Origin of the sequence: Micromonospora sp. WMMA1363 (assembly GCF_030345795.1) — a bacterium.
Taxonomy (GTDB): Bacteria; Actinomycetota; Actinomycetes; order Mycobacteriales; family Micromonosporaceae; genus Micromonospora.
The window spans coordinates 5,236,168-5,293,838 of record NZ_JAUALB010000001.1; the positions used below are offsets into that span (position 1 = coordinate 5,236,168).

Genomic DNA, 57,671 nt, shown 5'->3' on the forward strand with positions numbered 1-57,671 from the left:
CTGGCCGTCCTCGGGATCGCCGGGTACGCCGTCTACCGGATCTGGCGCACGCTCTATCACGTGCCGAAGCCCAAGCCACAGCCCGGCCTGTACGGCACGCCTCAGCCGGGCTGGCCGTCCCAGCCCGGCCAGCCCGCTGGTCAGACCGGCTTCGGTCAGTCCGATGGCTGGGCCGGGCCGACGCGGTACGCAGCGCCGCATGACGGCTCGCCCGCCGCGCCGTTCCCCGGTGCACCGCACTCCGCCCCGCCGGCGAACCCGGCGCCGCCGGCCGCCGCCACGCCGCGCTCCGTTCCGGCGGCTGGACCGACCGCGCCGCCGTTCGGACAGCCCCCATCGGCCGACCCCACCCAGGCGGTCCCGCGGCAGCCGGCCGAGACCCAGGCGGTCCCGCGGCAGCCGGCCGAGACCCAGGCGGTCCCGCGGCAGCCGGCCGAGACCCAGGTGCTGCCCGGCGACGACGATCCGCAGCGCACGCAGCGCATCAACCCGTCCGACGGCTGACCGGTCGGCCCGAACGGGCGTTCGGGACGCCGCCGTTCCGGTGAGCGTATGCCCGGGTCGGGAACCGGGTCGGGACGCCGCCGAAGCCGGGGCGCGGACGGTGGGTGTCCCGTCGCGGCGGATCGGGTCGAGCGAGCCGGGGTGCGGAACGCCTACGCTGAGCGGATGATTGATCGCACTGAGCCGGGTCCGACCGAGGCGAGCGTTCGGCGGGCAGTGCGCCGGGCCGCTTCCGGGCGTCCGCTCGACGCCGACGAGGCCACCGCGCTGCTCGGCGCGCGGGGCGACGCGTTCGACGAGCTGCTGCGGGTCGCCGGGGCGATCCGGGACGCCGGGTTGCGCGAGGCCGGGCGGCCGGGCGTGGTCACGTACTCGAAGAAGGTCTTCATTCCGCTCACCCGACTCTGCCGGGACCGGTGCCACTACTGCACCTTCGCCACCGTGCCGCACCGGCTCCCGGCGCCCTTTCTCGACCGCGACGAGGTCCTGACGATCGCCCGGCAGGGCGCGGAGCTGGGCTGCAAGGAGGCGTTGTTCACCCTCGGCGACCGGCCGGAGGAGCGGTGGCCGGCGGCCCGGCGGTGGCTCGACGAGCGCGGGTACGACTCCACGTTGGACTACCTGCGTTCCTGCGCGGTGACCGTACTGGAAGAGACCGGACTGTTGCCGCACCTCAACCCGGGTGTGCTCTCCTGGTCGGAGTTGCAACGGCTGAAGCCGGTCGCGCCGAGCATGGGGATGATGCTGGAGACGACCGCGACCCGCCTGTGGTCCGAGCCGGGTGGCCCGCACTTCGGCTCGCCGGACAAGGAGCCGGCCGTGCGGCTCCGGGTCCTCGACGACGCCGGTCGGGTGAATGTGCCGTTCACCACCGGCATCCTGATCGGCATCGGTGAGACGTCCGCCGAGCGGGTCGACGCGCTGTTCGCGATCCGGCACGCCCATCGGGAGTACGGCCACCTCCAGGAGGTGATCGTGCAGAATTTCCGCGCCAAGCCGGACACCGCGATGCGCGGGATGCCGGACGCGGAGTTGCGCGACCTCGCCGCCACCGTGGCCGTGGCCCGGGTGCTACTCGGTCCGAGGGCCCGCATCCAGGCCCCGCCGAACCTCATCGCCGGCGAGTACGACCTGCTGTTGAGCGCGGGCATCGATGACTGGGGCGGGGTCTCCCCGCTGACTCCGGACCATGTGAATCCGGAGCGCCCGTGGCCGCAGATCGACGAGCTGGCCCGGCACACCGAGAAGGCTGGGTTTACCCTACGTGAGCGATTGACCATCTATCCGGAGTACGTGCGGGCCGGCGACCCGTGGCTCGACCCGCGCCTGTTGCCACATGTCTCCGCGCTGGCCGACCCGGCCACCGGATTGGCGGTGGAGCACGGCCGGCCGGTCGGCCGGCCGTGGCAGGAGCCGGACGAGACGTACGGCGGCCGGACCGATCTGCACGCCACCATCGACACCACCGGCCGCACGGCTGACCGGCGTGGCGACTTCGACCACGTCTACGGCGACTGGTCGGCGGTCGCCGGCAAGGTGACCGCCGGGGCGACCGCCGGCGCCGGCGACCACGACCTGCGGGCCGGGTTGCGGCTGGCCGCCGACGATCCGGCGGCGTTGCTGGAAGCCCGGCACGCCGACGCGGCGCTCGCGCTGTTCGCCGCCGACGGCGCGGCGTTGGACAACTTGTGCCGGATCGCCGACGACGTCCGCCGTGACGCGGTCGGCGATGATGTGACATACGTGGTCAACCGCAACATCAACTTCACCAACGTCTGCTACGTGGGCTGCCGATTCTGCGCTTTCGCGCAGCGCGAGCGGGACGTCGACGCGTACCGCCTCTCGGTGGACCAGGTCGCCGACCGGGCGGAGGAGGCGTGGGCCGCCGGCGCCAGCGAGGTCTGCCTCCAAGGTGGCATCGATCCGAAGCTGCCGGTGACGATCTATCCCGATCTGGTGCGCGCGATCAAGGCGCGGGTGCCGGGGATGCACGTGCACGCGTTCTCCCCGATGGAAATCGTCACCGCCGCGGCCAAGGCCGGCGTGCCGGTGCGGGAGTGGCTGACCGGGCTGCGCGAGGCCGGCCTGGACACCATTCCCGGCACGGCTGCCGAGATCCTCGACGACGAGGTGCGCTGGGTGCTCACGAAGGGCAAGCTGCCCACGGCAGCCTGGGTCGAGGTGGTCGGCACGGCCCACGAGCTGGGCATCCGGTCCAGCTCCACGATGATGTACGGGCACGTCGACCACCCCGCCCAGTGGCTCGCGCACTTCCGCGTCCTGGCCGGAGTGCAGGACCGCACGGGCGGTTTCACCGAGTTCGTGGCGCTGCCGTTCGTGCACACCAACGCCCCGATCTACCTGGCCGGCATCGCCCGTCCGGGGCCGACCTGGCGGGAGAACCGGGTGGTGCACGCGATGTCCCGGCTGCTCCTGCACGGCCGCGTCGACAACATCCAATGCTCGTGGGTCAAGCTGGGCGACGAGGGCACGGCGGAGATGCTGCGCAGTGGCTGCAACGACCTGGGTGGCACGTTGATGGAGGAGACGATCTCCCGGATGGCCGGCTCCGGCAACGGCTCGGCCCGGACCGAGGAGCAGTTGACCGCCATCGCGGCGGCGGCGGGGCGACCGGTACGCAAACGGACGACCGCGTACGGTCACCGCTCGTAGGGCGGTTCCGGGCAGCCGACCGACCTGCGCGGGACCGGCCGTCACCCCTCGGCACTGTCGGGAGCTGCGGATACGACGCCGGTATTCGCATCCCCGCCCCTTGCCGACGGACGTGTGCTCCGCGACCACCACGACTGGGCACATTGTGCCGTCGAACCTTTCCCCGCCGCCGGCCGTACCAGAGCATGCCGGCGGTGGTTACGGCGAGGACCGCCGCCGGCGACCCCTCCGCGGGGCGGGGCGTTCGCCGGCCCGGACCCGCATCGGTCACCGCGGGCGTATCAGCCCGCCGCCGGAAAGGTTGCCCATGCCCAGTGATCAGCCCAAGAGTCCGTCGGGAGTCCCAGGGGCGGGCGAGGCTGAGCCCAGCCGGCGATCCGGCGAGGCGGAGTTCGCTCCGGATACCGATGTCGTGTCCGGACCGACCGCCGCCCCCGGACGTTGGCTGGGCTCGCCCTGGCCGCTGCGAGGTGCCCCGACGGACGTCAAGCGGCCCTGGCCGCGACTGACCCGCCGGCAGACGCTGACCGCGGCCGCGAGCGCTACGTTGGGCGCCGCCGCCCTCACCGTGCCGGGCCTGTCCGCCGCGCAGCAGAACGCGTCCGGCACTGCTGGGGGCGCGGACGACCCGATCGTCGTCCACCTGCGCGACGCCGCCACCGGCACGATGGACGTCTTCGTCGGCACATCGCGCATCGAGGTACGCGACCGTGGCCTGGCGGACCGGTTGCGCCGTGCCGCACGGCGCTGAACCGGGTCGCTCTTCCACGCGGCGCTGAGCCGGTCCGCGCGCCGTTGTGTCCGGTGCCGAGCCGGTCCGCACGTCCCGGCTCGGTGCCGGGACGCCCCGTAGCTCCTTTCCCCACACAGTGAGGTTTGGTCCGTCATGTCTTCGCACCGCGAGGCACCGGAGATCGCCAAGGATCCGGTCGCCGACAGCTCCGACCTGTACGCGTTCGTCAGCCCCGACCGCCCCGACTCAGTGACGGTGATCGCGAACTACGTGCCGCTGCAGCTGCCGTCCGGCGGCCCGAACTTCTTCGAGTTCGGCGACGACGTGCGCTACGAGATCCACATCGACAACGACGGTGACGGGCTGGCGGACGTCAGCTACCGCTTCGAATTCACCACCGAGATCACGAATCCGAAGAGCTTCCTCTACAACAGTGGGCCGATCGATTCGCTGGACAGCCCGAACTGGAACCGCCGGCAGTTCTACAGCCTGACGCGTATCGCCGACGGGCGGGAGCACCGGCTCGCGCACAAGCTGCCCTGCCCGCCGTGCAACGTGGGGCCGTTGTCCACCCCGAAGTACGCCGACCTGGCCCGCCAGGCCACGTACACGCTGTCCACGGGGGAGCGCGTGTTTGCCGGGCAACGGGCCGACGGATTCTTCGTCGACCTCGGTGCCATCTTCGACCTGGGGACGCTGCGGCCGTTCCAACAGCTTCACGTGGCCGGTAAGAAGATCTTCAAGGGCGAGGGTGAGCCGGTGAACGCCACCGACCGGATGAACGCGCACAGCATCGCGGTGCAGATCCCGTTCACCAAGGTGCGCCGGCGCGCCAACCGATACGGCGTCACCGACGCCGCCTCGGTGATCGGCGTGTGGACGACCGCGTCCCGGCGGCAGGTCCGGGTGTTCGGCGACGGGGGCGCCGCGGACATTCCGGCCGGGCCCTTCACACAGGTCTCCCGGCTTGGCAACCCGTTGTTCAACGAGGTCATCGTGCCGATGGCCCAAAAGGACCTCTGGAACGCGCTGCCGCCCACCGAGGACAAGCGGTTCGCGGGGTTCGTCGAGCAGCCGGAACTGGCCACCCTGCTGACGGCGCTCTACCCGGATGTCTTCCCGAACCTCGACCGGCTCAACAAGGCGAAGAAGGCCCGCGCTGACCTGGTGGCGATTCTGCTGACCGGCATTCCGGCAGGGCTGATCGACGGCTTCACCAACACCACCGGCGAGATCCAGGCCGACATGCTGCGGCTGAACACGGCGATCCCGCCGAGCCGCCGGCCGGACCGGTTCGGCGTCCTGGGTGGCGACCTCGCCGGGTTCCCGAACGGCCGGCGGGTCGCCGACGACGTGGTGAGCATCTCGCTGCGGGCGATCGCCGGGTTGACCGTGCCGCTGGTGGACCGGACGTTCCGGCCGGATGCGGCGGCCGCGACGGTCACGCCGGGGCTCAGCGCCGCGGACGTGACGGCGCCGTTCCTCGCCACCTTTCCCTTTCTGGGAACGCCGTACGACGGTTTCAGCAACCCGTCGGCCGATTCGGCCGCCTGAGTTCCGGGGAGCGGAGATGCACGCGCACGAGCACGCCTACGGACCGTCGGAGCGGGGGAGTGTCGTCCTCGACCTGGGTGGTGGGATCGGTGCCCTGATCATCTACACCGGACAGGATCTGCGCGGCCGCGAGATCGAGATCAGTCGGCCTGACGCGCCCCGCACCCATTCGGCGGTGCGGGAGCGGCGGGTCCAGGACGGCGCCTTCCACAGTGCCGTCTATCCGGACCTGCCGTCCGGCCGCTATACCGTCTGGTGGGACGATAGTAGGCCGGCCGGCACGGTCGACGTCCGGGGTGGGGCGGTCGCCGAATTTGCCTGGCCGACCAGTGTCCCGAGGGGGGTCAGGTAGCTTCTTCACCGTTCCTGCCGCCAGCGCCCTATCCACAATGTGGACAGGGTGCTGGCGGCGTTTGGCCGCCCGGCGGGCGGCTGGTGCGCGGGCGCGTTAACCTTGGGCCCCGCCAAGATCAACCATGCGGGTGTCGGATCGACGATGAACGCCACGGGAGAAAACTCCGGCAACTCGCCGGAGAGGGCGTTACTCGGCCGGGGTCTGAATCGATAGGGCAGGTTGCGAGGCCGGGTGGTCGGATGGCCGTCCGGAGGGGTGTCGGGAGGACGACTCCATTATCAAGTTCGGCTTGACGGCGCACGCATTACACGCGTGTAATTTGAATGGGGTTGTTCGCACCGAACTCTACAAATCGGCAAGAGACCGACAAGTAGCTCGGTACCGGACGGACAGCACGCCTTTCGCGTGGGGGTTGCAGCGGCGATGACGCCGGTGCGCGACAAGGAGGCAACTGATGGACGGCCAGCTTGAGGCGGCCGACCTGCTCGGAAACGCGCCGGAGTGGCAGGAGCGGGCACTGTGCTCGCAGACCGACCCGGAGGCGTTCTTTCCCGAGAAGGGCGGCTCGACCCGCGAGGCGAAGCGGATCTGCTCGCGCTGCGAGGTCAAGACCGAGTGCCTCGAATACGCGCTCGGCCACGACGAACGGTTCGGTATCTGGGGCGGCCTCTCCGAGCGGGAGCGGCGCAAGCTCAAGCGGCGCGCTGCCTGACCTCGGGGGCCGAGGCCGGTGGGGGCCGCCACGGTCCGGCCGGCCGACGCGAGCCGTCCCGGATCGCGCGGCAGCCGTCGCGGCTCTCTGCCAGCGAATCTCAGGCCAACTCGTCCGGGTCCACGCCGAGCAGGTTCGCCACCTGCTCGATGATGACGTCGTGGACGAGATCGGCGAGATCCTCCCGGTCCATGGCCCGGAACTCCAGCGGGCGGCGGTAAAGGACGATCCGCGGGGGTATCTCCTGCCGGCCCGGCCGGCCCGGGAGCAACCGGGCGAGCGGTACCTCGCCGTCCTCCAGGACGTCGGAGTCGTAGACGTTGAGATCCGGCGGTACGTCCTCGACGGCGAACTCGACACCGGCCAGTTCCTTGGCGAACCTCCGCTCGAGGGTCTCCACCGTGTCCAGCACCAAATCGTCGAAGATCTCCGCCTTGGTGCGTGCCAGTGGAACCGTCGCCGGCACCAACCGCCCGCGCAGGCCACGGCCGTGCCGGTCGCGGCGTGCGCGCCGGCCGGAGCCGGGGCGACGGTGTTCCGGGCTTCCCATGACGCACAGCGTAGTCCTCGACCGGGGTCGGCCTGCCGCAGTGCCGCCTCGCTGGCGCGGCGGGTTTCGACCGGTCGAATTGTGATCACCACGATGGGCGTGTCGCAACGCGAACCGGTGCGCCGGAGCCGGTAATGGAGATACCCTGCCGCCGTGAGGTCACCACGGCGCTGCACCCGAAACGGCTGCCCCCGGCAAGCGGTCGCCACGTTGACCTACGTCTACCACGAGTCCACCGCCGTGGTGGGTCCGCTGGCCGCCTTCGCCGAGCCCCACACGTACGACCTGTGCGAGCCGCACGCCCGCAGCCTGACCGCGCCGCGTGGCTGGGATGTGGTCCGGCACGAGGGCGAGTTCGAGCCGCCCCCGCCCAGCGCCGACGACCTGGTCGCGCTGGCCGAGGCGGTTCGCGAGGCGGCCCGTCCGGTGACGCCACGTCCTCCGGAGGACGACCAGGGCACCCCGGCGAACGCCCCGACCGGTCGCCGGGGCCACCTCCGCGTCATTCCCCCCACCCCGTGACCTTCCGGGCAGCCCTGGTCGTTTCCCATACCCGGTGACCTACCCGGACAGCCCTGGTCGCTCGAGACGTCTCGCTCGGATCGGGGCCGCCCGGCCGGGCTCTACAGCCGGGACCAGGCCTCGGTGAGCACGGCTCGGAGGATCTGCTCCATCTCGTCGAACTGCCGCTGCGCGGCGATCAGCGGTGGCGCGAGCTGCACCACCGGGTCGCCCCGGTCGTCCGCCCGGCAGTAGAGGCCGGCGTGGAACAGCGCGGCGGAGAGGAAGCCGCGCAGCAGCCGCTCGGACTCCGCCTCGTCAAACGTCTCCCTCGTCGCCTTGTCCTTGACCAGCTCGATGCCGTAGAAGTACCCGTCGCCGCGGATGTCGCCGACGATCGGCAGATCGTGCAGCTTCTCCAGGGTGACGCGGAACGCCGCCTCGTTGGCCCGTACGTGCCCGATCAGATCCTCGCGGGCGAAGACCTCCAGGTTGGCCAGGGCCACCGCGCAGGAGACCGGGTGCCCACCGAAGGTCACTCCGTGGGCGAACATGCCGGTCTCGGTCAGGAACGGCTCCATCAGCCGGTCGCTGGCGATCATCGCACCGAGCGGGGCGTACCCGGAGGTGATGCCCTTGGCGGTGGTGATGATGTCGGGCTGGTAGCCGTAGCGGACCGCGCCGAAGTACTCGCCGAGCCGACCCCACGAGCAGATCACCTCGTCGGAGACGAGCAGCACGTCGTACGCGTCGCAGATCTCGCGGACCCGTTCGAAGTAGCCGGGCGGTGGTGGGAAGCAGCCGCCGGAGTTCTGCACCGGCTCCAGGAAGACGGCGGCGACCGTGTCCGGGCCTTCCCGCTCGATGGCGCGGCCGATCTCCTCGGCGGCCCAGCTGCCGAACGCCGCGGGGTCGTCGCCGTGCTCGGGGGCGCGGTAGAAGTTGGTGTTCGGCACCTTGATGCCGCCGGGAACCAGCGGCTCGAAATCGCTCTTGATCCCGGGCAGGCCGGTGATCGACAGCGCGCCCATCGAGGTGCCGTGGTACGCGATGTATCGGCTGACCACCTTGTGCTTGGTCGGCTTGCCGGTCCGTTTGTAGTACGCCCGAGCAAGCTTCCATGCCGCCTCGACGGCTTCGGAGCCGCCGGTGGTGAAGAAGATCCGGTTGAGGTCGCCCGGCGTCAGCGCGGAGATCCTTTCGGCCAGCTCGACGGCCGTCGGGTGGGCGTACGACCACAGTGGAAAGTACGCCAGCTCGCCGGCCTGCGTGGCGGCGGCCTCGGCCAGCTCGGCGCGGCCGTGGCCGGCGTTGACGACGAAGAGCCCCGCGAGCCCGTCCAGGTAGCGACGACCCTGACTGTCCCAGACGTACGCGCCCTCGCCGCGCACGATGGTCGGCACCTCGCCGGCGGCGTAGCTCGCCATCCGGGTGAAGTGCATCCAGAGGTGGTCGGTGGCGTTGGCCATGTCAGCCCCATCGGGTTTCGGGCCGGTCAGGGGTTCACCGGCCGCTCTGCCCACGGTTATCCCACAGCCGGATGCCGCTTGGCAAGTGATATCGGTTGCAAGAGCGAGTTTGGGAGACGAATTCAGCAGTCGATTGTCGGTTATTCGATGGAATCCGCATACCGTTGATGGGTGGCTGGGCGTCCACCGTGCCGGCGGGACAGCCCGCAGATGGCTGCCGTCAGGCGGTGCCCCAGGTGTAGGTCTGCTTGCGCAGCTTGAGGTAGACGAACGCCTCGGTCGACAGCACGCCCTCGACCGTGCGCAGTCGTTGCAGGATCTCCAGCAGATGGTCGTCGTTGCGGCAGACCACCTCGATGAGCAGGTCGAACGAGCCCGCGGTGATGACCACGTAATCGACCTCCGCCAGCTCGGCGAGCCGGTCGGCCACCGCCTCCAGGTCGCCGTTCGTGCGTAGGCCGATCATGGCCTGCCGGGGGAATCCCAGTTGGAGTGGGTCGGTCACCGCGACGATCTGCATGACCCCGGCGTCGAGCAGGCGTTGGACCCGCTGGCGGACCGCGGCCTCGGAGAGCCCGACCGCCTTGCCGATCGTCGCGTACGGGCGACGGCCGTCCTCCTGGAGTTGCTCGATGATCTGCTTGGCCACGTCGTCGAGCGGAACGTGACCGGTGCCATCACGGACGGTGATGCGTCGTTCGCCGTTGTCGTTGTTCCGCTTCGTCACTGATTGCTCTCCATGTCTGTCTTCCGAGGTCGGCCTGGTGTCACCGCGACCCGTATCGGCTCGACCATGACAAGAACGGCTACGGCTGCGAGGGCTGACCGTGGTCGCGTCCCGCGATCATGCACTTTGTGCCCCTGCGGTGGCGACAGCGCCACACGTCGCCGGCTGAAAGTGCATGATCGCGGGCGGGTGAGAGCGTCATGGTTGGGGGACGGCGGAGCGGGTCAGAAAGCGGACTCCGTCGGGGGCTTCCAGGCTGAAGCCGCTGCCTCGCCCGGGAACCACGTCCACGGTGAGCCTCGTGTGCTTCCAGAGGTTCCACTGGGCGCTCGACATCCAGAATTCGACCGGCTCCGGCACACCGTCGACCGTCAGGCTCGCGAGGAGCACGTCGGACGATCCGGTGCGAAACTCACCGGCCGGGTAGCACATCGGGGCGCTGCCGTCGCAGCAGCCACCGGACTGGTGGAACATCAGCGGCCCGTGCCGACCCCGCAGCGACCGGATCAGCTCCGCTGCGGCGAGGGTCAGCGAGACGGTCGGCGGGCTGGTGGGGTCGAGCGAGGACGCAGGCGGAACCGCACGCCGCAGTGAGGCCGGCGGTGCGGTCGCGCCGGCCGGACCGGCCGGCCGTGGGGCCGGGGCGTCCGGCGCGCCGGACGCCCCCACCTCGGCGTGGGCGGCCATCAGAAGAAGCCAAGCTTCGTCGGTGAGTAGCTGACCAACAGGTTCTTGGTCTGCTGGTAGTGCTCCAGCATCATCTTGTGGTTCTCCCGGCCGATGCCGGACTGCTTGTACCCGCCGAACGCGGCGTGTGCGGGGTACGCGTGGTAGCAGTTCGTCCAGACCCGGCCGGCCTGGATCGCCCGTCCGGCCCGGTATGCGGCGTTGAGGTCCCTCGTCCACACGCCCGCGCCCAGCCCGTACAGGGTGTCGTTGGCGATTTTCACGGCGTCGTCGAGGTCGGCGAAGGAGGTCACCGACACCACCGGGCCGAAGATCTCCTCCTGGAATATCCGCATCGAGTTGTCACCCTCGAAGATGGTCGGCTCGACGTAGTACCCACCGGACAGCTCGCCGCCGAGGTCGGCCCGTGCCCCTCCGGCCAGCACGCGGGCGCCCTCCTGCCGGCCGACGTCCAGGTAGGACAGGATCTTCTCCAACTGGTCGTTGGACGCCTGCGCGCCGATCATCGTCTCGGTGTCGAGCGGGTGGCCCTGGCGGACGGCCCGGGTCCGGTCCACCGCTGCCGCCAGGAAGTCGGCGTAGTGGCCCTGCTGGATCAACGCCCGCGACGGGCACGTGCACACCTCACCCTGGTTCAGGGCGAACATGGTGAAGCCTTCGAGCGCCTTGTCGAAGAAGTCGTCGCGGGTGGCGCTCACGTCGTCGAAGAAGAGGTTCGGGCTCTTGCCGCCCAGTTCAAGGGTGACCGGCTTGATGTTCTCGCTGGCGTACTGCATGATCAGCCGCCCGGTGGTGGTCTCCCCGGTGAAGGCCACCTTGGCCACCCGGGGCGAGGACGCGAGCGGCTTGCCGGCCTCGACGCCGAAGCCGTTGACCACGTTCACCACTCCCGGCGGGAGCAGGTCGCCGACGAGCGAGAGCAGGTAGTGGATCGACGCCGGGGTCTGCTCCGCGGGCTTGAGCACCACGGCGTTGCCGGCGGCGAGTGCCGGGGCGAGCTTCCAGACGGCCATGAGCAGCGGGAAGTTCCATGGGATGATCTGCCCGACCACGCCGAGCGGCTCGTGGAAGTGGTACGCCACGGTGTCGTCGTCGATCTCGCCGAGGGAGCCCTCCTGGGCCCGGATCGCCCCGGCGAAGTAGCGGAAGTGGTCGATGGCGAGGGGGAGGTCGGCGGCCAGGGTCTCGCGTACCGGCTTGCCGTTCTCCCAGGTCTCGGCGACGGCCAGGGATTCCAGGTTCTCCTGCATCCGATCGGCGATCCGGTTGAGGATCAGCGCCCGATCGGCAGCCGGGGTGCGGCCCCACGCGTCGGCGGCGCCGTGCGCGGCGTCGAGGGCCTTCTCGACGTCCTCGGCGGTGCCCCGGGCTACCTCGCAGAAGGTCTGCCCGGTGACCGGGGTCGGGTTCTCGAAGTACCGGCCGCCGTGTGGCTTGACGTATTCGCCGCCGATGAAGTGGTCGTAGCGGGACTGCCAGTGGGTGGGGGCGTCGTAACGCGTCATGGGTACCTCCGCCGTCGGTCAGGGGTGGACGGCGGGGACACTAGTTTCGCGGACGTTGCAGCAACGTTGCGCGCGGCAGGTCGTACTCCGCGGCGAGCTGACGGGCGCGCGCGACGGCGAGGGACCGGCGGGGCGCGCCCATCGGCCAGGCCCGGGCCAGGGCCTGCCAGGCGGTGAGGTCGTCGGCGCCGGCGGGCGTCGCGGTCCAGATCGAGAGGAGGCCCGCGTCCGCGGTGGCCAGCACGGCCGCGCGGAGTTGGCCGTCGACCAAACGGCGTAGTCGGTTCACTCCAGGCGCGTCCGATCCGGGCAGCAACGGCCCCGGGTACGCCTGGAGTGCCCCCGCAGGGTCGCCGTGTTTCAGCAGCTCGGTGACGGTACGGAAGTCGGCGCGCGCGGTCGGCCGCAGCCGGTACGGGCGGGAGTCGAGCAGGTCCTCGCCCAGCGCCCGGCGTAGCCGGGACAGTTCGGCACGCAGGGTGACCGGGTGCAGCCGGTCGTCACCGTAGAGGTCGAGGCCGAGCTGTTCGCCGGTCCGTCCCTCGGGGTGGTCGATCAGGATCACCAGCAGTTCGCTGTGCCGGCGGCCGAGCCGGATCCGCCGGCCGCCGATCCGCAACTCGGCCTCGTCGCGTCCGAGCGCGGCGACGTGCAGCACGTCGGGCTCGGGCGGTGCGGCGCCGGCCAGGAACGACTCGGCGGCTCGGGCGGTGGCCCGGACCAGGGCGAGGCTTTGCGGGCTGGCCAGGTGGTCGCCGCCGGTGATGTCGACCGCCCCGAGCAGCTGGCCGGTGGCCGGGTCGTGGATGGGCGCGGCGGCGCAGGTCCAGCGCTGCACGGGCCGGATGAAGTGTTCGGTGGCAAAGATCTGCACGCTGTGGTCGACGGCCAAAGCGGTGCCGGGGGCGTTGGTGCCGGCGTGCCGCTCGTCCCAGCGGGCTCCCGGCACGAAGTTCATCCGCTCGGCCCGCCGGAGCAGCCTGGGGTGCCCTTCCACCCAGAGCAGCCGCCCGTACGCGTCGCAGACCGCCATCAGGTGGGCGCCGTCCTGCGCGATTCCGCCGAGCAGATCCCGGAACAGCGGCAGCACCCGGGCGAGCGGGTGCGCCGCGCGGTAGCGCGCCAGACTGTCGTCGGTCAGCTCGACCGGAGGGGTGGTCTCCGGGTCGAGCCGTGCCGACCGCTCCCAGGATCGGCGGACCACCTCCCGCACCTCGTGTGGCACGGCACCGGTGAGGAACGCCTCGTGGGCGGCGCCGACCTGCGCGATCCGCTCCGCCGGATCGGCGCCGATCTCCAAGGCGAGCCACGGTTCAGCCATCGGCGACCTCCTCGGGCCCATCGTGACCCAGATCACCCTCGATCGCCAAGTTCGCCCGGCCGGCCGGGACGAATGGGATACACCGGGCACTCGGGCGATCGAACGGCGCTCGGATTGCCCGGATCCGTCGGTCAGCGGGTGGCGTGGAGGATGGCTACGGCAGGTGCTTACGGAAACCTTAACTCCGGGTTGGGACCGTAGGCCCGACAGCGAGGGAACCACGGGGGCGGAATCGTGCGGGTGCTGGTGGCGGACGACGAGCGGTTGTTGGCGGACACGATCGCCGAAGGGCTGCGACGCTCGTCGATGGCGGTCGACGTCTGCTACGACGGCGACGCCGCGCTGGAGCGGGTGGCGGTGAACCGGTACGACGTGGCCGTCCTGGACCGGGACATGCCCGGGCACACGGGGGACGAGGTGTGCCGGAACCTGGCCGGGGCGGACGCCGGGACCCGGGTGCTGATGCTCACCGCGGCCGCCGGCATCCGGGACCGGGTGGAGGGTCTCGGACTGGGCGCCGACGACTACCTCACCAAGCCGTTCGCCTTCGCCGAACTGGTCGCCCGGGTGCAGGCCCTCGGCCGGCGCTCCGCGCCGGCGGTGCCACCGGTGCTGGAGCAGCACGGTGTCGCGCTCGACGTGGCCCGACACGCGGCCACCCGGGACGGCCGGCCGATGTCCCTGAGCCCGAAGGAGTTCGCCGTCCTGCATGTGCTGATGCGCGCGAACGGCCGGGTGGTCAGCGCGGAGGACCTGCTGGAACAGGCGTGGGACGAATTCGCCGACCCGTTCACCAACGCGGTCCGGGTGACCGTGATGACGCTGCGCAAGAAGCTCGGCCAGCCGGCGGTCATCCACACCGTGCCCCGGGCCGGCTACCGGATCGGGGCACCGGAGTGAGCCCGCGCCGCCGCATCATGCTGGTCGGGGTGCTCACCCTGCTCCTCGGCCTCTCCCTGCCCAGCCTGAGCATGCGGCTGCTGGCTGCGGTCTGGTGGCCCCTTCAGGCGACGTGCGATCTGCCGGTTCCCGGCCTTGAGACGGCGTGCCGGATGGGGAGCCAGTTCGAGGCGCTGCCGGTGCTGTTGGTCCTGTTCGGCCTCGTGGTGGCCGCGATCCCCGCGATCTGGGGCGTCGCGGTGTGGTGCCTGCGCCCGGTGCGCGATCTCGCCGACCCGATCGCGAACGTCGGTCCGCAGAACCTCGGCTACCGGATCCGCCCCCGGGGTGGCGACGAACTGGCCGGACTGGCCCGGGCGATCGACGACATGATGGAGCGCATCTCCGCCGGCTACGAGGGGCAGCGGCAGTTCGCCGCGAACGCCTCCCACGAGCTGCGGACACCGCTGGCGGTCCAGCGGACCCTGATCGAGGTCGGCATGGCCCGCACGCTCACCGGGGAGCAGCTCGAGCTGCTGACCGCCCAGCTGTTGAAGACCAACGAACGCAACGAGCGGCTCATCGAGGGGCTGCTGGCGCTCAGCGAGAGCGATCAGGGGCTGCGCGCCACCACCCCACAGCGCCTCGACGAGATCGTCCGCGCCGTGCTGGCCGCGTACCGGGACCGAGCGGCCGAGGCCGGGGTGACCGTGGACGGCTCGCTCGTCCCCCGCGTCGTGCCGGGGGAGCGGCTGCTGCTGGAGCGCCTGGTGACCAACCTCGTCGAAAACGCGATCAAGTACAACCGGCCCGGCGGTCGGCTCGGCGTCACCGTCGGGGGCAGTCCCGCACTGACCGTGGTCAACACCGGCCAGGTCGTGCCGGCCGAGGCGGTCACCGGTCTCTTCGAGCCCTTCCGGCGGCTGGCGAGGGACCGGACGAACCAGGGTGGCGGCGCGGGACTCGGCCTCGCCATCGCCCGTTCGATCACCCAGGCCCACGACGGCGTCATCACCGCCCGGCCCGGCGACGACGGCGGCCTGCGGGTCGACGTTCAACTACCCGGACCGCACTGACCCGGCCGTCGGCCGGCACACCACCCATCCAGCGGGATCCGCGTGCGCGGCATCTCCCGTTCCCGCCTGCCCGAAAACGGTCCCGCCATTGACGGAGAGGACGACCACGTGCCCAGCCCCACCGCAAGGACGAGTGGCACCCGCGAGACGTCGGAAGGAGAAGCCATGTCCCCTGTCGATACCCCGGTCCTGCCGGACCGCGCCCGCGTCGAGGAGGCCACTCGGTGGTTGGCCGGGCGGGTGGTACGTACGCCCGTGCTGAGCGCACCGGCCATCGACCGGCTGGCCGGCATCCGGATCCTGCTCAAGGCGGAGAACCTCCAGACCGGCGGCTCGTACAAGACGCGCGGCGCGATGCTGGCGGTGGGCCGGCTGGTGGCGGCCGGGCACACCGGCGTAGTCGCCCCGAGCACCGGAAACCACGCGGTGGCGGTGGCGCTGGCGGCCCAGCGGCACGGCCTGGCAGCGACCGTGGTCCTGCCGGTCGACGCGCCGTCGACCAAGGTGGCGCGGGCCCGGGCGGCGGGGGCGCGCGTCGTCCTCGCCGGTACCACGCTCGAGGAGCGCCTCACGGCCGCTCGTGGGCTCAGCTCCGCCACGGGTCATCCGCTGGTCGACGCGTACGACCACCCGGATGTCATCGCCGGGCAGGGTAGCGCCAGCCGGGAGCTGATCGAGCAGGCGGAGCGCGCGGGGACCCCCTTGGACGCGCTTGTGGTGCCGGTGGGCGGCGGCGGAGGCGTCGCGGGCGCGTGTCTGGCCGCGGCCGGTAGGCCGATCGACGTGTACGGCGTCGAGCCGGTGGGGTGCGACTCGCTGGCCCGGAGCCTCGCCGCCGGTCGGCCCACTTCGGTCGCCCCGACGGCCACGATCGCCGACGGCCTCCGCCCCACCTGCGTCGGTGAGTTGGCGTTCGCTGTCGCGTGCGACCGCGTCCAGGGCGTCGTCCGGGTCGATGACGACCAGATCGGAGAGGCGTTCCGGCTGCTCCTGCTGGAGCTGAAGGTGCTCGCCGAGCCGTCCGGCGCCGCCGGGCTCGCCGGCGCGCTGCGGCTGGCGGCGGATCCGAGCGCTCTGGTGCCCGGCCCGGCACCGGCCGGCGTCCCGGATCATGCCGGACGACCGGCCGGGCCGGCCGATGCCTGGAAGCGGTACCGCACGGTCGGCGTGGTGCTGACCGGCGGCAACGTCGACGCGGAACTGGTCGCCCGGCTGGTGACCCAACAGCTCGCCGGCACGGTGCGGGCGGAAGGGATGGCGGCGTGAAGGCATCGGTACGGATCGGAGTCCTGTTCGGTGGCCCGTCGGCGGAGCACGAGGTCTCCTGCGCCTCGGCGCTCGGCGTAGCCCGAGCCTTGGCCGACGCCGGTCACCGGGTGGTCGCGATCGGCGTCACCCGCACCGGCGGCTTCCGGCTCGTGCCGGACGCGGTGCTCGCCGGGCTGCGCTCCGGCACCGGGGCCGGGCGGGCCATCGACGACCGGCTGACGGTGACCGGCCCGGCGGTGGAACTGCGTGCCGGGCAGCGGCGGGGGACGGCGGCCGTCGCCGCGTTGAACGCGCGCGGCGCGGTGCACGCCGAACTGGACGTGGTCTTCCCGGTCCTGCACGGTCCGTACGGGGAGGACGGGGTGGTGCAGGGCGTGCTCGAGTCGCTCGACGTGCCATACGTCGGGTGCGGCATTCTCGCCTCCGCCGTCGGCATGGACAAGGTGGCGATGAAGCGGGCACTGCGCGCCGAGGGAATCCCGATCACCCCGCAGGTCTCGTTCGATGCGGAGACCTGGCGGACGGTGGACGACCCGGAGAAGCTTGTGCTCGGACTGCGTCGGCCGCTGTTCGTCAAGCCGGCGCGAATGGGCTCCTCCATCGGGATTTCCCGCGTGGCCGAGGGGGACGACCTGGCGGCGGCGGTCGAGCAGGCGCTGCGGCACGACACGGTCGTGCTGGTCGAGCAGGGCGTGACCGGTCGGGAGCTGGAGTGCGGGGTGCTCGGCGGCTGGCGTCCCGTGGCGTCGGCGGTCGGCGAGGTTCGCGTGGCCGGCGGCTGGTTCGACTACCAGCAGAAGTACTTCGGCGACGCCGACCCGATGGTGGTGCCCGCCCCACTCCCCGACGAGGTGACCGAACGGACCCGGGAGTTGTCGGTGCGGGCGTTCGCGGCGATCAGCGGTTGGGGCCTGGCCCGGGTCGACTTCCTCTACGAGGAGGCGACCGGCGATCTCTACGTCAACGAGCTCAACACCATGCCCGGCTTCACCGCGCACTCCATGTACCCGAAGGTGTGGGCCGCTTCCGGGGTCAGCTACCGCGAGGTCGTGGACCGGCTGGTCGCTCTCGCCTTCGCCCGACACGCGGAGCGGCCCGCGGGCGTACGCCCGGGGACGGCCCAATGATCCTGCTCTCCCACCCCGCGGTGGCGGCGGTGCGGAGCGTCGACGACGGTGACCCGCTGGTCGACCTCCGGGGCGTGCCGGACCTGTGGCTGGACGGCCGTGCGGCCGACGCCGCCGGGGCCTACGCCCGGGTCAGGCGAGGTCTGGCGGAGCGGTTGCTGTCCGCGCAGCGCGCGTTGCCGGCGGGACTGCGCCTGCTGATCATCGAGGGGTACCGGCCGTACCAGGCGCAGCTCGACATCTTCACCGGCTACCGGGACGAGCTGCGCCGGCGGCACCCGGGCTGGTCGGCGGAGCGGCTACACCGGGAAACGACCAAGTTCGTCTCCCCGGTCGAGGTGGCGCCGCACCGCACCGGCGGTGCGGTCGACCTGACCCTCGCCGGGGCGGACGGTGCCGAGCTGGACATGGGCACCGCTGTCGACGCGACCCCAGAGGCCAGCCACAATGCCTGCTTCACCGCGGCGGAGAACATTCCCGCGGTGGCGCGGCGGAACCGGCGGATCCTGGCGGCCGCGCTGGGCGGTGCCGGGCTGGTGAACTATCCGACCGAGTGGTGGCACTGGTCGTACGGCGACCGGTACTGGGCACTGCTGACAGCGGCGCCACGCACCCGCTACGGCCCGGTGTGATCGGCGCGGTTCATCGGCGACCTTTCACCGCAGGTGTCACAGCGGTGAACCGATCGTCGCTTCCACGACGTACCCGCCCACGACAGCGCACCATCGGCGAGGGAGGAACGACGTGACGGTGCAGCGGAAGCACGTACTGGCGGCGGGCGTGGCGGTGGTCGCCGCGGTAGCGGTGGCGGTGGGCACCGGACTGGGGTTCGCGGACACCACCGTTGCCCCCTGGGTGAGCGTGACCGGCCCGTCGGGCAGCTGCGTGCTGCTCAACTCATCGGCGATGGACGCCATCCGGGAGCCCGGCAAGAACCTGGTCCGCCGCAACACCGTCGAACTGGTGCACTGACAGCACGGCACGCATCCGGGTGCCGTCGCCACTGTCTGGGAGGGCCGTTCTTCAGGGGCGCCCAGGAGGACCCCTCCCCGGCGCCAGCCTCTGCTGGTGGCTCAGGAGGCATCGATGGGTTGCGGGTTGCGCCGTAACGCGATGTGCCGGTCATCGTGGGTTACCGAATTCGCGCCAGATATGGAATATGGCGACTGCTTTCGTCGGCTTTCCCATCGTCTACGCTGCTTGGCGTGGAGTCCGTAGCCATTCATGTCGCTTCCCGCCCCGCCCATGGCCAGGGCGAGCTCAGCATCCATCACCCGTACGACGGGCGTCCGGTCGGGCGTACCAGCTACGCCACGCCGGACCAGGTCGAAGCCGCCGTCGCGGCAGCCGCCAGGGTGGCCGCGACCGCCGCGGCCCTACCGGCGCACGTGCGCGCGGCGGCACTGGACCACGTGTCCCGCCGGCTCGCCGAGCGGGCCGACGAGGTCACCGCGCTCATCACCGCCGAGAACGGCAAGCCGGTCAAGTGGGCGCGGGCCGAGGTGGGCCGGGCCGTCTCGACGTTCCGGTGGGCGGCCGAGGAGGCACGGCGCTTCTCCGGCGAGCTGCAACGCCTCGACACCGATCCGGCCGCCACCGGGCGGATCGCGCTGGTCCGACGGGTGCCCCGCGGTCCCGTGCTGGGGATCGCGCCGTTCAACTTCCCGCTCAACCTGGTGGCGCACAAGGTCGCCCCGGCTGTCGCGGTCGGTGCCCCGATCATCGTCAAGCCGGCCCCGGCCACCCCGCTCTCGGCCCTGCTGCTCGGCGAGCTGCTGGCCGAGACCGACCTGCCGGAGGGGATGTTCTCGGTCCTGCCCGTGCCCAACGAGCGCGCCGCCGACCTCGTCACCGACCCACGGCTGCCGGTGGTGTCGTTCACCGGCTCCGGGCCGGTCGGCGCTGCCATCCGGCGGTCGGTGCCGGAGAAACACGTGACACTGGAGCTGGGTGGCAACGCGGCGGCCGTGATATGCGAGGACTGGAACTCCGACGAGAACCTGACCTTCGCGGCGCACCGGATCGCGACGTTCGCCAACTACCAGGCCGGGCAGTCCTGCATCGCCGTGCAGCGGGTGTACGTGCACGAGTGGCTCTACGACGGGTTCCTGCCCCGATTGATCGCCGCCGTGCAGGAGCTGCGGACCGGCGATCCGGCCGACCCGGCGACCGACGTCGGGCCGCTGGTCTCCGAGGAGGCTGCCCGCCGAGTCGAGGCATGGGTCGACGAGGCTGTCGCCGCGGGGGCGACCGTCGAGGTCGGCGGCCGGCGGGAGGGCGCCACCTACTCGCCAACCGTGCTGTCCGGTGTGCCGAAGGACGCCAGGGTGAACGTCGAGGAGGTCTTCGGGCCGGTGCTGGTGCTCGCTCGGACGGAGACCGACGACGCCGCGTTCGCGGCGGTCAACGACTCAGCGTACGGGCTGCAGGCCGGCGTCTTCACCCACCGCCTGGACACCGCCTTCCGCGCCGGTCGGGTCCTGGAGGTCGGTGGGGTGATCGTCGGAGACGTGCCGTCGTACCGGGCTGACCAGATGCCGTACGGCGGGATGAAGGGCAGCGGCGTCGGCCGCGAGGGCGTGCGCAGCGCGATGGACGACTACACCGACCCGCGCGTCCTTGTCCTCACCAACGTCGCGGTGTGAGCGAAGGCCCTGTTGACGCTCAGGATCTAGCGGTCCTCGCGACGCCGGGGGCCGCGTCACCAGGTGCCGTCGTCACGGACGCGGGCCGGGGCCCGGCCGAGCACGAGGGTCGACAGGGCGGCGTCGACGTCCTCGCCGAGGAACCACTCGCCGCCCTGGTCCAGCACGAAGACCCGACCGTGCTCGTCGACGGCGAAGATGCTCTCGCCGAACTCGGAGCCGAACGGGAACAGCCGCGCACCGATCAGGGTGCCGAAATCGGCCAACACGTCGGCGGAGTGGGCGCCGTGCAGCGGGTTCGTGGTGAACCGGCTGATCCACACCGCCTCGCCGGGGCCCCGCCGGCTGCTCACCACGGCGGGAAAGGCGGTGAGCGCCGCCCGGGCGGCGGGGAACGGCTCGTGGCGGTGGGTTTGGCCGGGCACCTCGGATGTCTCGCGGATCGCCCCCGCCGCCAAGGCGGGGTTGAACTCGCTGTCCTCCCAGCCGCCCTCCATCAGCGCGTCGGCGACTTCGGACGGGAACCGGCCCGGGTGGTGCGGCGGCTGCGGGTCGGGCCGCCACTCGGCGGTGAACGCCAGCTCCGACCAGGGCAGGACGTTGAAGCGCACGAGGAAGTTCAGACAGGAGTCGCAGCCGCGGTCGGCCCGTCCGGCGTAACGGTCGCCCGGCTCGCGGACCCGGAATACCTCGAATCGGGCCCGTGCCAGCAGCGTCTCCGCATCCGGCATCGCCATCGGCTCGATGCCGTCGGCGGCGCGTTGGTGGTCGTACTCATGCAGGACGTCGGAGACCACGACCAGCTCGGCGTGCCGCTGGCCGCCGCGCACCAGGTGGCCCGGGGGTAGCTCGTCCAGGTAGGCCCGGACGAGCGGATGATGGTCCAGCTCGACGTCGCCCTTGGCGCCCTGGGCGCGGAAGAACCGCCCGTCGACGCTCAGGTGCGCGGCCGTGGTGGGCGTGGGTAGGCGCCGGATCTCCCGCAGCAGCTGAGCCGCCGGATCGGTGGTACGTGGAGCGGGCGGACCGTCGGAGCGGCTGCGCCGGTACATCCGCTCGACCTGCTCGACCGACACCCGGGGCCAGGTGGTCACCTCGCCGGTCCGCTTGTCGACCACAGTGGTCGGCAGGTCGCCGGGAACTGTGCGGACCCCGATCGCCACGGTGGACCGGATCGCGAATCCGAGACCGAACTCGTCGACGATCGGGCGGCACTCGTGGCCGAGGCGCTGTGAGTCGCGGCGGGCCCACACGGCGGCGAGCTGCTCGGCCTGCTGGCGGTCGATCACGCCGTCGAAACTACCGGAACCCCCACGGCCTTGTGGCGCCCGGTATGGTTCGCCCTACCGACGGTGACCGGGGGAGGGCGACGTTGGGCGAGAGCGCGGATCGGGACGCGAACCGCGCGCTGCGGGCGCGGTTCGACGACGTGTACGGGCGGTACCAGCGGCTCCGGCCCGGTGGACGAGCTGCACCGGAAACTGGCCGAGCTGCGACCGAGCAGGGCGGGCGACACTTGGACCGCCCGTGGCGGGGTCGCCTCGTCAGATCCGTTGCGGTGGTCAGGGGATCGTGAGAGCCGCTGATCGGCGCCCGACCTCGACTCAAGCGTGTGGCTGGGGTCGGGTGATGGCGAGCACCGAGTCGCGGAATGCGAATCTTCCTGCGTGGGCGTGGCCCGTCGGGATCCTGCCTGGCCTGGTGGCCGGCGTGAGCAAGATGGGCCGGGTGGTTGGTGTCGGCGTCGGTACCGGGAGCGGCGTCGCGTTCGTGCTCGTATCCGGTGCCGCCACGAGGGGCCGGCCAGACGGCTCCGTCCGATTGTCCTGACGGCGCACCGGACACGACGACAGGCGGCGACCGATGGCAGGAGGGCGGCCCGCGCCGGGCCAGTCCCAGGAGCGGCTCCACTACGAGCACCCGGTCGATGTGGCAGCCGCCCTGGCGATCCAGGACCGGCTGCGGCCCCTGGTCGATCCGGTCGGCCCCGGGCCGACCGCGCCGGCGCGGGTGGCCGGCCTGGACGTCGCGTACGCGAAGAGCGGTGACCGGCTCGCCGCGGCCGTCACGGTGCTGGACGCGGCCACCCTGGCCGTCGTCGACCAGGCGGTCAGCATCGGCCGGCCGGCCTTCGGGTACGTCCCCGGTCTCTTCGCGTTCCGGGAACTGCCCGCGTTGCTCGACGCGCTGGCACGGCTGAGGGCCCCTCCGGACCTGCTGGTCTGCGACGGGCACGGGCTGGCGCATCCGCGCCGTTTCGGGTTGGCCTGTCACCTGGGGTTGGTGACCGGGCTGCCGGCGGTCGGGGTGGGAAAGACCCCGCTGGTGGGGCGCTGGGCGCCGCCGGGCGAGCGACGTGGTGCCTGGACGCCGCTGGTCGACGGTACGGAGGTCGTGGGTGCGGTGCTGCGGACCCGGGACGGGGTGAAGCCCGTCTTCGTCAGCGTCGGGCACCGGATCAGCCTGGAGAACGCGGTCGCCCGGGTGGTCGCCCTCACGCCACACTTCCGGCTTCCGGAAACCACCCGTACCGCCGACCGGCTGTGCCGCGACGCGCTGGTGGGCGCCGCGGGAGTGTAACGCGGGGCGCATCCGGTGTGCTCGATGACCGGATCCGCCCGGAGCTGGTAGTAGCCTGTCCGGCGGACCCCTCCCTGGGGAGAAACGGCGAGGTGATCATGGCGGTACGGCGACGTCCGGCGGCGCGGTTCGCGGCCGTTTGCGCGCTGGTGGGTGGCCTGGTCGCGCTCGACGTGTCGCCGGCGTTCGCCGAGGAGGACACGGTCCGGGTGAACGCGGCCGGGCGGTTCACGGCCGGCGCGTCGGCCGAGGGCGTTCGGGTGGAGGTACGCAAACGCACGGAAGGCTGCGTCCTGCTGCGTACCGCGCTCGCCCTGCGGCTCGACGGGCTCCAGGCGGACCAGGTCCGGGTGCAGGTCAACTCGGGTGGCCGCTGGCTCTCGGTGCCGGTGTCCGGGGGCGGGGGCGGTGTGAACACGGAGGCCACCTCGCCGACGGACCCGCGGCTCTGCGAGGGCAAGAGCAAGACTGTTCGCTACCGGGTGGCGTTCGCCGCCAACACGCCGGACGGCCGGCTGGCCGTCGTCGGCGAGGCGACCAACGCGGTCGGACGGGTGCTGGGCCTGGGCTCGGACACCTCGCGCATGGTCGGCGGGCTGGCCTCCGCGTCACCGACGCCGTCCCAGTCGCCCACGCCGTCGCCGTCGCTGACGCCGACCGCGACGGTGACCGACGCTGTCGCTGGGGACGAGACGCCGGTCGAGGCCCTCGCCGATCCGGCGGGCGGGGCGATCGACCCGGTCACGACGCGGGAATCCGGTGTTTCGCCGATCATGTTCTTCGGTCTGGCCATGGTCGCGGTCGGGATCGTCCTGATCGTTCTACTGGTCCGTCGCTTCCGGGAGGACAAGGACGGGAGGAACGGCTCGACCGACCCCAACCTCGCCGGTCAGGGCGTGGGCAGCGCGCCCGGCCAGCCTGGTCCGGGGTACGGCCAGCCCGTCGGCCGTCCGCTGGCCGCACCGGGCCACTACGGGTCCCCGCCTGCTCAGCGCCCCGCCGCCGGCCTGTACGGCGTCCCGGCCGACGCCACCCAGGCGTTGCCCGGTGCGCTCGCTGCGGTTGACCGGCCCGGCGTCCCGTCGCCGGCCGCCCCACCCGGTCCCGGCCGCTACGGCACCCCGGTGCCCGGTCCGTCCGGCCCGCCGCGGGCACCTGCCGGCGAGGACGACCGCACGAGGTATCTGCCCCGGATGCGGGACTGAACTGTGGTGGCCGGCGTCGGTCGCCACGGGTTCACCCGGTGCTCGAAAACGACCGGCCGGCGTCCCGACGATGCCGCGGGCCGTCGGCGACGTGACGTCCGCCGGCCCGGCTTGCCGGTGCCGGCACCGGTGGCCGTCGGCGGGGAGGCTCTCGGTTTCACCTCCTTGACCTGGGCCGCAGAACAGGAGTTCATGTGTCAGCTCCACGTCTGGGGCGAAGTGCACGGCGGCCCTCCGATACGCTCAGGCCGTTGACGACTGCAGCGCGAGGAGTGGAACCGGTGTCTGATCTGTCCCAGATCGTGAAGGCCTACGATGTTCGTGGGACGGTGCCGGACCAGTGGGACGAGCGCGTGGCGGAGGCGCTGGGAGCTGCCTTCACCCAGGTTCTCAACGCGTCGGGTGAGCCGGGTGACGCGGTGCTGATCGCGCACGACATGCGGGCCACCGGCCCAGGCCTCGCCGCTGCCTTCGGCGCCGGGGTCCGCGCCGAGGGCCGTACGGTCATCGAGCTGGGGCTGGCCTCCACCGACATGCTCTACTACGCCTCCGGTTCGCTCGACCTGCCCGGGGTGATGCTCACCGCCAGCCACAACCCGGCGCAGTACAACGGCATCAAGATGTGTCGCTCCGGGGCCCGTCCGATCGGGCAGGACAGCGGCTTGGCCGACATCCGGGACAGGGCGCAGGCGCTGCTGGATTCGGGGCAGGGGCGTCCGGCCGGGGCTCCCACCGCGCCGGAGCAGCGGCGTGACCTGCTCGCGGACTACGGGGCGTACCTGCGCAAGCTGGTCGACCTCTCCCAGATCCGGCCGTTGAAGGTAGTCGTGGACGCCGGCAACGGCATGGGCGGGCACACCGTCCCGACGGTGCTCGGCGACGCGGCGCTGCCCGCCCTACCGTTGGAGATCGTGCCGCTCTACTTCGAACTCGACGGCACCTTCCCGAACCACGAGGCGAACCCGCTGGACCCGAAGAATCTGGTCGACCTTCAGCGTGCGGTGGTCGAACACGGCGCGGAGATCGGCCTCGCCTTCGACGGTGACGCCGACCGCTGTTTCGTGGTGGACGAGCGCGGCGAGCCGGTCTCGCCGTCGGCGATCACGGCGATGGTCGCCGCCCGGGAGTTGGCCAAGCACCCGGGCTCGACGGTGATCCACAATTTGATCACCTCCAGTGCGGTGCCGGAGATCATCCGGGAGAACGGCGGGCAACCGGTCGTCTGCCGCGTCGGGCACTCGTTCATCAAGGCGGAGATGGCCCGCACCAACGCCGTCTTCGGCGGCGAGCACTCCGCCCACTACTACTTTCGGGACTTCTGGTTCGCCGACACCGGCATGCTCGCCGCGATGCACACCCTGGCCGCGTTGGGCGAGCAGTCCTTGCCGCTGTCGGTACTGGCCGGCGAGTACGAGCGGTACGTCGCCTCCGGCGAGGTCAACTCCACGGTCGCCGATCAGGCCGCCAAGGTGGCCGAGGTGCGGGCCGCGTTCCCCGAGGCGGTTTCCGACGAGTTGGACGGTCTCACCCTGCGCTTCCCCGACGGCGCCTGGTTCAACCTGCGCGCGTCCAACACCGAGCCGTTGTTGCGGCTCAATGTCGAGGCGCCGACCCGGGAGCGGATGACCTCGCTGCGCGACGAGGTGCTCGACCGGGTTCGCCGCTAGGATCGCCTGCGCCGGTCGGCGCCGTCGGCCGGTAAGCCGCATACGTGGAAGGAGCCGCGCCGTGGCCTTGGACCCGCAGTTGCTGGAGATCCTTGCCTGCCCGGACACGCACCACGCCCCGCTCGACTACGACGTCCAGGCGCAGACGCTGACCTGCACGGAGTGCGGCCGGATCTTCGAGGTCCGGGGCGATGTGCCGGTGCTGCTGCTGGACGAGGCGCGGGGCGGCCCCGTGGAGCGGTCGTGATCGACGGCATGGCGGGAGTCAGCGGCCGGCGCGAAGCCGACGAGGACCTGCTCGACGATCCGGACGTGCTCGCCGAGCGGGACCCGGGCGGGATGCTGCGACACGTCGCCTCAGCGGGCGCGCAGGTCCGCGAGTCGGCGTCGCTCGCCGCCGAGGCCAACCTGTCCGTGCTCGCTGACGAGGGCCGGCCCCGCGCGGTCGTGATCGCCGGCATCGGTACGGCCGGGCGTACCGGCGACGTACTGGCGACGGTTGCCGGCCCGCGCTGCCCGGTGCCGGTTATCCCACACCGCAGCGCCGGCGTGCCCGGGTGGGTGGGTGCCGCTGACGTGGTCGTCGCGGTCAGCGCCTCGGGCCGTAGCCCTGAGGCGCTCGGCGCGGCCGAGGCCGCCCATCGGCGTGGTGCCCGCCTCGTCGCGGTCGGTGCCCCGGACTCGCGGCTGCAGTCGGTGGCCGAACGCGCCCGGGCACCGTTCATCCCGGTGCCCCGGCGCGCCCCGGCCCGGGCCAGCCTCTGGGCGCTCACCGTGCCGGTACTGCTCGCCGCCCGTGCGCTCGGCTTGGTGAAGGTCAACGAGGCGGACCTGGCGGAGACCGCGGCGCGGCTGGACGCCGACGCGGACCGGTGCCGCTCGTCCGCGGAGTCCTTCGTCAACCCGGCCAAGGCCCTCGCGTTGGGCCTGGCCGGTTCGATCCCGATCGTCTGGGGTTCGTCCCCGCTGGCTACCGTCGCGGCCCGCCGGTTCGGTGACACCTTGTCGGCGAACGCCCGCTACCCGGTGGTGTCCGGGGCGCTGGGCGAGGCCGGCCGGGGCCGGGTTGGGCTGCTCGACGGCGTCTTCGGCGGTCTGGTCGAGGGAGAGCGGGACATTTTCGCGGACCCGGACGACGAGTCACCGGTCGGCACCCGACTGCGGCTGGTACTGCTGCGTGACGGTGGCCTCAATGCCGAGGACGACGCGGACGAGCCCCTCGCGGTCGAGGAGCGGCGGGCCGATGCGGTGCAGACTCTCGCCGAGCGGCGGGGGGTGCGTTGCGACGTGGTCACCGCCGAGGGCGGCTCCGCGTTGGAACGGCTCGCCTCACTGGTCGCAGTCCCGGACTTCGCATCGATCTACCTCGCCCTGGCGCACGGTCTGGACCCGATGGCCGTCCCGGCCATCACCGAGATGAAGGAGCTGGCAAACCAGTGATCGGACGCATGGCCGGCGGCCGCAGCGGGGCGGCGGCGTGAGCGCCAACGGTGGAACGAAGGCGATCGTCGCCGCGCTGCTGGCCAATGTCGGCATCGCCGTCACCAAGTTCATCGCGTTCCTGCTGACCGGCTCGTCGTCGATGCTGGCCGAGTCGATCCACTCGGCTGCGGACTCCGGCAACCAGGGGCTGCTGCTGCTCGGTGGCAAGCGGGCCAGGCGTGCGGCCACCCCCCAGCACCCCTTCGGGTATGGGCGGGAGCGATACGTCTACGCGTTCATCGTGTCCATCGTGCTGTTCACCGTGGGTGGCCTCTTCGCCCTCTACGAGGCGTGGCACAAGTTCTCCGACCCGCACCCGATCGAGAACTGGCAGTGGGTGCCGGTCGCCGTCCTGGTGATCGCCATCATCATGGAGTCGTTCTCCTTCCGCACCGCGATCAAGGAGTCGAATCTCGTCCGGGGTAACCAGTCCTGGGTCCGCTTTGTTCGCCGCGCCAAGGCGCCGGAGTTGCCCGTGGTGCTGCTGGAGGACCTCGGCGCGCTGGTCGGTCTGGTCTTCGCCCTGTTCGGTGTCGGTATGACGCTGATCACCGGCAACGGCCGCTGGGACGCGGTGGGCACGGCGATGATCGGCGTGCTGCTGGTGACCATCGCGATCGTCCTCGCCGTCGAAACCAAGAGCTTGCTGCTCGGTGAGGGCGCCGAGGCGCACGACGTGACCGCGATCGAGAAGGCGATCACCGATGGCCCCGAGGTCGAGCGGATCATCCACATGAAGACGCTCTATCTCGGCCCGGAGGAGTTGATGGTGGCGGCGAAGATCGGTGTGCCGCCCTGTGACAGCGCCGCGGACCTGGCTCGCGGCATCAACAACGTGGAGGCTCGGATCCGCGCTGCGGTGTCCACCGCCCGGGTCATCTATCTGGAGCCGGACATCTACCGCTCCGCCGCTGACCGGGCCGGTGCCGGCAGCGCCCCGGAGCCCCTCGTCACTGGGCCCGGGGAAGTCGCCGGGCGATCCGGAGGCTGACCGGTGGAGCTGTTGCACGGGCCGATCCGTAACTACGCCTGGGGGTCCCGCTCGGCGATTGCCTCCCTGCAGGGGCGTCCGGTCCCGAGCGACGTTCCGGAGGCGGAGCTGTGGTTGGGCGCCCACCCTGGCGCGCCGGCCACGGTGGATCGCGACGGTGACCACGTCAGTCTGGTCGACCTGCTGCTCGCCGAGCCGGGGCACTGGCTCGGCGAGCAGGTGGTCGACCGATTCGGCACCCGGTTGCCGTTTCTGCTCAAGGTCCTGGCCGCCGACGCCCCGTTGAGCCTTCAGGTCCACCCAGATTCGGACCAGGCCCGCGCCGGGCACGCCGCCGACGCGGCGCGTCCCGAGGCGCAGCGCAACTACGTCGACCCGCACCACAAGCCGGAGCTGCTGGTGGCGCTGTCGCCGATGGAGGCGCTCTGCGGGTTCCGGGATCCGGTGGTGTCGGCGGAGGTGCTCGCCGCGTTCGGCGTACCGTCGCTGGAGCCGGTGTTGGCCGCGTTGCGTGCCGGGCCGGCCGGCCTGTCGGACGCGGTACGCCTGCTACTGACCTGGCCCGCCGCGGAGCGGCACGCGCTGGTGGCAGCTGTGGCGTCGGCAAATGTGGGCGGCCTGGACGCCGAGCTGGCGCGGGAGCTGGCAGCCGGCTATCCGGGAGATCCCGGTGTGCTGGTGGCGATGCTGCTCAACCGGGTGCGGATCGCGCCGGGAGAGGCGATCTGGATGCCGGCTGGCAACCTGCATGCCTACTTGCGTGGCATGGGCGTGGAGATCATGGCGGCGAGCGACAACGTGCTGCGCGGCGGCCTGACCCCGAAGCGGGTGGACGTCGACGAGCTGCTCCGGGTGCTGCGCTTCGAGGTGCTGCACGACCCGGTGGTGCGCGCCAGGACGATCGCTCCGGGAGTCGTGTGCTGGCCGGTGCCGGTGGACGACTTCGCGCTGCATCTGGTCCGGGTCGGCGCGGAGCGTCCCGAGGTGACGTTGCCACTGGAAGGGCCCCGGGTGGTGCTCTGCGGCGCCGGTGGCCTCGCTGTGGATGACGGCACCGGCAAGGTGGTGCTCGGGCCGGGACAGGCCGCGGTGGGCCCGGCCGCGGCCGGTGACCTACACCTCTCGGGTACGGGCGAGGCGTACGTCGCGAGCTGCGGACTGCTGTGAGGACAGTGGACCCGGGTCTTCCCGTCCGAGGCGGCCTGGGGTAGGCCATGGGTTCGCTGTGGTCGGGCGGGGTGGTGTCGGGCGCATGGTGGCCGGTCCGAGTAAGTCCGACTTTCCCGAAATGGCTTGACGCAACATGAGCCAGGTGTGACGCTGTTGGTGCGCAGCGTTATCGCGACGACGGTCCGAGAACGCGCGGGGATCCAAACCGGGGGGATGCACGGGGTGGCCGGACCGTGGGCGGAGAACGTCCATGACCGACCGCCCCGTGCGCTGTCGCTAACCGGGCGGTGAACCGGTGGTCGGCACGTGTGTGCCCGTCGGCGCGCGCGTAAGGTTGGGTGGTCGCGCTGTACACCGTCCGACAGGAGCTTTCATGACCAGCACCCTTCCGGCGTCCGCCAGTGGAACGCCCCGGCCGAGCACCCTCGCCGAGGGCGACTACAAGGTGGCGGATCTGTCGCTTGCTGAGTTTGGGCGTAAGGAGATCCGGCTTGCCGAGCATGAAATGCCGGGTTTGATGGCGATTCGTCGTGAGTTCGCGCAGGCGCAGCCGTTGGCGGGTGCGCGGATTTCGGGGTCGTTGCATATGACGGTGCAGACGGCTGTGTTGATTGAGACCTTGGTGGCGCTTGGTGCTCAGGTGCGGTGGGCGTCGTGCAACATCTTCTCTACCCAGGACCATGCGGCGGCGGCGGTTGTGGTGGGCCCGGAGGGCACGCTGGAGGCGCCGGCGGGTGTGCCGGTGTACGCGTGGAAGGGTGAGACGCTCGAGGAGTACTGGTGGTGCACTGAGCAGGCGCTGGCGTGGCCGGACGGGCAGGGTCCGAACATGATCCTCGATGACGGTGGGGATGCGACCCTGTTGGTGCACAAGGGTGTCGAGTTCGAGCGGGCGGGGGCTGTTCCGCCGGTGGAGTCGGCGGACTCGGAAGAGTATGCGGTTGTTCTCGGTCTGTTGCGTGACTCGGTGCAGCGGGACGGGCAGCGGTGGTCCCGGATCGCGGATGGTGTGCGGGGTGTGACGGAGGAGACCACCACCGGGGTGCATCGGCTGTATGAGATGCATCGTGCGGGCACGTTGCTGTTTCCGGCGATCAATGTGAATGATTCGGTGACGAAGAGCAAGTTCGATAACCGGTATGGTTGTCGGCATTCGTTGATCGATGGGATCAACCGGGCGACGGATACGTTGATCGGAGGGAAGATGGCTGTCGTCCTCGGTTATGGGGACGTCGGCAAGGGGTGCGCGGAGTCGTTGCGCGGGCAGGGCGCTCGGGTGGTGGTGACCGAGGTTGATCCGATCTGTGCGTTGCAGGCGGCGATGGATGGTTACCAGGTTGCCACATTGGACGATGTGGTCGGGGATGCGGACATCTTCGTGACAGCGACCGGTTGTTTCGATGTGATCACCAATGAGCACATGGCGCGGATGAAGCATCAGGCGATCGTCGGCAATATCGGGCATTTCGATAATGAGATCGATATGGCTGGGTTGGCGCGGCGGTCGGATGTGGTCCGGGAGAACATCAAACCGCAGGTTGATTTGTGGCGGTTCGATGATGGACACGCGATCATCGTGTTGTCCGAGGGTCGGTTGTTGAATCTGGGTAACGCGACCGGGCATCCGAGTTTCGTGATGTCCAATAGTTTCGCGAACCAGACGATCGCGCAGATCGAGTTGTTCACCAAGACTGACCAGTATCCGGTCGGGGTGCACGTGTTGCCCAAGCATCTGGACGAGAAGGTCGCCCGGCTGCACCTGGGTGCGCTCGGCGCGAGGTTGACCACGCTGACCAAGGAGCAGGCGGACTACCTGGGTGTGCCGCAGGAGGGCCCGTTCAAGCCCGATCACTACCGCTACTGACCGAGATCGGCCCGGCCGGGTCCGCCGCTGCTCGCCAGCGCCGGCCCGGCCGCGCTACACCCGGTTGGTCGGCCGGGTTGGTCGGCCGGGCTGGTCCGGCAGCGGGCGATCAGGTGCTCAGTGTGCTCCAGGGTGGCGCCGGGAGGGGCGCACCCAGGTCCAGACGCACCAGGCGAGCCAGGCCAGCGAGACGGTCGCGGCGAGCGTTCGCAACCGCAGCGCGGAGAGTAGTAGCACCACCGCCAACACGGCCAGCCATGGACCGAAGACCTTCATCCTGCGCCCCTTTCCCAGCCGGTGCTGGCGCCGATCGGCGCATGCAGGGATCATGGTGACACGCGGGATCCGATCCGGCTCGACGGCCCGGGCGGCGACGCCGAGGAAGTGGGTTGCTGGGCGACGGCGGCCGACGGCAGTACGGTGCCGGAGGACGTGGATCCCACTGATGGAAATGGGGATGGAAGATTAATCCCATGAGAGCCCGGGTGCTGGTGGTCGACGACGACCCCGCGCTCGCCGAGATGCTTGGCATCGTCCTGCGTAGCGAGGGCTTCCTGCCCTCGTTCGTGGCCGACGGGGAGCGCGCCCTGGCCGCGTTCCGTGAGAACCGGCCGGACATCGTCCTGCTCGACCTCATGCTGCCCGGCATGAGCGGCATCGACGTGGCACGGTCCATCCGGGCCGAGTCCGGCGTGCCGATCGTCATGCTGACCGCCAAGAGTGACACGGTCGACGTCGTCCTGGGTCTGGAGTCCGGGGCCGACGACTACGTGGTCAAGCCGTTCAAGCCGAAGGAACTGGTCGCCCGGATGCGGGCCCGGCTGCGCCGGGGCGAGGACGTGGCACCCGAGCTACTCACCATCGGGCCGCCCGACAATGAGATCACCATCGACGTCCCGGCGCACACCGTCAGCCGCAACGGCGAGGAGGTGAAACTCACGCCGCTCGAGTTCGACCTGCTGGTCGCACTCGCCCGCAAGCCACGCCAGGTCTTCACCCGGGAGGTGCTGCTCGAGCAGGTCTGGGGCTACCGGCACGCTGCCGACACACGGTTGGTCAACGTGCACGTGCAGCGGCTGCGGGCAAAGATCGAGCCGGATCCGGAGCGACCGGAAATCATCCTCACCGTGCGGGGCGTGGGCTACAAGGCGGGCACCGGATAGCCTGGTCACACTGTGACCATCTCCCCGGTTTCCGATCTCACGACGACAGCTTCCCAGCGGCGTGGCGCCGTCTGGGATCTGTGGCGTGTGTTGAGTGGTCGCGGCGCCTGGCTGCTGGCGGGGCTGCACCAGACCTGGCGTCGCTCGTTGCAGGTCCGTGTGGTGACCATCACACTGCTGGCGTCCAGCCTGCTGGTCGGGGGGTTCGCCTACCTGATCGCTGACAAGATCACCAATATCCTGCTGGAAAACGCCGAGGCCGACGTGGATGCCCGGCTGAAGGGCGGCGCGGCGTACGCGCGCAAGCAGCTCGGCCTGTACAAGCAGCCGCAGGAGGCGCAGTTCCAGGAGACCGTCGACGGAACGGTGAACTACCTGGCCGGGGGTGACCCGCAGCAAACCACCGGCGTGGTGATCGCCCTCACCGCCGACAACTTCAGCGGCATCATCCAGCAGCGGACCTCTCCGGCGGTCGACAACCTCGGCTCGGTGGTCAGCCCCGAACTGCGCACCACCGTCGCCGGGGGCGACGTCGCGAGCCAGATCCGCACCGGCCGGCTCGGCGAGGAGCGCACCAAGTACCTGGTCTACGGCTCACCGGTGCCGACCCAGTTCGGTCAGGTGGAGCTGTACTACCTCGTCCCGCTCACCCGGCAGGACGCCACCGCCGCCGACGCCCGGGCCACCGTGGTCGCCACCGGTGTCGCCCTCGTGCTGCTGCTCGGCCTGCTCGCCGCCCTGGTCACCCGGCTGGTGGTGACGCCGGTCCGGGTGGCCGCCCGGACGGCTCAGCGCCTCTCCGCCGGCCTGCTGGATCAGCGGATGGTGGTCAACGGGGAGGACGACCTCGCGCTGCTCGCCGCCTCCTTCAACCAGATGGCGACCAACCTGCAACGGCAGATTCTCCGCCTGGAGGAGATGTCCCGTCTGCAACGCCGCTTCACCTCGGACGTCTCGCACGAACTGCGGACGCCTCTGACGACGGTCCGGATGGCCGCCGACCTGATCTTCGCCGAGCGGGACGAGTTCGACCCGACGGTCGCCCGAAGCGCCGAGCTGCTCCAGGCCGAGCTGGACCGGTTCGAGGAACTGCTGACCGACCTGCTGGAGATCAGCCGCTTCGACGCCGGTTTCGCCGCGCTCGACGCCGAGCCGACCGACCTGGTGCCGGTGGTGCACCGGGTTGCCGAGCGGCTGGCTGGCCTCGCCGAGCGGGTCGGGGTGGAGATGGAGTTGGACCTGCCGGGCGCGCCGGTGATCGCCGAAGTCGACCCGCGACGCGTCGAGCGGGTGCTGCGCAATCTGGTCGGCAACGCGGTGGAGCACGGCGAGGGCAAACCAGTACGAATAATGCTCGGGGTGGATGACACCGCGGTGGCGGTCACCGTGCGAGACCACGGGGTGGGGCTGAAACCGGGCGAGGAGAAGCTGGTCTTCAACCGGTTCTGGCGGGCCGACCCGTCCCGAGCCCGGCAGACCGGCGGCACCGGGTTGGGCCTGTCGATCAGCCTGGAAGATGCCCGGCTGCACGGCGGTTGGCTGGAGGCATGGGGCGCGCCGGGCCAGGGGGCCCAGTTCCGTCTCACCCTGCCCGCCCGCGCCGGTGACCGGCTGACCACCTCGCCGCTGCGGCTGGTGCCCGCCGACGCCACGCTGCCGTTCGGCGGGCCACGCGACGGCGGTCTGCTCGCGATCGGACCGGGTACCGCGGGTGCGCTGGCAGTCGGCCCGGCATCGGCGGGGGACCGGGCGGAGGCGCGGCCGTGAGCCGGCGAGTTGCCACCGCCGGGCTGCTCGGTGCACTGCTGCTCGGGCCGGCGGGCTGCGGCATACCGGACCACACCGAGGTCCGTGTCGAGCGGTCCGGGCCGGCGGCCGAGGCCGGCGCCAGCATCGGCAGGCAGGTCGAGCCGCCGCTGCGGACGGCGAGCGACAACCCGGAGGAGTTCGTCGTCAACTTCCTGTCGGCGGCGGCCGGCGAGCCGGATGGGGCGTACGACCGGGTCCGCCAGTTCATCGCCACCGCCGACCGCTCCCAACTCCAGGCGAAGCGGGGCAGCGAGGTCGAGCTCACCGTGGTGCGGCTGATCAAAGACCCGGAGGTCGTCACCGGCCAGGACGAGTCCGAGGTCACGCTCACCGTGCAGCAGGTGGGGCAGTTGGGGGCCGACGGCGTCCTGAAGCCCCCGGAGTCGAGCGTGACGTCGTACAGTTTCGGCCTGCGACCGACCTTCCACGAGGCCGGCGACGAGACCGACTGGTACGTGGTCGACCCGCCGGCCATCCTCCTGCTCAGCGTCGAGGCGTTGGACCTTTACTACACACCGCGGACGATTTACTTCTGGAGCACCGACCGTCGTCGTCTGGTGCCCGACCAGCGCTACCTGCCGCGCGCGGTGCCGGCGGACCGCCGGGTCAGCGAAGTGGTGCGGTGGCTCACCGGTGGCCCCTCCGACTGGCTGCGTCGCGGCGTCAGTCCGCTGCCGGACCGCACCCAGCTGATCAACAACGCGACCCGGACGGGCGATCGCTGGGAGGTCAACCTGGACATGCCCGGGGACGACGGCAGCCGGCTGGGGCAACTGGGCAGCCAGCTCGCGTGGTCGTTGCCGGATTTCGACGGCCAGCTCGAGCTGAAGATCCGCAACCAGTCCCGGCTGGTCATCGACGACCTGGAGCAGCGCCGGCAGTCGGTCCGGCTCTACCCGATCGACGACGCCCCCCAGCGGTTCTGCGTCTACGAGGGGGCGGTCCACGCCCTGGGCGACCCCGGTGAGGCGAACAGCCCGGTGGCGGTGCCGGTGGTGGCGGGGGCGGACACCGAGGTGGTCTCGGCCGGGCTCAGCCGTTCCAGGCAGAACATCCTCGCTGCGCTGGTGGTGACCGGCCAGAACGGCCGACAGCACCTCTCCGTCGGCGTCGGTGTCGGCCCCGTGACGGTTTCCGCTCGCAGCAGCGGCGCGGGCTTCGGTTCGATGGGACGCCCGGTCTGGCTGCGCTCGGCCGACCCGCAGGCGCCGACCGGGCTGGTCGTCGCCGACGGCGAGCTTTACCACTTCGACGCCCAGGCACAGCTGAGCCAGGTGCCGCTGGGTGTGTCCGGGCCGGTGACCGCGGTGGCCACCTCCTTGGACGGGCACCGGCTCGCGGTCGTCGCGGGTGGTGCTTTGCACGTGGTGGCGGTCAACCACGACGGCGGTGCCCTCACCACCGGCTCGGCCCGCCCGCTGCCCACCTCGCTCACCAAGCTCACGGCCGTGGACTGGTACGGCGAGAACCGCCTGGTCGTGGCCGGTTCCGCGGACCAGCCTGCGATCTACCAGGTCGGCGTGGACGGCGTTGAGGAGACTCCGCTGCTGGAGACCACCGGTGCCGCGGTGACGCACCTGTCCGCGTACCCGGCCAGCCCGACGAGCGAGTCGATGCACCTGGGCGCCGTGATGTACGAGGCCAACGGTGTGGCGTTCCGGGGAGTCCCGTTCGAGCGGATCCAACGGGAGCAGGTCCAGGACGTCACTCCGCCGCCGCCCGGCGTGCGGGCCGGCAATCCGACCGCTCCCTTCTTCCTGTACTGATCGTCGTGCGGGACGTCGGCCGGCTCTGGACGGACCTGGGCGACCTGGTGCTGCCGGTGGAGTGCGCCGGCTGCCGGGAACGTCGGCCCGGGCTGCGGCACGGTGTGTGCCCTCCCTGCGTCGCCGTGCTCGACGGGCTGCTTCCCCGCTCGGTACGCCCCAGCCCCGCCCCGGCCGGACTGCCGCCGTGCGTCGCGCTCGGGCCGTACGCGGGGACGCTGCGGGAGGTGCTGCTTGCGTACAAGGACCACGGGCGGCATGGTCTGGCCCGGCCGCTTGGTGCGCTCCTCGCCGAGGCGGTCGCCGTGGCGGTCGGGGCGGTTCGCCCGGTCCTGTTGGTGCCGGTGCCGGATACCGCGGCGGCGGCCCGCGCACGGTACGGGGACCATCTGAGCCGGCTGGGCCGGCATTGTGCGGCACGGCTGCGCGCGGCCGGCTGGCCGGTGGAGGTGCGCCGGATGCTCCGGGCCCTGCCCCGGCCGGATTCGGTGACGTTGGACAGCGCGGGCCGGGCCTTGGCGGCGGAGGCGGCGTTCCGCCCACGTCGTCGGCGGCCGCCGGTTGCGGCGGGGGCGGCGGTGGTCGTACTCGACGACATCGTGACGACCGGCTCGACTCTCGCGGCGGTGAGCCGGACGCTGCGGGCTACCGGATGTTCACCGACGGTCGCGGTGGTGCTCGCCGCGACCGGAAAGCGCCATCCGTCGTAACCGTTCGTGTTTCCCTTTCACTCGTTGGTGTACGAGCTGTGAAAAAACCTGGGCGCACTCGGCAACCAGGGGTGACTGTCGGGCGAACAGGAGTTAGCGTTTTGCTGGCGGGGGTAGGACGGAGGTCTCCCATCCACCCCCGGCGGTGAAAGGAGGCGTAGCCGCACCTACCGGTCGACGCCGAGTGGGACCGTCCCGAGGATGCGCGACCGGGTTACCGCATCGAACGACCGTCCGAACAAGGGAGGTCACGTGGACATCGTGGTCAAGGGCCGGAATGTCGAAGTGCCGGACCATTACCGGGTGCACGTAGCGGAGAAACTCGCGAAGATCGAGCGCTACGACCATAAACTTATCCGTGTCGATGTCGAGCTGTTTCACGAGCGCAATCCGCGCCAGTCGGACCGTTGCCAGCGGGTGGAGATCACCTGCGTCTCCCGGGGCCCGGTGATCCGAGCCGAGGCCTGCACGAACGACTTCTACAGTGCGCTCGACGCGGCCATCGCCAAGCTCGACACCCGGCTGCGCCGGGCGGCCGACCGCCGCCGGGTCCACCGCGGGCGGCATGCGCCCATCTCCGTCGCGGCCGCCACCGCCGGTCTGCCGGTGACCGACCTCGTGGCGGACCCGCTCGCCGCGTCCGCGAACGGTTCCTCCGCCGGTACGGCCACCGCCGTCGCGGAACGCGTCGAGGAGGAGCACGACGACCAGCCCTGGCACATCGCCCGGGAGAAGGTACACCCCGCCGAGCCGATGACCGTCGATGACGCCCTGTTCCAGATGGAACTGGTCGGGCACGACTTCTACCTGTTCCAGGACAAGGAGTCCGGCCGGCCCAGCGTCGTCTACCGACGCCACGGCTACGACTACGGGATCATCTCGCTGGCCATCTGAACCGGCGGGCGCGGAGCCGGGTCGGCCGACCGACCCGGCTCACCCGTAGGTGCCCGGCCGGACGTGTCTCGGTTCGGCCGCCTCCGTGTGCGGCGGGCATGCCGAGCTGGACCACCGCGTCAGCGAATCCGCGCCCGGCGGTGCGGTGCCGGTGGTGTCCGCGGGGAAACGGCGTAGCCGGCCCCGTACGCCTCGATGGTCTCCGGGTCAGACCAGGTCCTCCGCGAGCAGCGCGCCGACCCAGGCGTCCGCCCGGGCGCCGCGGTGGTTCAGCGCGCCCCGGGCCGTTCCCTCGATGGTGAAACCGGCCTTCTCGGCCGCCCGTCGGGAGGCGGTGTTGCCGACGTTGGCCCGCCACTCGATGCGGGCCAGGCCCAGGGTGGTGAAGCCCCACGCGGTCAGCGCGGCGAGCGCGGCCGGCATGTAGCCCCGGCCGCGGGCGTGCGGCGAGGTCATGAAGCCGACGCTGGCCAGGAGTGGATCGGTGACCGCGAGCCTCAGGTCGACCGCTCCGGCGAACCGGTCGTCCACGTCGGCGATCGCGAAGCAGCCGATGGTGCCGGCCGCCCAGGCGTCGCGCGAGTAGCCCAGGTACGCCTCCGCGGCGCGCCGGTCGTACGGATCCGGGACATTGGTCCAGCGCAACGTGTCAGCGTCCCGGCAGGTAGCCACGATGCCGTCGACGTCTCGTTCCTCCAGCGGGCGCAACCGCAGCTCACCGTCTTCGACGGCGGCGAAGAGGGTGGGCTGCGGCCGGCCGAAGACGGCGGCTCGGCGGGCCGCCAGCGTGCCCGGGCCGGCCGGCCCCGGGTCGTCCACTGCCGGGACCTCGCCGGGTAGCAGGGAGCCGATCCAGTCGTCGGCGGCACCGGGCCGCCGCAGCCGCCCGTCGACCCGGAATCCGGTCCGCAGCGCCACCAGCCGGGAGGCATGGTTGCCGACCGTCGCCCGCCAGACCAGTCGGCGCAGTCTCAGCTGGTCGAACGCCCAGCGGGCCACCGCCCGCGCGGCCCGGACGGTGACGCCGTGGCCACGTGCCCAGGGCGCGGTCCAGTAGCCGATCTCGCCGGAGCCGTGCGCCGCGTCGATCGACACCAGCCCACAGGAGCCGAGCAGATCGCCGGACCCTGCGTCGCAGACCGCGAAGGGGGCGCCGGTGCCGTGCCGCCACAGCCGAGCGGAGTGCTCGGTGACGAAACCGCGCGCGTGTTCTGCGTGGTATGGGCTGGGTACGGTGGTCCAGCGCTGGATGTCCGGGTCCTGGCAGGACTGGTGTACCGCGTCGGCGTCGGTGGCCCGCCAGGGGCGCAGCAACAGACCGGCCTCGGTGATCTCGACGGGCTCCATCGATGCCATCGTGCCGGATCGTTCGCCGATGGCGTAACCGAAATACGGGTCACCCGCACCTGCTCGACACGTTATGTGGCTTTCGTACGTTCGGACCGGCGCCACCAGTGACCACCGCCCCGACAGAACGCCTACGATGGTTCGAGACCGTCTAGGGGAGCGTTGATCCGTGTCGATTCTGGAAAGGGTCCTCCGCGCTGGTGAGGGCCGCATGGTGCGTCGGCTGAAGGCCATCGCGGCCGCTGTCAACTCGATCGAGGACGACTATGTCAACCTCACCGACGACGAACTGCGGGGGATGACCGGTCAGTTCAAAGAGCGGCTGGCCGACGGCGAGACCCTCGACGACCTGCTGCCCGAGGCGTTCGCGGTGTGCCGGGAGGCGGCCGCCCGGGTGCTCGGCCAGCGCCCGTACGACGTCCAGGTGATGGGCGGCGCGGCGCTGCACTTCGGCAATATCGCCGAGATGAAGACCGGTGAGGGCAAGACGCTCACCTCGGTCATGCCGGTCTACCTCAACGCACTCTCCGGCGAGGGCGTGCACGTGGTCACGGTCAACGACTACCTGGCCCAGCGCGACGCCGCCTGGATGGGCCGGGTACACGAGTTCCTCGGGCTCACCGTCGGCGTCGTGCTGCCCAACCGGCCCGCCGTCGAGCACCGGGCCGCGTACGAGTGTGACATCACCTACGGCACCAACAACGAGTTCGGCTTCGACTACCTGCGTGACAACATGGCCTGGTCGAAGGACGACCTGGTCCAGCGCGGGCACAACTACGCGGTGGTCGACGAGGTCGACTCCATTCTCATCGACGAGGCCCGGACACCGCTGATCATCTCCGGCCCTGCCGAACATTCCGCCCGGTGGTACGGCGAGTTCGCCGCGGTGGTCGCCCGCCTCCAGCCCGGCAAGGACGGCGAGGGCGACTACGAGGTCGACTACGCCAAGCGCACCATTGCGGTGACCGAGCGCGGTGTGGCCAAGGTCGAGGACCGGCTTGGCATCGACAACCTCTACGAGTCGGTCAACACCCCGCTGGTCGGGTACCTCAACAACGCGATCAAGGCCAAGGAACTCTACAAGCGCGACAAGGACTACATCGTCAGCGACGACGAGGTCCTGATCGTCGACGAGTTCACCGGCCGTATCCTGCACGGCCGCCGCTACAACGAGGGCATGCACCAAGCGATCGAGGCCAAGGAGGGGGTGGAGATCAAGCAGGAGAACCAAACCCTCGCCACCATCACCCTCCAGAACTACTTCCGCCTCTACGAGAAACTCTCCGGCATGACCGGCACCGCCCAGACCGAGGCGGGCGAGTTCAACAAGGTCTACAAGGTCGGGGTGGTGACCATCCCGACTCATCGCCCGATGGTCCGCGAGGACCGCCCCGACGTCATCTACAAGACCGAGAAGGCCAAGTTCAACGCGGTCGTGGAGGACATCGCCGAGCGGCACACCGCCGGCCAGCCGGTCCTCGTCGGCACGGTCTCGGTGGAGAATTCCGAGATCCTCTCCCAGCTGCTGCGCCGCCGGGGCATACCGCACTCGGTGCTGAACGCGAAGTTCCACGCCCGCGAGGCGGAGATCGTCGCCCAGGCCGGGCGGAAGGGCGCGGTCACCGTCGCCACCAACATGGCCGGCCGTGGCACCGACATTCTCCTCGGCGGCAACCCGGAGTTCCTCGCCGCGAACGAACTGCGCCAGCGTGGCCTCGACCCGGCCGAGCACGAAGACGAGTACGACAAGGCGATGGAGGAGGTCCTGCCAGAGTGGAAGCGGGCCTGCGACGCCGAGGCGGAGGAGGTCGCCGCGGCCGGCGGGCTCTACGTGCTGGGCACGGAGCGGCACGAGTCCCGGCGGATCGACAACCAGCTGCGCGGCCGGTCGGGCCGGCAGGGTGACCCGGGTGAGTCCCGCTTCTACCTGTCCCTCCAGGACGAGCTGATGAAACGGTTCCGCTCTGGCGCGGTCGAGGCCGTGATGGAGCGCTTCAACATCCCGGAGGACGTGCCCATCGAGTCGAAGATGGTCACCCGCCAGATCAAGAGCGCCCAGGCCCAGATCGAGGGCCAGAACGCCGAGATCCGTAAGAACGTCCTCAAGTACGACGAGGTCATGAACAGACAGCGCCAGGTGATCTACGCCGAGCGGCTGCGGGTGCTCAACGGTGAGGACCTGTCCGACCAGGTCCGCAACATGATCGACGATGTGGTCGAGGCGTACGTGCGGGGTGCCACCGCCGAGGGGTACGCCGAGGACTGGGACCTGGAGCAGCTCTGGTCCAACCTCAAGCAGCTCTACCCGGTGGGGGTCACCATCGAGGAGGTGGAGGAGGAGGCCGGTTCCCGTGCCGGCATCGACGTCGACTTCCTGCTGGGCCGTCTCAAGGAGGACGCGCACGCCGCATACGGCCGGCGCGAGGAGCACCTCGGCGAGGAGGGCACCCGCCAGCTCGAGCGGATGGTGCTGCTCCAGGTGATCGACCGCAAGTGGCGCGAGCACCTCTACGAGATGGACTATCTCCAGGAGGGCATCAGCCTCCGGGCGTACGCCCAGCGTGACCCGGTGGTGGAGTACCAGCGCGAGGGCTTCGACATGTTCGCCACCATGATGGACGGCATCAAGGAGGAGACGGTCGGGTTCCTCTACAACCTGGAGGTGCAGGTCGAGGAGCCTGAGCCGGCTGCCGACGAGGTCGAGCTGCTGGACAAGCCGGTCGAGATCCGGGCCAAGGGTCTGGGCCGAGTACCGCAGCCGCAGGGCCTGCAGTACTCCGCACCGACCATCGACGGTGAGGCGGGGGGCGGTGCGGTGGCGCTGGAGCGTCCGGACGAGGCCGCGCCGGCCGTCGGCCGACCCGCTCCGGCGGCTCCGGCGGCCCCCGGGCGGACCGCTCCGACGGCTCCCCAGCGGCCGGCGAGCGGGTTGCGCGGCCCGGCCGCCGCGGCGGGAACCGCGCGTCGGCCGGCACCAGGGCAGGCGGAGGGCGGCAACGGCCCGTCCCGCAACGCCCCGTGCCCGTGCGGCTCCGGTCGCAAGTACAAGCGCTGCCACGGAGCCCCCAACGGGGGCGCCTGACGTAGCCGGCGGGCCGGCCCGCCACGCTGTCCGGGCGCCGCGGCCCCTGCTGGGCCGCGGCGCGTTCGTTCTGCGGCAATGTGGCCGGTCCACCCGCCCGGCGGGCACGGTCGTCCAGGAGCCGACCCCTGCCGAGCGCCTGCGGTGGCCGGGGTCAGAGGACCTGCAGGGCGCTGCAGACCCACTTGCCGCGGCGGTGGTCGAGCCGGAACGCCATCGCCCACACCCGGCCCGCCGGACCGGTGAGCACGGCGGCCGCCTCGACCACCCCGCTCCGCGGCTCACACACCCGTAGCCGCCGCAGGTGTGTCGCCGGACGGGTGGACCGGCGGCGCACCGGGCCGGAGCGACCCGTGGCTCGGGCTACCTGCGACAGGAGGTCGACCGCCCGGGCCGGGTCGAACAGCGGCCGCAGCTGTCTCGGCGGCCGGTAGCCGTTGACCACCTCCAGGCAGGTGGCGACGAAGCGGTGGGCCGCTCGGGTCGCGTCCGGCGTGGCGGTGACCATGGCGCTGGGCGGCACCGCCGGCCCTGGCCGCCCCGGGATCGGGCCGGGGCGGCGGCGCCGGTTCGGTGGGCGGACGACCCCGCTCCGGGTCACCTCGAAGAGGTCGAGCGCGAGTTGGCCGTGGGTTGGCCAGTTGGTGGGGTCGTCCTCGACGCACGGTGGGTCGAAGGAGGGAGCCGGGCGTAGTCGAACGGGGGGCCGGACCGGTCCGGGGCGGCGCGATTCGGTCATTCTGACCCCCGATTCTTTCGTTTACTTTCGCTTGCCTGTGACAGTGACCAATTCTCGGGTATGGACGAGCTCGTGGTCAATGCCACAGGGTCCCCCGCAGCTCACTCCGGGTCACGATCGGCGAGGGGGTTACCGCGCACCCACTCGGCCGTCTCCGCGTACTTGCGTTCGATGTACTCCTCCAGCCTCACCCGTTCGACGCGCCACTGGCCGCGCCCACCGATCTTGATCGCGGGCAGTTCGCCGCTGCGCACCATGTGGTAGACCTGCGAGTCCGACACGTTCAGCTCGGCGGCCACGTCGGACAGGAGCAGGAACCTGGGCTCCGCCACGGGAACTCCCTGGGTTGACGGCGTTTACTACAGTTTGCCACCGGACGCGTTCGCCGCCCAGAACCGAATCCCCCGCGAGGCCCGTCCCGCCGGCGACACATCCGGGAAGAACCTCCACGGTCGTGGGTGCGAGGTGTATGACGGTGACGGCGTACGGCATGATCGGCGTCCGGATCCGGCGCCCGCCGGCGGAGGACCTGAGCAGGGGAGACAAGCCCGTGACCGACGACCTTGTCCGGGTGTACGTCCCGGCGACCGTCCCGATGCTGACCCTGCTACGTGCCGACGGTCTGCCGGCGGCCTCCGCGCACGCGGTCACCCCCGCCCTGCGGGAGTGGTACGCCGAGGGCGACGAGGAGGAACTGGAGTACGTCGCCTTCACCCGGGCCGCCCAGGACGCGCTGCAACTGCTGCGGGCCGATCCGGCCGCACCACGCCGGCGCGTTGTCGTGTCGGCCGACCTACCGGCGGCGGCTGTCGGGCGCGAGGACGCCGACCTCGGCTCCAGCGCGGTGGAGCTGACCCGCACGGTGTCGCTGGCGGCGGTGGCCGCGATCCACGTCGACGGCGTGGACGCCGTCGAGGACGTAGCCGCGGCGGCCGAGGCGGTGGCCGAGGCGCTCGTCGGCGACCCGGACGCCCAGTTCACGGTCGACGGCGCCGAGGACCACGAACTGGAATGGTACGACGCCTCCGAGCTGGACCAGCTTCTCGATGCCGCCGGCTGACCACGCGACGCGTCAGCCCTCGACGCTCCCGTCCGCGTCGTCCTGCGACGTGGGCCCGAGCGTCCGGCCGAAGGCGACCATCGCGGTCAGCGCGCCGACGAAGAGCACCCAGATGGCGTTGTCCACGCGGGAGGTACCCAGCGCGGTCTGTGCCACCGCGTCCGCCTCGCTCAGCGCGCCGGCGAGGTCGAGGAGTTCCCGGCCGCCGGTCCGCAGGATCACCTCGGCGGCGAGCAGCAGCAGGCCGGGGCCGGCCCCCGCGACCAGGTACGCCGGCCAGCGCAGGGCCGGCGCGTACGGGTCCCGTCGGACCGTCCAGCGCCGGGCCCAGGTGAGGTAGCCGAAGGTGAGCAGGCCGGCGACCAGGCCGGCGAGCAGGGACTCGGTCCGCGAGACCCATTTCGCCGCGCCGAACAGTGACTCCTGTGTCGTACCCGCACCGAAAAGGTCGAAGAGCGGGTCCCGGACGCGGCTGAACGCCACCACGAAGATCAGCGTGCCGAGCGCGGCGGCCACCACCGCGCCGACCACGGGTGCACTCCGGGCGCCGGCGACCGCGCCGCCGATGATCGCGGCGGCGGCGGTGGTACCCGCGATCACGTTGGTGGTGGCGTTGTCCGCGTACGTCAGGTTGACGGCGAACGCGGCGGCGAGCCCGACCAGCAGCCCGGTGGCGACCGCCGCCACGAAGCGCAGAGTCGCCCGGCCCCGCCCCCGGCGGGCGAGCAGGTCCACCCCGAACAGCGCGAACGTGGCTCCGGCGACGAGTGCGGCCGAGATCACCCCGGGCAGCGCGAACGCGGAGAGGCTGATCGCGGTGATCCCGGCCGCGGCCGAGTTGATTGCTTCGCGGGTCGACCAGAGCATCCCGGTCAGCCAGCCGAGGGCCAGCAGCGCGAGCACCGCTGTCCCGGGGGCGAGTGCCGGCCCAAGGCCCTCGGGCCGCTCGTCCGACACCGGGTCCGGCGTCGCGGCGGGGGTGGCCTCGTCGGTGACCTGACTCGGCTGCTCCGAGTCCGCGGCCGACCAGCCGCCGGGCTGCTTGGTCATCGTCTCCCCTTCGACGGACAACCCGGCCCACGGCGAGGCCGGTGTTCACCGGTCACCCAGGGTACGCGCCCACCGTCGACCGTCTCCCCGGCGCGTTGACCAGCGTGGTGGGCCGGGCGCTGGTGTGGGGTGGGACGCCGGTCGTGGGAGAATCGGCTGAGGTCCCGCCGCCGTGACCGGCTCTGCCGGCCGGTGCCTGGTGTCCGGTCGTCCGGCCGGTGCCCGCGGGTCCGATTTCGCCACCGCCGACGAGATCGCTCAGGAGCCTGTGATGGACGCCGTGTTCTCCGTACCCGAGCCGCGCAACGAGCCGGTACGCACCTACGAGCCGGGAAGTGTCGACCGGGACCGGCTCCAGCGGCGGCTGGCCGAGTTGGCCGCCGAGCGGATCGACCTGCCGATGACCATCGCCGGCGAGCGGCGGATGGCCGCCGGTGAGTCGATCGACGTGGTGCAGCCGCACAAGCACGCGCACGTGCTGGGCGTGACCGCCCACGCCACCCACGACGACGCGCGTGCGGCGGTGAAGGCCGCGAAGGACGCGGCGCCGGAGTGGCGTGCGCTGCCGTTCGAGGAGCGGGCCGCGATCTTCCTCCGCGCCGCCGAGTTGCTTTCCGGTCCCTGGCGGGACACGCTGAACGCCGCCACGATGCTCGGTCAGTCGAAGACCGCCGTGCAGGCCGAGATCGACTCGGCCTGCGAGTTCATCGACTTCCTCCGGTTCAATGTCCACTTCGCCCGCAGGCTGCTGGCCGAGCAGCCGATGTCCGGGCCGGGAACGTGGAACCGGTTCGACCACCGGCCCCTCGAAGGCTTCGTCTACGCCGTCACCCCGTTCAACTTCACCGCGATCGCTGGTAACCTGCCCTCCGCGCCGGCCCTGCTCGGAAACACTGTGGTCTGGAAGCCGGGGCCCACCCAACAGTTCGCCGCACACTTCACGATGCGGTTGTTCGAGGCGGCCGGTCTGCCCCCTGGAGTGATCAACATGGTTACCGGGCGGGGCGAGGAGGTCTCCGACGTGGTGCTCGCCGACCCGGACCTGGCCGGTATCCACTTCACCGGCTCCACCAAGGTCTTCCAGCAGCTGTGGCGGACCGTCGGCGAGAACATCGGCCGCTACCGGGGGTACCCGCGGCTGGTCGGCGAGACCGGCGGCAAGGACTTCGTGGTCGCCCACTCCAGCGCCGACGTGGACGCGCTGCACACCGCCCTGATCAGGGGAGCGTACGAGTACCAGGGGCAAAAATGCTCCGCCGCCTCCCGCGCGTACGTCCCACGGTCGATCTGGGAGGGTGGGCTGCGCGACCGGCTGGCCGCCACCGCGGATGCCCTCAGCTACGGTGACGTGACCGACTTCCGTAACTTCGGCGGCGCCGTGATCGACGACAAGGCGTTCGGTCGGCACACCGCCGCGCTGGAGTTGATCACGGGCGACGACACCTGTCGGATCATCGCCGGCGGCACCGCCGACGACTCGGTCGGCTACTTCGTGCGGCCCACCCTGTTCGAGTGCACCGACCCTGCTCACGAGACCTTCACCACCGAGTACTTCGGGCCGATCCTCGGCGTGCACGTCTTCGATGACGCCCGGTTCGACGACGTGGTGGCCCAGGCCGAGTCGATCGCCCCATACGCGCTGACCGGCTCGATCTTCGCGACCGACCGCCAGGTCGTCGACCGGGTGGCCGAGGCGATGCGGTACGCGGCCGGCAACTTCTACATCAACGACAAGCCGACCGGCGCGGTGGTCGGGCAGCAGCCGTTCGGTGGCGCCCGGGCCAGCGGGACCAACGACAAGGCTGGCTCCTGGCACAACCTCGTCCGGTGGATGTCGCCGCGGACGATCAAGGAGACCTTCGTCCCGCCGACCGAGCACACCTACCCCCACATGGGCTGAGGTGTTTGGAGGGGCCCTCCTCAACGCCTTCGCGTCGTCGAAGGCCCCTTCTCAACGCCCCCGTGTGGTCGAGGGTCCCGCTCGACATCCGAGGCGGGTGTGACAGCTGATGTCACCGAGATCTGGCCGCAGCGACTGTCGCCGGCCGACAGTGCACATAGGGTGCACATAGGAAGTCCTAACGGGTGGCGAAACGGTGAAATCCTGGACGCCGAGTCGGCAAAGTGGCAGCGTAAGGGGCATGGCGGATTCCGGAGTCAACCCCACGGCGGCGGCCCTGCTCGGGCTGCTCCACGAGGGCCCCATGACAGGCGGTCAGTTGATGGCCGCCGCCGAGCGCCGGCTGGCGCCGTACTGGTCGATGACCCGTAGTCAGGTCTACCGGGAGCTGCCCGTGCTGGCCGAGAAGGGGCTCGTTCGGTTGGGCAAGCCGGGGCCGCGGATGAGCCAGCCGTACGCGATCACCGCCTCCGGGAAACGGACATTCTCCAAGTGGCTCGCGGAGGACCCGGGCCGGGACACCATCCGTAACCCGATCGCGCTGCGGATCGCCTTCGGTAACCTGCACTCGGCCAGCCAGCTCAAGGGTCTGCAGGTCGCCGCCAACGAGTACCACACCGAAGCCCTGGCCCGGGTTCGCGAGCAGGTCAAGAATGCCAAGAAAGAAGGCGAAACGTACGATGCCAGCGCGCTGGAGTTCGCCGTCGCCTACCACAAGGCCGCGCTGTCCTGGCTGAAGTCCGCCCCGGTCGGGTGACACGGTAGGTGTTCCTGTGCGCGGGGCCGCGGGACTGCGGGGCTCGCGAGTTCGCTCCTCACCCGCGCGGGGTGTGTTTTGCGCGGGACTGCGGGGCTCGCGAGCTCGCTCCTCACCCGCGCAGTACGCTTGTCAGTCGTGACCGCTGCCGACTACGCCGAACAGCTCAAGGAACTCGACGCAACCCTGCGCAACATCGAATCGGTGCTCGACATCGACAAGCTGCGGGCGGACAAGGTCCGCCTGGAGGAGACGGCCTCCGCCCCCGACCTCTGGGATGACCAGGCCAAGGCGCAGCAGGTCACCTCCCAGTTGTCGTACGTCAACGGCGAGATCGACAAGCTCTCCAGCCTCCGTTCCCGCCTCGACGACACGCAGGTTCTGCTGGAACTGGCCGAGGCCGAGTCCGACCCGGGCGTGCTCGCCGAAGTCGAGTCGGAGATCGCCGGGCTGACCAAGGCCATCCAGGAGATGGAGGTCCGCACCCTGCTCTCCGGCGAGTACGACTCCCGGGAAGCGCTGGTCGCCATCCGGGCCGGCGCCGGAGGGGTGGACGCGGCGGACTTCGCCGAGATGCTGCTGCGGATGTACCTGCGCTGGGCCGAGCGACACGGTTATCCGACCGAGGTCTACGAGACCTCGTACGCCGAGGAGGCGGGGCTGAAGTCGGCCACGTTCACGGTCAAGGTGCCGTACGCCTACGGCACGCTCAGCGTGGAGTCGGGCACCCATCGGCTGGTCCGGATCAGCCCGTTCGACAACCAAGGCCGCCGGCAGACAAGTTTCGCCGGCGTCGAGGTGCTGCCGGTGGTGGAGCAGACCGACCACATCGACATCCCCGAGAACGAGATGCGGATCGACGTCTATCGGTCATCCGGTCCGGGTGGTCAGAGCGTCAACACCACCGACTCGGCGGTGCGGATCACCCACGTCCCGACCGGCATCGTGGTCACCTGCCAGAACGAGAAGTCCCAGCTGCAGAACAAGGCCTCCGCGCTGCGCGTGCTCCAGGCCCGGTTGCTGGAACGCAAGCGCCAGGAGGAGCAGGCCAAGCTCCAGGGCCTGAAGACCGACGCCGCCGGCTCGTGGGGTGACCAGATGCGCTCGTACGTCCTGCACCCGTATCAGATGGTGAAGGATCTCCGAACCGAGCAGGAGACCGGCAACCCCTCGTCGGTCTTCGACGGCGACCTGGACGCCTTTATCGAGGCGGGCATCCGGTGGCGGAAGCAGCAGCAGCTCGCCGGCGACGGTGCGTGACCGATCGGGGGCGTAGCGCGTCATCGATCTTCGTTATCCCCAGCAATTCGCCGACGCGCCTCGCAACCGTGGGGCGCGGGCCTTGGCTCTCCGGTTACACCGCGTAGACTCACCACCCGTGATTCAGCTTGAGCAAGTGACGAAGACGTACCCGAAGGCGTCCCGGCCTTCGCTCGACAACGTGTCCGTCTCGATCGAGAAGGGCGAGTTCGTCTTCTTCATCGGCCCATCCGGCTCTGGCAAGTCCACGATCATCAAGCTGTTGTTGCACGAGGTGACGCCCAACAAGGGCCAGATCATCGTGAACAGCAAAGACGTGACGTCGATGCGCTCTTGGAAGCGACCACACTTCCGGCGCTCGATCGGCTGCGTCTTCCAGGACTTCCGCCTCCTGCCGAACCGCACCGCGTACGAGAACGTGGCGTTCGCTCTCGAGGTGATCGGCAAGACCAAGGCGGTCGCCCGCCGGGTCGTGCCCGAGGTGCTGGAGCTGGTCGGACTCGGTGGCAAGGAGCACCGCTACCCGCACGAGCTCTCCGGCGGTGAGCAGCAGCGGGTGGCCGTCGCCCGGGCGTTCGTGAACCGTCCGCTGATCCTGCTGGCGGACGAGCCGACGGGAAACCTCGACCCGGACACCTCCATCGAGATCATGCGCCTGCTGGACCGGATCAACCGCACCGGCACGACCGTCGTGATGGTCACCCACGACTCCAACATCGTGAACCAGATGCGCCGCCGGGTCATCGAGATCGAGAGCGGCCGGATCGTCCGCGACCAGGCTCGCGGCGTCTACGGGTGAGCCGGCGCCCCACCCCGCCTGACGACGACGAACACCTCATGCCGGAGACCCGGAGGAACCCCCGATGCGCGTGAAATACGTCCTGTCCGAGGTCATGGTCGGACTGTGGCGAAACGTGACCATGACCATCGCGATGATCATCACGATGGCGGTCTCGCTGACCATGCTCGGCGCCAGTGGTCTGATCTACACCAAGGTCGCCGACATGAAAAAGTTGTACTTCGAAAACATCGAGGTTTCCATCTTCCTCGACAACGAGGTCACTCCCGAGCAGAAGGCGGATATCGAGGCGAAGCTCGACGCCGACCCGCTGGTCGCGAACCGCACGTACGTCGACAAGAACGAGGCGTTCGAGCGCTTCCAGGACATGTTCCGGGATTCGCCGGACCTGCTGAGCGCCGTCAAACCGGACGTGCTGCCGGAGTCGTACCGGCTGAAGCTGGTGGACCCGCAGGAGTACAAGGCGATCAACGACCAGTACACCAACGTCGAGGGCGTCGACCAGGTGGTCGATCAGAGCCGCGTGCTGGACAAGATCTTCGACCTGTTCACCGCCGGCCAGAACATCGCCCTCGTCGCCGCGATCGCGATGGCCATCGCCGCTCTGCTGCTGGTCGCCAACACGATCCAGGTCGCCGCCTACAGCAAGCGGCGTGAGGTGGCGGTCATGAAGCTCGTGGGCGCCTCGAACTGGTTCATCCAGGCTCCGTTCGTCCTGGAGGCCGTGGTCGCCGGTCTGATCGGCTCGGTGCTCGGGCTCGGCGCACTCGTCGGCCTGAAGATCTTCCTGTTCGACGGCGCGCTCAGCGCACTCCAGGGCCTCTTCGCGCCGGTCAGCTGGGGCGAGATCTTCCTGGCCTTCCCGCTGATGGCCGCCGTCGGCGGCTTGATCAGCGCGATCACCGCCTGGGTCACCCTCCGCTTCTACCTGCGTGTTTGACGGGGTAGCCGGGATCTGGGCCCTCCCGCTGCCGGAATAAACGGCGCGGGAGGGCCCTTCTCTCTCGGGTAGCATGATCTCCGTTTTCCCGTAGGGTCCGGGAGCGGTCAGGATAAGGAGGTGGCGCCGATGCCACGGGAAAAGGGACGTAAGGTCGTCGCCTCCAACCGCAAGGCTCGGCACGACTACTCGATCCTCGACACGTACGAGGCGGGGATGGCGTTGACCGGCACCGAGGTCAAGTCGCTGCGGGCGGGGCGGGCGTCGCTCGTTGACGCGTTCGCCCAGGAGCGCAACGGTGAGCTGTATCTGCACGGGATGCACATCCCGGAGTACACCCAGGGCACCTGGACCAACCATGAGCCCCGGCGTACCCGCAAGCTGCTGCTCAAGCGTCTGGAGATCGACCGGTTGATCGGCAAGACCCGGGAGAGTGGTCTCACGCTGGTGCCGTTGCAGGTCTACTTCGCCGATGGCTGGGCCAAGGTGGAGATCGGCCTGGCCAAGGGTAAGAAGTCTTACGACAAGCGGCAGGACCTCGCCAAGCGGGACGCGGACCGGGAGATCGCGCGTGCCGCGGGACGACACGGCAAGGGGATGCGCGACTGATTTATCCGGTTTTCGCCGTATTCGGCGTGCGGGCGGGGACACGGGATGAAACCCGTTGCGGCAAGCGTTAGGCTTGACGGTGCCGCCGACAGGGGCGGCCCTACGAGGGGGTGACTGGTTTCGACTTCGTACGTTGCGGCAGGGGAAGCGAGCCGAGGAAGCCGACGTCGTCTCGTGAATCGTTCGTCGGAAAACAATAAGCGCCAAGAGCAATCGCGCTGACTTCGCTCTCGCCGCCTGAGGCGGGTAGCAAGTCTGTCGGCCTGGGAGCGCCTTCGACCCAGTTAGCCGGCATCAGCTAGAAGGCTGGCCAATCGGACCCGGTCGCGGGGTCCGTGCGGCGAGATCAATCAGCGACTGGGCCCGTCACACCGACTCGCTCGCGTGATCGGAGGGGCCGAGTAGAGGCACAGCGAGCTGCGCTCGGAGAAGCCCTGACAAGGCGGCGAAGGACCCGGGTTCGATTCCCGGCACCTCCACCACCCGGCCTGTGCGCCCCGGTCCACCCGGACCGGGGCGCACAGGTGTATTTGGTGTATTCCGCATCCGGCGACCGCTCTTTCGTACCCGGTGACCGCACTGCGTGCCCGGCAGCGTGACCGCCGTGCCGCTCCGGCTCAGCGGCTCGGGGTACCCCGGTGGCCGACGGGAACAGTGGGGCCAACGGGCCCATTGGGGCGTCCGCCACCCCTGGACAGGCCGGCCGACGAGGTTCACCATCGGCGTACGCGGTCAGCAGCGCGGGAGGTGCCCATGGTCACCGGTCCGATCCAGCAACCGTCCGCCGCCCCCACACCGGCCCGGCTCACAGCGGGCCAGCGGGCCGACCCGCTCGGCGACGCCCGCACGCTGAGCCGGGTGGCAGTCGACACCGAGCCGTACTGGCGGGAGCGGCTGCTAGGCCGCCTCGGGCCGGTACGCCAGGAGTTCGCCGAGCACGTCCGGCTCACCGAGGGCCCCGCTGGTCGGTACGCGGAACTGCTTCACCACGCACCCCGGCTCCAGCGCGGCGTGCAGCGTCTGGTCCGGGAGCACGCCGTCATCGTCGCCGCCCTCGACGGGCTGCGCCGGGCCGCCGAGCGACCCACCGTGACGGCCGAGGAACTGCGCTGCGCCACCGAGCAACTGGTCTCGGCGCTGGCGCGGCACCGGCAGCGCGGCGCGGACCTGATCTGGCAGGCCTACCAGACCGATCTCGGCGGGGAGGACTGAGTCGACGGTCGTCGCCGGGCAGCCGAGGCCGGCGGAGGGGACGTCTGCCCCGTTGGCGTGCCGGGCTGTTCTCCGCCCGGTGTAGTCGGCCGGGGGACCGGACGAGCGGAGACGGCGGGCGGAGACGACGGGTGGACGTGGTGCCGGCATGCCTGGAACCAGGGTCGGCCGAGGACCGTCGAACCGGGTATGAATCGAGTAGAACCGGACACGCGTCGAACGTTCGCCGTGCTGAGCCTGTCCCTGCTGCTCGCCGCTGGCTGTGCACCGGCCGGCTCGGAGCCCGACGCCGCCTCGCCCTCGGCCGGCCGGTGGCCGGCGTTCGACGAGCGGGCGGCCGGGGTTGCCGAGGCATGGCGGCCCGGTCCACAGTGGGACAGCGGCTACGTGCCGCTCCAGGAACCGACCGTGCTGGTCGGTGACCCCACGTTCAGCCCGGACACCGAGCTCGCCTTCCGGGCAGGCTGGTACCGGGACCAGGTCGGGTTGCCCGTCGCGCGGCCCGCCGACGGCACGGTCCGGTTCCCGGACGGCACACTCACCGTTGCGCTGGTCAGTGCCGCCGAGGCGTACCGTCAGCTCGACCAGGGGGACCCACCGCCGTGCGACGGGCAGGCGAAGAATCCCGGCACCCCGCCCCCGGCCCAGTCGATTGGTCCGGACGACCCGGTGAGCAGCGATCCGCAGACCGCCTGCGTCCCGTTGACGGTGACCGCGGTCGAACTGGGCAGCGTGCCGGTACGCACCAGTCGAGGCGAGGCTCGGGTGCCGGCGTGGCTGTTCACGGTCGACGAGCTGACCGCCCAGGTGGCCCGGCTCGCGGTCGCGCCGGCGGCCGTCGGGGCGGTCCCGGAGCCGAGCGCTCCGCCCGGGCCGCTGCCGTCCTCGATGGTCGGCGCGCAGGACCTGCGCGCGGTGGACGGCACGACGCTGACCGTGCGACTCGGGATCGGCGCCTGCGACACCGGGGTCACCCCGCTGGTGTACGAGCGCGACGACGTCGTGGTGGTCGGCGGCGGGGTGACCCGACCCACCGGTGTCTGCACCGAGCAGCTCGTACTGGAACCGGTGACCGTTGCGCTGGCCGCGCCGCTGGGCGAGCGGCCCGTACTCGACGTGCTCGCCGGCGCGCCGCTGCGACTCACCACCAGGTGATCGCGGCGGCCGCGGCTCAGCGCGCCATGGCCTGCCAAAGCCGCCGCTGACGAGGAAAGTCGGGCCGACTCCTTCACAGCAGAGCCGGAACCTCGCTTCTGATCGGCACCGGTAGCACGGTCGGGCGGTCCGCCCGCAGGCCGTCAGCCAGTGCCGCGCCGAGCTGCTCCGGCGTCTCCACCGTCGCCGCCGCGCAGCCGTACCCCCGGGCCACCGCAACAACGTCCAGCCCCGGCAGGTCGAGGCCCGGCACCCCCGGCGTGTCCTTGAAGTTGGCGAACGCCTTGAGGGTCGCGTAATGCTGGTTGACCGGGACCACGACGACCAGCGGCAGGCGCAGCTGCGCCGCGGTCCACAACGCCTGCACCGAGTAGTGGAACGAGCCGTCGCCGATCACCGCGACCACCGGCCGATTCCGTCCGGTGTCCCGCTGTGCCAGGGCCATCCCCACCGCCGCCGGCAAACCGTAGCCCAGCCCGCCGCTGGCCATCGTGAAATACGACGCGGGCCTGGTGATTCGCAGCCGCCGGCGCAACGCTGACAGGTTCGACGGCGATTCCTGAACCAGCACCCCGTCGCCCGGCCAGTACCGGTCCAGCGCCGCGAACAGCGCGTCGGCGCTGAGCGGCGATCCGTGCTCCGGGGGCGGCGGGGCCGGCCGGACCGGGGGCGGCGGTCGGCTCTCCGGCGGCAGCAGGTCCAGCAGCTCGGCCAGGGTCAGGCCGGCGTCGCCCAGCAGGCTGTCGCCGACCGGAGCCCGGGCGGCCTCGTCCGGGTCGTCGGTGACGTGCAGCAGCTGCACGCCCTCGGGCAGATGGTCGCCGGGGACGTGTGGGTAGTAGCGGAACACCGGTGCACCGACCACCAGCACCGCGTCCTGCCCGCGCAGCTTCTCGGCCAGCGGCGCGATGGCGAACGGCAGGACGCCCTGGAAGTGCGGATGATCCTCCGGAAAGGGGGCCCGTTCCGGGGCGGGTGCGGCCCACACCGGAGCACCGAGCCGTTCGGCGAGCGCGACGGCGGCCGGCCAGGCGTCGGCCCGGTCCACCGCGGCCCCGAGCACCAGTGCCGGCGTGCGGCTGGTGGCCAGTACGGCGGCGAACTCGCCCAACCGGTGCGGGTCCGGCGCGAAGCGGGTGGACACCGTGCGGGGTGGGCGGTAAGGGTCGGCCGGCTGATCCCAGTCGTCCAACGGCAGCGACAGGAACACCGGCCCGGCCGGGGGCTGCACGGCGGTGGCGTACGCGCGCATGAGCGCCGCCGGGACATCCTGCGGCCGGGACGGCTCGTGGCTCCACTTCACATACGGCTGGGGCAGCTCGGCGGCGCGACGGCTGGCCAAGCGCGGCTCGATGAGCAGCATCTCCCGGGTCTGCTGGCCGGCGGTGACGATCAGCGGGGCGCGGTTGTGCCAGGCGGTGACCAGGTTGCCCATGGCGTTGCCGGTCCCCGGAGCGGTGTGCAGGTTGACGTGCGCCGGGCGTCCGGTGACCTGCGCGTACCCGTCGGCTATGCCGACCGCTGAGGCCTCCTGCAGCGCGAGGACGTAGTGGAAGTCGTCCGGAAACGCGGCGAGGAACGGCTCCTCGGTCGAGCCCGGGTTTCCGAACACGGTCGTCATGCCGAGGTCGCGCAGCAGGTCGTACGTGGTGTCGCGGACCGTGGCCATCGCCACTGACGGTATCGGGGCGGGACCGATGGGGGCGGTGTTTCGACCAGCTGCTAGGGCAGGGTGAAGGGCAGCTCGATGCCGTCCAGTGCCCGGCCGCAGTCGCAGCCCCGCTCGGTCGGCAGGGCCGTCACCGCCGCCACCAGCAGCCCGCGCAGCCGGTCGGTGTTCTCGCCGAAGACGCGGAACACCTCCTCCTGGGTCACCGACCCGCCGCCGGCCACGCCCGCGTCATGGTCGGTGACCAGCGCGATCGATGAGTAGCAGAGGGCCAGTTCGCGGGCGAGCACCGCCTCCGGGTGACCGGTCATGTTGACCACCGTTCCGCCGATCGAGGTGAACCACCGCGACTCCGCACGGGTGGAGAAGCGTGGACCCTCCACCACGACCACCGTCCCGCCGTCCACCACCGGCACATCCCGTCCACCCGCGGCGGCGAGCAGGGTACGACGGCCGACCGGGCAGTACGGATCAGCGAACGAGAGGTGCACGGCGCCCCGGTCGTAATAGGTCTGCACCCGCCCGCTGGTGCGATCGATGAGCTGGTCCGGCACGACGAACGTGCCCGGACCGAGCTCTGGCCGCAGGCCGCCGACCGCGCACGGGGCGAGCACCTGGCGGACGCCGAGGGAGCGCAGTGCCCACAGGTTGGCCCGGTAGGGGATCCGGTGCGGTGGATGCCGGTGGTCCCGGCCGTGCCGGGGTAGGAACGCCACCCGCCGGCCGCTCACCTCAGCGAGGGTGATCGCGTCGGACGGCGGCCCGTACGGTGTGTCGACCCTGTGCTCGACGGCACCGTCGAGCAGGGCGTAGAGCCCCGACCCGCCGATCACCGCCAGTTCCGCCGTGGGTTCCACGGGGTTCCTCCTCGTCCGCGACCACCCGACCGTCAGACCTTAGCCAGCGGCGGGAGCGCAGGCTATGGTGCCAGGCATGGTGTTGACGACGTGGACGGTGCCCCCGGCCGTTTCGGTGTGGTCGGTCTGACGGGTGTCCGGCTGGCGAAGAGAGGGGCAGGCTTGCAGGGAGAGGGGCAGGCGATCGGCGGGCAGGCGACAGAGTCGATGGCCGGGCGGTTGCTGGTCGCCACACCGACGCTGAAGGATCCGAACTTCGACCGTACGGTCGTGCTGCTGGTCGCCCACGAACCCGGTGGCGCGCTGGGGGTCGTCCTGAACCGGGCGACCGAGGTCCCGGTGGCGGACGTCCTCGGCGACTGGGCCGAGCTGGCCCGGCACCCCGCCGTGCTCTTCGAGGGTGGTCCGGTGCAGCCGGACTCGGCGATCTGCCTCGCCCGGATGCGCCAGCCGGTCGATCGGGTCAAGGGCTTCCATCAGGTCTCCGGCGCGGTCGGCACGCTCGACCTGTCGGTCGATCTGGAGCGGGTCCGGGAGAGCGTAGGCGGCATCCGGGTCTTCGCCGGCTACTCCGGCTGGGGTTCCGGGCAGCTGGAGCAGGAGATCGAGGAAGGCTCCTGGTTCCTGCTGGACGCACTGCCCGGCGATGCCTTCGTTGACCGTCCGGACGACCTGTGGCCGATGGTGCTGCGGCGGCAGGGCGGCATGTTGGCGGCGGTGGCCCACTTCCCGCCGGACGTGGCCCTCAACTGAACCCGCCGGGCGGGACCCCGCGATGTGGCGGTTCCGGACGACGTGTGTATAGTTCTCCCGTGCCCGGGCGACTGGGTGACAGCACGGGGCCGTGGCGCAGCTGGTAGCGCACCACACTGGCAGTGTGGGGGTCAGGGGTTCGAGTCCCCTCGGCTCCACCCGTGATTTTGCACGAGAAACGCCCTGGACGGATCGATGGATCTGATTGCCAGGGCGTTTCTCGTGCCAGTGCCGTGCCAGATCAGGCGGCGGTGCTGCCCGTACCCTCTTCGATCAGGGCATCCAGCGCGGTGGCGACGGCGTGGTCCCGTCACGCGTCGCGTGCTGGTAGATCATCGCGGCGCGGGTGCTCGAAAGGCCGGTCCGGGCCATCAGCTCCTTGAGCGTGGCTAGTGGCCGGCGGCCTGCAGTTCCCGTACCAGGCGGGTTGACACCGGCACGGGCACGCCATGCCGGTCGGCCGCGCGCAGCAGCGCCCCGCCGATGGCGTCGAGTTCCAGCGGCCGTCCCGCTTCCGCGTCGCGCTGCATCGAGGACTTGGCGTCGGCCGGGAACGTGTCGTAGCGCGCCAGGGCCGGAGCGGGGTCCACCCGCGCGCCGCAGGCAAGGCTGACCGCGGCGGCTTCGGCGACCAGGCTCGCCAGCTCCTCGTGGTGGCGGGTGCGGACCTCTCCGAGGGAAGCGCCGTACCGGGTGGTCAGGAGGGCAAAGGGGGCGAGGAAGGCCATTTTCGCCCACAGGGCGGTGGTCTCGTCCTCGGTCACGCGGGCCGTCACCCCTGCGGCGGAGAGGGTGTCCGCCAAGGTTTCGGCGTGGGGGCGGGGTGCCGTGCGGGCGGCCAGGTCGATCTCGACGAACGGGCTGCCGTGCTCGATGACGAAGGGCCCGGTGGCG

53 protein-coding genes, 1 tRNA gene and 1 other RNA gene (2 of these 55 only partly in view) are annotated in these 57,671 nt (G+C 71.0%); 40 read left to right on the forward strand and 15 right to left on the reverse strand.

The window, feature by feature from the left end; translation table 11 throughout:
• The 6 genes from QTQ03_RS24425 to QTQ03_RS24450 all read left to right on the forward strand — a co-directional run.
• A protein-coding gene (locus QTQ03_RS24425) for a hypothetical protein (protein WP_289280082.1) crosses the window boundary here: on the forward strand, positions 1-504 show its 3' portion. Its footprint begins 417 nt before the window's first position; the window shows 504 of its 921 coding nt (coding positions 418-921); its start codon lies beyond the left edge, outside the window; its stop codon occupies positions 502-504.
• 165 nt (positions 505-669) lie between these two features.
• Complete coding sequence (locus QTQ03_RS24430) at positions 670-3,177, forward strand: bifunctional FO biosynthesis protein CofGH (protein WP_289280083.1); 2,508 nt, start codon at positions 670-672, stop codon at positions 3,175-3,177.
• A 412-nt stretch (positions 3,178-3,589) separates the two neighbouring features.
• Positions 3,590-3,928 (forward strand): hypothetical protein, encoded by a 339-nt coding sequence (locus QTQ03_RS24435; RefSeq protein ID WP_289280084.1) that lies wholly within the window; start codon positions 3,590-3,592, stop codon positions 3,926-3,928.
• A gap of 135 nt (positions 3,929-4,063) precedes the next feature.
• A complete protein-coding gene (locus tag QTQ03_RS24440) occupies positions 4,064-5,464 on the forward strand; it encodes a DUF4331 domain-containing protein (RefSeq protein ID WP_289280085.1) in 1,401 nt (466 codons plus the stop codon).
• 16 nt (positions 5,465-5,480) lie between these two features.
• Positions 5,481-5,816 carry a phospholipase gene (locus QTQ03_RS24445; protein WP_289280086.1) on the forward strand — a complete coding sequence of 112 codons (336 nt, stop codon included), beginning with the start codon at positions 5,481-5,483 and terminating at the stop codon, positions 5,814-5,816.
• Positions 5,817-6,273: 457 nt separating this feature from the next.
• Positions 6,274-6,531, forward strand: coding sequence for a WhiB family transcriptional regulator (locus QTQ03_RS24450; protein ID WP_013731688.1), 258 nt, complete (start codon positions 6,274-6,276; stop codon positions 6,529-6,531).
• A gap of 100 nt (positions 6,532-6,631) precedes the next feature.
• On the opposite strand, the gene QTQ03_RS24455 is transcribed toward QTQ03_RS24450, so the two are convergent.
• Entirely contained in the window at positions 6,632-7,081 is a 450-nt protein-coding gene (locus tag QTQ03_RS24455) for a metallopeptidase family protein (protein WP_289280087.1), read from the reverse strand.
• Positions 7,082-7,234: 153 nt separating this feature from the next.
• On the opposite strand from QTQ03_RS24455, the gene QTQ03_RS24460 reads away from it, so the two are divergent.
• Positions 7,235-7,603, forward strand: coding sequence for a DUF3499 domain-containing protein (locus QTQ03_RS24460; RefSeq protein ID WP_289280088.1), 369 nt, complete (start codon positions 7,235-7,237; stop codon positions 7,601-7,603).
• A gap of 101 nt (positions 7,604-7,704) precedes the next feature.
• Here QTQ03_RS24460 and QTQ03_RS24465 read toward each other — a convergent pair whose 3' ends face one another.
• The 5 genes from QTQ03_RS24465 to QTQ03_RS24485 all read right to left on the reverse strand — a co-directional run bounded on the left by QTQ03_RS24465 (position 7,705) and on the right by QTQ03_RS24485 (position 13,291).
• Positions 7,705-9,051: an aspartate aminotransferase family protein gene (locus QTQ03_RS24465; RefSeq protein WP_289280089.1), complete on the reverse strand. Its 1,347-nt coding sequence runs from the start codon at positions 9,049-9,051 to the stop codon at positions 7,705-7,707.
• A gap of 220 nt (positions 9,052-9,271) precedes the next feature.
• A complete protein-coding gene (locus QTQ03_RS24470; protein ID WP_289280090.1) occupies positions 9,272-9,778 on the reverse strand; it encodes an Lrp/AsnC family transcriptional regulator in 507 nt (168 codons plus the stop codon).
• Between the two features lie 198 nt (positions 9,779-9,976).
• On the reverse strand, positions 9,977-10,369 hold the full coding sequence (locus QTQ03_RS24475; RefSeq protein ID WP_289280969.1) for a DUF779 domain-containing protein: 393 nt from the start codon (positions 10,367-10,369) through the stop codon (positions 9,977-9,979).
• 95 nt (positions 10,370-10,464) lie between these two features.
• Entirely contained in the window at positions 10,465-11,970 is a 1,506-nt protein-coding gene (adh, locus tag QTQ03_RS24480; RefSeq protein ID WP_289280091.1) for an aldehyde dehydrogenase, read from the reverse strand.
• 40 nt (positions 11,971-12,010) lie between these two features.
• Positions 12,011-13,291: a GAF domain-containing protein gene (locus QTQ03_RS24485; protein ID WP_289280092.1), complete on the reverse strand. Its 1,281-nt coding sequence runs from the start codon at positions 13,289-13,291 to the stop codon at positions 12,011-12,013.
• A gap of 234 nt (positions 13,292-13,525) precedes the next feature.
• Between QTQ03_RS24485 and QTQ03_RS24490 the strand changes: the two genes are divergently transcribed.
• The 7 genes from QTQ03_RS24490 to QTQ03_RS24520 all read left to right on the forward strand — a co-directional run bounded on the left by QTQ03_RS24490 (position 13,526) and on the right by QTQ03_RS24520 (position 20,287).
• A complete protein-coding gene (locus QTQ03_RS24490; RefSeq protein ID WP_289280093.1) occupies positions 13,526-14,191 on the forward strand; it encodes a response regulator transcription factor in 666 nt (221 codons plus the stop codon).
• On the forward strand, positions 14,188-15,246 hold the full coding sequence (locus tag QTQ03_RS24495) for a sensor histidine kinase (RefSeq protein WP_289280094.1): 1,059 nt from the start codon (positions 14,188-14,190) through the stop codon (positions 15,244-15,246). The genes QTQ03_RS24490 and QTQ03_RS24495 overlap by 4 nt, the downstream gene beginning before the upstream one ends.
• Before the next feature lie 165 nt (positions 15,247-15,411).
• A complete protein-coding gene (locus tag QTQ03_RS24500) occupies positions 15,412-16,512 on the forward strand; it encodes a threonine ammonia-lyase (protein WP_289280095.1) in 1,101 nt (366 codons plus the stop codon).
• Positions 16,509-17,642, forward strand: a complete 1,134-nt coding sequence (locus tag QTQ03_RS24505) for a D-alanine--D-alanine ligase family protein (protein WP_289280096.1) — start codon at positions 16,509-16,511, stop codon at positions 17,640-17,642. The genes QTQ03_RS24500 and QTQ03_RS24505 overlap by 4 nt, the downstream gene beginning before the upstream one ends.
• The gene (locus QTQ03_RS24510) at positions 17,639-18,274 is read left to right on the forward strand and encodes a M15 family metallopeptidase (protein WP_289280097.1); all 636 of its coding nucleotides are present in this window, start codon (positions 17,639-17,641) and stop codon (positions 18,272-18,274) included. The genes QTQ03_RS24505 and QTQ03_RS24510 overlap by 4 nt, the downstream gene beginning before the upstream one ends.
• A gap of 112 nt (positions 18,275-18,386) precedes the next feature.
• On the forward strand, positions 18,387-18,614 hold the full coding sequence (locus QTQ03_RS24515) for a hypothetical protein (RefSeq protein WP_289280098.1): 228 nt from the start codon (positions 18,387-18,389) through the stop codon (positions 18,612-18,614).
• 233 nt (positions 18,615-18,847) lie between these two features.
• The gene (locus tag QTQ03_RS24520; RefSeq protein ID WP_289280099.1) at positions 18,848-20,287 is read left to right on the forward strand and encodes an aldehyde dehydrogenase family protein; all 1,440 of its coding nucleotides are present in this window, start codon (positions 18,848-18,850) and stop codon (positions 20,285-20,287) included.
• 56 nt (positions 20,288-20,343) lie between these two features.
• Here the strand turns inward: QTQ03_RS24520 and QTQ03_RS24525 are convergent, their stop codons facing one another.
• Positions 20,344-21,576 (reverse strand): SUKH-3 domain-containing protein, encoded by a 1,233-nt coding sequence (locus QTQ03_RS24525; protein WP_289280100.1) that lies wholly within the window; start codon positions 21,574-21,576, stop codon positions 20,344-20,346.
• Between the two features lie 721 nt (positions 21,577-22,297).
• Here QTQ03_RS24525 and QTQ03_RS24530 point away from each other — a divergent pair.
• From QTQ03_RS24530 to ahcY, 8 genes are all read left to right on the forward strand, one after another.
• Entirely contained in the window at positions 22,298-22,867 is a 570-nt protein-coding gene (locus tag QTQ03_RS24530; protein WP_289280970.1) for an endonuclease V, read from the forward strand.
• A 98-nt stretch (positions 22,868-22,965) separates the two neighbouring features.
• Positions 22,966-24,072 (forward strand): hypothetical protein, encoded by a 1,107-nt coding sequence (locus QTQ03_RS24535; RefSeq protein WP_289280101.1) that lies wholly within the window; start codon positions 22,966-22,968, stop codon positions 24,070-24,072.
• A gap of 281 nt (positions 24,073-24,353) precedes the next feature.
• A complete protein-coding gene (locus tag QTQ03_RS24540; RefSeq protein ID WP_289280102.1) occupies positions 24,354-25,739 on the forward strand; it encodes a phosphomannomutase/phosphoglucomutase in 1,386 nt (461 codons plus the stop codon).
• 61 nt (positions 25,740-25,800) lie between these two features.
• On the forward strand, positions 25,801-25,986 hold the full coding sequence (locus tag QTQ03_RS24545; RefSeq protein ID WP_289280103.1) for a Trm112 family protein: 186 nt from the start codon (positions 25,801-25,803) through the stop codon (positions 25,984-25,986).
• Positions 25,983-27,179, forward strand: a complete 1,197-nt coding sequence (locus QTQ03_RS24550; protein ID WP_289280104.1) for an SIS domain-containing protein — start codon at positions 25,983-25,985, stop codon at positions 27,177-27,179. Before QTQ03_RS24545 ends, QTQ03_RS24550 begins: the two co-directional genes overlap by 4 nt.
• Before the next feature lie 37 nt (positions 27,180-27,216).
• The gene (locus QTQ03_RS24555) at positions 27,217-28,212 is read left to right on the forward strand and encodes a cation diffusion facilitator family transporter (RefSeq protein WP_289280105.1); all 996 of its coding nucleotides are present in this window, start codon (positions 27,217-27,219) and stop codon (positions 28,210-28,212) included.
• Between the two features lie 3 nt (positions 28,213-28,215).
• Positions 28,216-29,379 (forward strand): mannose-6-phosphate isomerase, class I, encoded by a 1,164-nt coding sequence (gene manA / locus QTQ03_RS24560; RefSeq protein WP_289280106.1) that lies wholly within the window; start codon positions 28,216-28,218, stop codon positions 29,377-29,379.
• Positions 29,380-29,755: 376 nt separating this feature from the next.
• Positions 29,756-31,246 (forward strand): adenosylhomocysteinase, encoded by a 1,491-nt coding sequence (gene ahcY / locus QTQ03_RS24565; RefSeq protein ID WP_289280107.1) that lies wholly within the window; start codon positions 29,756-29,758, stop codon positions 31,244-31,246.
• A gap of 117 nt (positions 31,247-31,363) precedes the next feature.
• Here ahcY and QTQ03_RS24570 read toward each other — a convergent pair whose 3' ends face one another.
• A complete protein-coding gene (locus QTQ03_RS24570) occupies positions 31,364-31,522 on the reverse strand; it encodes a hypothetical protein (RefSeq protein ID WP_289280108.1) in 159 nt (52 codons plus the stop codon).
• Between the two features lie 197 nt (positions 31,523-31,719).
• Between QTQ03_RS24570 and mtrA the strand changes: the two genes are divergently transcribed.
• From mtrA to hpf, 5 genes are all read left to right on the forward strand, one after another.
• The gene (gene mtrA / locus QTQ03_RS24575) at positions 31,720-32,409 is read left to right on the forward strand and encodes an MtrAB system response regulator MtrA (protein ID WP_289280109.1); all 690 of its coding nucleotides are present in this window, start codon (positions 31,720-31,722) and stop codon (positions 32,407-32,409) included.
• Positions 32,410-32,499: 90 nt separating this feature from the next.
• Positions 32,500-34,176, forward strand: a complete 1,677-nt coding sequence (gene mtrB, locus QTQ03_RS24580) for an MtrAB system histidine kinase MtrB (RefSeq protein WP_353890646.1) — start codon at positions 32,500-32,502, stop codon at positions 34,174-34,176.
• Positions 34,173-35,984, forward strand: a complete 1,812-nt coding sequence (locus QTQ03_RS24585; RefSeq protein ID WP_289280111.1) for an LpqB family beta-propeller domain-containing protein — start codon at positions 34,173-34,175, stop codon at positions 35,982-35,984. Before mtrB ends, QTQ03_RS24585 begins: the two co-directional genes overlap by 4 nt.
• Positions 35,985-36,031: 47 nt before the next feature.
• Positions 36,032-36,694 (forward strand): ComF family protein, encoded by a 663-nt coding sequence (locus QTQ03_RS24590; RefSeq protein WP_289280971.1) that lies wholly within the window; start codon positions 36,032-36,034, stop codon positions 36,692-36,694.
• 252 nt (positions 36,695-36,946) lie between these two features.
• A complete protein-coding gene (gene hpf, locus QTQ03_RS24595; RefSeq protein WP_289280112.1) occupies positions 36,947-37,588 on the forward strand; it encodes a ribosome hibernation-promoting factor, HPF/YfiA family in 642 nt (213 codons plus the stop codon).
• A 207-nt stretch (positions 37,589-37,795) separates the two neighbouring features.
• Here hpf and QTQ03_RS24600 read toward each other — a convergent pair whose 3' ends face one another.
• The gene (locus tag QTQ03_RS24600) at positions 37,796-38,935 is read right to left on the reverse strand and encodes a GNAT family N-acetyltransferase (RefSeq protein WP_289280113.1); all 1,140 of its coding nucleotides are present in this window, start codon (positions 38,933-38,935) and stop codon (positions 37,796-37,798) included.
• Positions 38,936-39,104: 169 nt separating this feature from the next.
• On the opposite strand from QTQ03_RS24600, the gene secA reads away from it, so the two are divergent.
• Positions 39,105-42,017: a preprotein translocase subunit SecA gene (secA, locus tag QTQ03_RS24605; RefSeq protein ID WP_289280114.1), complete on the forward strand. Its 2,913-nt coding sequence runs from the start codon at positions 39,105-39,107 to the stop codon at positions 42,015-42,017.
• Positions 42,018-42,171: 154 nt separating this feature from the next.
• On the opposite strand, the gene QTQ03_RS24610 is transcribed toward secA, so the two are convergent.
• A complete protein-coding gene (locus QTQ03_RS24610; protein WP_289280115.1) occupies positions 42,172-42,756 on the reverse strand; it encodes an Rv3235 family protein in 585 nt (194 codons plus the stop codon).
• 101 nt (positions 42,757-42,857) lie between these two features.
• The gene (locus QTQ03_RS24615) at positions 42,858-43,088 is read right to left on the reverse strand and encodes a helix-turn-helix domain-containing protein (RefSeq protein WP_289280116.1); all 231 of its coding nucleotides are present in this window, start codon (positions 43,086-43,088) and stop codon (positions 42,858-42,860) included.
• Positions 43,089-43,306: 218 nt separating this feature from the next.
• On the opposite strand from QTQ03_RS24615, the gene QTQ03_RS24620 reads away from it, so the two are divergent.
• Positions 43,307-43,816 carry a DUF6912 family protein gene (locus tag QTQ03_RS24620; protein ID WP_289280972.1) on the forward strand — a complete coding sequence of 170 codons (510 nt, stop codon included), beginning with the start codon at positions 43,307-43,309 and terminating at the stop codon, positions 43,814-43,816.
• 12 nt (positions 43,817-43,828) lie between these two features.
• On the opposite strand, the gene QTQ03_RS24625 is transcribed toward QTQ03_RS24620, so the two are convergent.
• Positions 43,829-44,866, reverse strand: a complete 1,038-nt coding sequence (locus tag QTQ03_RS24625; protein ID WP_289280117.1) for a hypothetical protein — start codon at positions 44,864-44,866, stop codon at positions 43,829-43,831.
• A gap of 271 nt (positions 44,867-45,137) precedes the next feature.
• Here QTQ03_RS24625 and pruA point away from each other — a divergent pair, with 271 nt between their 5' ends.
• The 9 genes from pruA (at position 45,138) to QTQ03_RS24670 (ending at position 53,498) form a co-directional block, all read left to right on the forward strand.
• Positions 45,138-46,766: an L-glutamate gamma-semialdehyde dehydrogenase gene (pruA, locus tag QTQ03_RS24630; protein WP_289280118.1), complete on the forward strand. Its 1,629-nt coding sequence runs from the start codon at positions 45,138-45,140 to the stop codon at positions 46,764-46,766.
• Between the two features lie 241 nt (positions 46,767-47,007).
• Entirely contained in the window at positions 47,008-47,523 is a 516-nt protein-coding gene (locus QTQ03_RS24635) for a PadR family transcriptional regulator (RefSeq protein ID WP_289280119.1), read from the forward strand.
• 138 nt (positions 47,524-47,661) lie between these two features.
• Positions 47,662-48,783 (forward strand): peptide chain release factor 2, encoded by a 1,122-nt coding sequence (gene prfB / locus QTQ03_RS24640; RefSeq protein WP_289280120.1) that lies wholly within the window; start codon positions 47,662-47,664, stop codon positions 48,781-48,783.
• A 118-nt stretch (positions 48,784-48,901) separates the two neighbouring features.
• On the forward strand, positions 48,902-49,582 hold the full coding sequence (gene ftsE / locus QTQ03_RS24645) for a cell division ATP-binding protein FtsE (RefSeq protein WP_289280121.1): 681 nt from the start codon (positions 48,902-48,904) through the stop codon (positions 49,580-49,582).
• 64 nt (positions 49,583-49,646) lie between these two features.
• On the forward strand, positions 49,647-50,522 hold the full coding sequence (ftsX, locus tag QTQ03_RS24650) for a permease-like cell division protein FtsX (RefSeq protein WP_289280122.1): 876 nt from the start codon (positions 49,647-49,649) through the stop codon (positions 50,520-50,522).
• Between the two features lie 129 nt (positions 50,523-50,651).
• Positions 50,652-51,131: an SsrA-binding protein SmpB gene (gene smpB / locus QTQ03_RS24655; protein ID WP_289280123.1), complete on the forward strand. Its 480-nt coding sequence runs from the start codon at positions 50,652-50,654 to the stop codon at positions 51,129-51,131.
• Between the two features lie 106 nt (positions 51,132-51,237).
• Positions 51,238-51,613: a transfer-messenger RNA gene (ssrA, locus tag QTQ03_RS24660) on the forward strand.
• A gap of 271 nt (positions 51,614-51,884) precedes the next feature.
• Positions 51,885-52,343 carry a hypothetical protein gene (locus QTQ03_RS24665; protein ID WP_289280124.1) on the forward strand — a complete coding sequence of 153 codons (459 nt, stop codon included), beginning with the start codon at positions 51,885-51,887 and terminating at the stop codon, positions 52,341-52,343.
• A 189-nt stretch (positions 52,344-52,532) separates the two neighbouring features.
• On the forward strand, positions 52,533-53,498 hold the full coding sequence (locus QTQ03_RS24670; RefSeq protein WP_289280125.1) for a hypothetical protein: 966 nt from the start codon (positions 52,533-52,535) through the stop codon (positions 53,496-53,498).
• A gap of 73 nt (positions 53,499-53,571) precedes the next feature.
• Here QTQ03_RS24670 and mdlC read toward each other — a convergent pair whose 3' ends face one another.
• Positions 53,572-55,167, reverse strand: coding sequence for a benzoylformate decarboxylase (mdlC, locus tag QTQ03_RS24675; RefSeq protein WP_289280126.1), 1,596 nt, complete (start codon positions 55,165-55,167; stop codon positions 53,572-53,574).
• Positions 55,168-55,220: 53 nt separating this feature from the next.
• Positions 55,221-56,024, reverse strand: coding sequence for an S-methyl-5'-thioadenosine phosphorylase (locus tag QTQ03_RS24680; RefSeq protein ID WP_289280127.1), 804 nt, complete (start codon positions 56,022-56,024; stop codon positions 55,221-55,223).
• 162 nt (positions 56,025-56,186) lie between these two features.
• Between QTQ03_RS24680 and QTQ03_RS24685 the strand changes: the two genes are divergently transcribed.
• Both QTQ03_RS24685 and QTQ03_RS24690 read left to right on the forward strand, forming a co-directional pair.
• A complete protein-coding gene (locus QTQ03_RS24685) occupies positions 56,187-56,777 on the forward strand; it encodes a YqgE/AlgH family protein (RefSeq protein ID WP_289280973.1) in 591 nt (196 codons plus the stop codon).
• Positions 56,778-56,862: 85 nt separating this feature from the next.
• Positions 56,863-56,935: transfer RNA gene (locus tag QTQ03_RS24690), tRNA-Ala, on the forward strand.
• A 231-nt stretch (positions 56,936-57,166) separates the two neighbouring features.
• Here the strand turns inward: QTQ03_RS24690 and QTQ03_RS24695 are convergent.
• Positions 57,167-57,671 carry the 3' portion of a ketopantoate reductase family protein gene (locus QTQ03_RS24695; protein ID WP_289280128.1) on the reverse strand. It continues 419 nt past the right edge of the window, so the window shows 505 of its 924 coding nt (coding positions 420-924); its start codon lies off the right edge, out of view; its stop codon occupies positions 57,167-57,169.

Bases quoted from the DNA above. Each gene is read 5' to 3' on its own strand.
- mdlC (WP_289280126.1), bottom strand. From the start codon at position 55,167: ATGGCCACGGTCCGCGACACCACGTACGACCTGCTGCGCGACCTCGGC.
- QTQ03_RS24450 (WP_013731688.1), top strand. From the start codon at position 6,274: ATGGACGGCCAGCTTGAGGCGGCCGACCTGCTCGGAAACGCGCCGGAG.
- QTQ03_RS24445 (WP_289280086.1), top strand. From the start codon at position 5,481: ATGCACGCGCACGAGCACGCCTACGGACCGTCGGAGCGGGGGAGTGTC.
- QTQ03_RS24430 (WP_289280083.1), top strand. From the start codon at position 670: ATGATTGATCGCACTGAGCCGGGTCCGACCGAGGCGAGCGTTCGGCGG.
- QTQ03_RS24510 (WP_289280097.1), top strand. From the start codon at position 17,639: ATGATCCTGCTCTCCCACCCCGCGGTGGCGGCGGTGCGGAGCGTCGAC.
- QTQ03_RS24625 (WP_289280117.1), bottom strand. From the start codon at position 44,866: ATGACCAAGCAGCCCGGCGGCTGGTCGGCCGCGGACTCGGAGCAGCCG.
- QTQ03_RS24610 (WP_289280115.1), bottom strand. From the start codon at position 42,756: ATGACCGAATCGCGCCGCCCCGGACCGGTCCGGCCCCCCGTTCGACTA.
- QTQ03_RS24465 (WP_289280089.1), bottom strand. From the start codon at position 9,051: ATGGCCAACGCCACCGACCACCTCTGGATGCACTTCACCCGGATGGCG.
- smpB (WP_289280123.1), top strand. From the start codon at position 50,652: ATGCCACGGGAAAAGGGACGTAAGGTCGTCGCCTCCAACCGCAAGGCT.
- QTQ03_RS24485 (WP_289280092.1), bottom strand. From the start codon at position 13,291: ATGGCTGAACCGTGGCTCGCCTTGGAGATCGGCGCCGATCCGGCGGAG.
- QTQ03_RS24600 (WP_289280113.1), bottom strand. From the start codon at position 38,935: ATGGAGCCCGTCGAGATCACCGAGGCCGGTCTGTTGCTGCGCCCCTGG.
- QTQ03_RS24635 (WP_289280119.1), top strand. From the start codon at position 47,008: ATGGCGGATTCCGGAGTCAACCCCACGGCGGCGGCCCTGCTCGGGCTG.
- QTQ03_RS24455 (WP_289280087.1), bottom strand. From the start codon at position 7,081: ATGGGAAGCCCGGAACACCGTCGCCCCGGCTCCGGCCGGCGCGCACGC.
- ftsX (WP_289280122.1), top strand. From the start codon at position 49,647: ATGCGCGTGAAATACGTCCTGTCCGAGGTCATGGTCGGACTGTGGCGA.
- QTQ03_RS24440 (WP_289280085.1), top strand. From the start codon at position 4,064: ATGTCTTCGCACCGCGAGGCACCGGAGATCGCCAAGGATCCGGTCGCC.
- QTQ03_RS24670 (WP_289280125.1), top strand. From the start codon at position 52,533: ATGAATCGAGTAGAACCGGACACGCGTCGAACGTTCGCCGTGCTGAGC.
- QTQ03_RS24535 (WP_289280101.1), top strand. From the start codon at position 22,966: ATGGCGGTACGGCGACGTCCGGCGGCGCGGTTCGCGGCCGTTTGCGCG.
- QTQ03_RS24500 (WP_289280095.1), top strand. From the start codon at position 15,412: ATGTCCCCTGTCGATACCCCGGTCCTGCCGGACCGCGCCCGCGTCGAG.
- QTQ03_RS24665 (WP_289280124.1), top strand. From the start codon at position 51,885: ATGGTCACCGGTCCGATCCAGCAACCGTCCGCCGCCCCCACACCGGCC.
- mtrA (WP_289280109.1), top strand. From the start codon at position 31,720: ATGAGAGCCCGGGTGCTGGTGGTCGACGACGACCCCGCGCTCGCCGAG.
- ahcY (WP_289280107.1), top strand. From the start codon at position 29,756: ATGACCAGCACCCTTCCGGCGTCCGCCAGTGGAACGCCCCGGCCGAGC.
- QTQ03_RS24570 (WP_289280108.1), bottom strand. From the start codon at position 31,522: ATGAAGGTCTTCGGTCCATGGCTGGCCGTGTTGGCGGTGGTGCTACTA.
- pruA (WP_289280118.1), top strand. From the start codon at position 45,138: ATGGACGCCGTGTTCTCCGTACCCGAGCCGCGCAACGAGCCGGTACGC.
- adh (WP_289280091.1), bottom strand. From the start codon at position 11,970: ATGACGCGTTACGACGCCCCCACCCACTGGCAGTCCCGCTACGACCAC.